Below are 54,286 nucleotides of genomic sequence, written 5' to 3'. Positions count from 1 at the left end.
ACGAAGATGTCCGGCGTGCCGTCGCCGCGGCTCAGGAAACCGAAGCCGCGCAGGCGGTTGAACCACTTCACGACCGCGGTCTCGAGCCCGCTCGTCGGCACCACGGTGACGTGGGTGCGCGGCATCGGCAGCTCGGCCGGGTGGGTCGCGGTCGACTGGTCGAGGGAGATCACCCGGAAGGCCTGCCAGCCACGGGGGCGCTGCACCGCCTCGACCACGATCCGGGCGCCCTCGCTGGCGCTCTGGTGGCCGTCGCGGCGCAGGCAGGTGACGTGGAGCAGCACGTCGGGCGCGCCGCTATCCGGCACGATGAAGCCGAAGCCCTTCGCGACGTCGAACCACTTGATGCGACCGCTGACCTCGACGAGTTCGGTCGGGCGCTCCGCCGCCGCCTCGAGCCCGGGCCGGGTGTCGCGCGCGCCTTCTCCGAACGCGCCCACCGGCCGTTCCCAGGCGGGGCCTGAACCGTACTCGTCCGACATCGTAAGCAACCCACTCGAATCGCGTCGCGCGCTTCACCGGCAGATTAACAAAGTCATGACTCCGGGGAAGCCCAAATCGCCCGAGTTGAAACGGACACCCGGGTTATCTCGTCTCCGGATTCGCCGCGATCGTGCCCATTCTGCAATCCGGGGAGGCAGACATCTGAAAGAGCGCGCAGTGATTGCGGCGCGAACTGCGCCTCCTCTCCCGATCCTGTGCGTTTTAGCCGCAGGGGAGGGCAGGGGCGCCGGGCTCGGCTATGACGAGATCCGTCCGTCATCCCGGAGATCACCCCGATTCAGACTCACCATCCCCCTGCCCGGCGTCTCGCCCTCATCGACCTCGCCCGCGGCGTCGCGCTCCTGGCGATGGCGCTCTATCACCTGACCTGGGACCTCGGCTTCCTGCGGCTGACGCCCGAGAACGCCGCCCTGTCGCCGGTCGGGCGGGCAGCGGCGCATGGCATCGCGGCGAGTTTCCTGATGCTCGTCGGGGTGAGCCTCGTCCTGGCGCGGCGCCGGCGGTCCGGGTGGTGGCGCCCCTACCTGGCGCGGCTCGGGCGCATCGCCCTGGCGGCGGCCGCGATCTCGCTCGCCACCTTCTTCCTGTTCCCCGGTTCGTGGATCTTCTTCGGCATCCTGCACTGCATCGCCCTGTCGAGCGTGCTGGCGCTGCCAGCGCTCGGCGCGCCGCTGCCGCTGGTCGCGCTCGCCGCCGCCCTCGTCCTCGCCGGGCCGACGCTGGCGGCGCTCGCGGGATCGCCGGCCCTCCTCGATGCGCCGGGGCTCTACTTCCTCGGACTCGGCACCACCGTGCCGACGACGAACGACTACGTGCCGCTGTTTCCGTGGTTCGGCTTCGTGCTGGCGGGGGTGGGGCTCGGCCGGCTCGGCCTGCCGCACCTGGCGGCCTCGCGAGCCGGAGACTGGGCGCCCCGGGGCCGGATCGGGCGGGTCGCGGCGGCGGCCGGGCGGCACAGCCTCGCGGTCTATCTCGTGCACCAGCCCCTGCTGCTCGGGCTGCTCTACGGGGTCGCGGCGGTGACCGGGCCGCATCCGCGGGCCGGGGAGGCGCCGTTCCTGCGCGAGTACCGGGCGAATTGCGCCGAGGCCGGTGGGACCGAGGCGGCCTGCCGGGTGGCGGCACGCTGCGTGCTGGTGCGCCTGCGCGACGAGGGGCTGTGGCGAGCCGGCGGGGACTATACGGGGCAGGAGCAGGCCCGGGCGATCGCGGTGTCGCGGGCCTGCTTCACGCAGGCGGGCGGGGGCTAAGCATCGTTTTGCCGGCCGCGGACGGCCGGGGCCGAGAATGATGCAAAGACAAGAAGCCAAGCAGAGTTGCCCCGTGCAACTCTGCCGAGCCCCGCCCGGCCACGAATCATACCATCGCGCTTTCGCTTCGACACGTCGATGCGAAAGCATCCGGCGCATCGGCGCCGGCGCCCGTTCGGGCTTGGCCAGCGCCTTCGAACGAGTCCGTTCGAAGGCGCTGCGGTATCAATCCTTGGCGCGCTCGACGTAGGCGCCGTCCGCCGTCATGACGACGATGCGGGTGCCGGTGCCGATATGCGGCGGCACCAGGGTGCGCACGCCGTTCGAGAGCGTGGCCGGCTTGTAGGACGAGGAGGCGGTCTGGCCCTTGGTGACCGGCTCGGTATCCGTCACCTCGAGGGTGACGCGCTGCGGCAGCTCGATCGCCAGCGGCACGCCGTTATGGGTCGAGAGCATCACCGCCATGCCCTCCTGCAGGTAGGCGGCCTGGTCGCCGATCACGTCCTCCGGCACCGCGAGCTGCTCGTAGGATTCCGGGTTCATGAAGTGGAACCCCTCGCCGTCGCTGTACAGGAAGGTGTGCTCCCGGTCCTCGACATAGGCGCGCTCGACCTGCTCGGTGGTGCGGTAGCGCTCCGAGACCTTCACGCCGTCGGTGATCCGGCGCATGTCGAGCTGGGTCACCGGGGTGCCCTTGCCGGGATGGATGTTCTCGGCGGAGAGAATCACATAGAGCCGGCCGTCCTTGTCGACGACGTTGCCTTTGCGGAGAGAGCTGGCGATGACCTTCGGCACGGGGCGAATCCTGGACTGGAAGCGTTGACAGAAAGCGGCGGCGTCCGCCAAGCCGCGGGCTTCGCGCGCCGCGCCGGCAGAGGATGCCTTCGGCCCGCCCTATCGCATCTCAGGCGCGACCGCCAGTCGCCCGCCACCCGATGATGTCCGCCCCATGATGTTCTCCCGATGACCTCCGCCTCGCCCTGGTGGGCCCCCCACGCCCATGCCGACCGCCGGCCGCGGCTCCTCGCCCGCAACCGCATCGCCGCTTCCTTACGCGCGTGGTTCGCGGCCCGCGACTTCGTCGAGGTCGAGGCCGCGATCCTCCAGGTCTCGCCCGGCAACGAGGCGCATCTCTCGGCCTTCGCCACCACGGCGATCGGGCCGGACGGGGCGGCTCACCCGCTCTACCTCCACACCTCGCCGGAATTCGCCTGCAAGAAGCTGCTGGCGGCGGGCGAGACCCGGCTGTTCAGCCTCGGCCCCGTCTACCGCAACCGCGAGCGCGGGGCGTTGCACCACCCGGAATTCACCATGCTCGAGTGGTACCGGGCGGGGGAGACCTATGACGGCCTGATGGGGGACTGCGCCGCCTTCCTCCGCCTCGCCGCCGAGAATGCGGGCGCCAAGCGCTTCGTCTGGCGCGGGACCGAGGCCGACCCGTTCGCCGAGCCGGAACGCGTGACCGTGGCGGAGGCCTTCGAGCGCCATGCCGGCATCGACCTCCTGGCGACGGTGGCGCCGGACGCGAGCACCGACCGGGCGGGGCTCGCCGCCGCTTTGGTCCAGGCCGGCATCCGCACCGCGCCCGACGACACCTGGGCCGACCTGTTCAGCCGGGTGATGGTCGAGCGGGTCGAGCCGGCGCTTGGCCGCGGCCGGGCGACGATCCTGTGCGAGTACCCGATCCCCGAGGCGGCCCTCGCCCGGCCGAGCCCCGCCGATCCGCGGGTGGCGGAGCGCTTCGAGCTCTATTGCTGCGGCGTCGAGCTCGCCAACGCCTTCGGGGAGCTGACCGACGCCGAGGAGCAGCGCCGGCGCTTCTCCGCCGAGATGGACGAGAAGGAGCGCGTCTACGGCGAGCGCTACCCCCTCGACGAGGACTTTTTGAGCGCCCTCGCGCAGATGCCGGAGGCGAGCGGCATCGCGCTGGGCTTCGACCGGCTCGTCATGCTGGCGACCGGCGCCCGCCGGATCGAGGACGTGATCTGGACCCCGGTCGCCGAATATCCCCGCACTGAGACGTCCCGGTGAGCGGGCCGATCCGCAAAGCGGGTGAGCTTGTCGGCCGCGGCTTGGTGCCGGCGGAGCGGTTGCCGGCGCTCGAACGGGTGGCGGCGCGCTACGCTGTCTCGATCACCCCGGAGGTGGCCGAGCTGATCGCGGATGCGGATGACGGGATCGGCCGGCAATTCGTGCCGCGGGCCGAGGAGCTGGTCACCGCCCCCGAGGAGCGGGCCGACCCGATCGGCGACGAGGCTCACGCACCCATCCCCGGCATCGTCCATCGCTATCCCGACCGGGTGCTCCTGAAGCCCCTCCATGTCTGTCCGGTCTATTGCCGCTTCTGCTTCCGCCGCGAGGTGGTGGGGCCGGAGGGGCAGGGCAGCCTCACCGAGGCGGAACTGGACGCGGCTTTGGCCTATATCGCCGGTCATCCGGAGATCTGGGAGGTGGTGGTCACCGGCGGCGATCCCCTGGTGCTCTCGCCCCGGCGCCTCGGCCGCATCGCCGCCGCGCTGAAGGACGTTCCGCATGTGCGGGTGCTGCGCCTGCATACCCGCGTGCCGGTGGTCGATCCCGTCCGGATCGATGCCGCGCTGATCGGGGCGCTGAAAGGCTTCGAGGGCGCGGTGTTCGTGGCGCTCCACGCCAACCACCCGCGGGAATTTTCCGGACCTGCCCGGGCCGCCATCGCGCGGCTCGTCGATGCCGGGATCCCGATGGTGAGCCAGTCGGTGCTGCTGGCCGGAGTCAACGACGATGCCGAGTCGCTGGCGGCCCTGATGCGGGCCTTCGTCGAGAACCGGATCAAGCCCTATTACCTGCATCACGGCGACCTCGCCCCGGGCACCGGCCACCTGCGCACCACCCTCGATCGCGGCCAGGACCTGATGCGCGGCTTGCGGGGCCGGGTGTCGGGGCTGGCGCAGCCGACCTACGTCCTCGACATCCCGGGCGGATACGGCAAGGTGCCGGTGGGGCCGGGCTACCTGACGGGGAGCCCCGCGGGATGGACCGTGACCGACCCGACGGGCGGCACCCACGCCTACCCACCGAGGAACGACGAGGAGACGCCATGCGCAGGCTCTGGGGACGGCTGAGCTCCGTCAACGTGCAGAAGGCGGTGTGGGGCCTGGAGGAACTGGGCCTTCCTTACGAGCGGGTCGAGGCCGGCGGCGCCTTCGGGCGGGTGCGGGACCCGGATTACCGGGCGCTCAACCCCAACAGCCTCGTGCCGGTGCTGGAGGAGGACGGCTTCGTCCTGTGGGAATCGAACGCGATCCTGCGCTACCTCGCCCGCAGTCACGATCTCGGCGGCCTGTGGCCGGACCATCCCCAGGCGGCGGCCCTGGTCGACCAGTGGCTCGACTGGCAGGCGACGCGCTTCACGCCCGCGACCCGGGATGCCTTCTGGCAGACCGTACGCACCCCGCCGGAGCAGCGCGACCAATCGGTCATCGACCGCTCGGTGGCAGCCTCGGAAGAATGCGCGGCGATCCTCGACGCGCACCTGATGGGCCGTCCTTACGCGGTCGGCGACCATTTCACCGCGGCCGACATCGCGCTCGCCGCCGCCGCCCATCGCTGGCTCCATCTCGACGTGCCGCGCATCGAGCGGCCGGCCCTGCGCGCCTGGTACGACCGCATCCGCACGCGGCCCGCCGCGGCGGTGGCGCTGCCGCCCCTGAGCTGAACCTGGAAGCTTAGCCCCTACTCTGGCCATGCACTGACGGCGTGGCCGCCTGGCCCCGGATCGGCTAGGTCTCGATCCGTCCGATACCCCACGCCCCCGAAGGCCCGATGCCGCTCGACAAGACGCTCCTCGACGCCCTGCAGGCCGTCACCACCGCCACCCTCACCACCGTGCTCCTGAAGAAGGGCATCCGCCGCTGCTGGATGCGCGGGCCGATGCCGCGCTTCGCCGCCGGGCAGCGGGTGGTCGGTCCGGCCTTCACGCTCCGCTTCGTGCCGGCCCGCGAGGACCTGGCAACTCCCGAATCCTGGTCGAGCCCGACCTCGACCCGCGCGGCGATCGAGGCGATGCCGGAGGGCTGCATCGCGGTGGTCGACGCGATGGGGGTGCAGGATGCCGGCATCTTCGGCGACATCCTGTGCGCCCGGATGAAGAAGCGCGGCGTCGCGGCGCTCGTCACCGACGGCGTCGTGCGCGACGGCGAGGGCGTCGACGGCACCGGCCTGCCGGTCTGGTGCTCCGGCGTCGCGGCCCCGGCCTCGGTGGCGGGCCTGACCTTCGTCGGCTGGGGCGAGCCCGTCGGCTGCGGCGGCGTCGCGGTCTATCCCGACGACATCGTGGTGGCGGATGGCGACGGCGCGGTGCTGATCCCGGCGGCCTTGGCCGAGGAGGTGGCGCTCGCCGCCGTCGAGCAGGAGCGCCTCGAGCTCTGGATCATGCGCGAGGTCGACAAGGGCCTGCCCCTGCCGGGCCTCTACCCGCCGAACGCCGAGACCCGCGCCCGCTACGAGGCGGAGACCGGCGAGGCCTGATCTGCCGCTGGGCCGGGGGCCCTCCCGGTGTTCTTCGTGCTCTCGAAGGTGCTGTGGTTCCTCACGGCACCGTCGAACCTGCTGCTGCTCCTGGTCCTGCTCGGGGCAGGGCTGGCTTTGCGCTGGCCGCGCCTCGGCCTCGGCCTCTCGGCCGCCGCCGGCCTGACCCTCCTCGTCGGCGGCCTCTCGCCGCTGGCCTCCCTGGTGTTCGGGCCGCTCGAAGACCGGTTCCCGGCCTTCCGCGACGACGGCGCGCCGGTCGCCGGCATCGTGGTGCTGGGTGGCGCGGTCGAGACCGGGCTGTCGGCGGTCCGCGACCAGATGGTGCTCAACGATGCCGGCGAGCGCATGATCGCGCTCGGCGACCTCGCGCGGCGGTATCCCGAGGCGAGAATGGTCTTCGCCGGCGGGTCCGGCCGGCTCACCGGCGACGGTGCGGTGTCCGAATCGACGATCGTGCGCCGCCACGCCGCCTCCCTCGGCGTCGCGCCCGATCGGATCGCCTACGACGACAAATCCCGCAACACCCGGGAGAACGCCGCCTTCAGCGCCGCGCTGGCGAAGCCGAAGCCCGGCGAGCGCTGGCTCCTCGTCACCTCGGCCTGGCACATGCCGCGGGCGATGGGCTGCTTCCGCCGCGCCGGCTTCACGGTGACGGCCTACCCGGTCGATTACCGCACCGGCTCCGGCGCCGTCGCGCTCCACGCCACCGCGGGGGACGGCCTGTTCGAACTCGACATCGCGGTCCGCGAATGGCTCGGCCTCGTGGCGTACCGGGCGTCCGGCTACACGGAGGCGGTGTTTCCGGGGCCGTGATCCGTTACCGCGGCAGCGACAGCCGGTAGACCCCGCGAAAGTCGTCCGGATCCGCCACCACCTTGCCCTTGCGCAGGATGGCGATCCGGCCCTCCTTCATCAGCCGCACCGCCTGGCGGCGGACCGGCTGCATCAGCGGGCCCCAGCCGTCCGGGTGGGGGCCGCCGAGGGCGCGCGCGACCTCGGAGGGGCAGACGGTCTTGTCGGCCCCGCGCTCGGCGACGAGGCGCACCAGGGTGAGTTCGATCTCGTAATCGTCAGGAATCATCGTAATCCTGCAGGGCCCGGCGGGCGTCGGAGGCGAACTGGCGCTGCCACATCACGGTGAGCACCATCGCGGTGGTGACGAACAGCACATAGGCACTGACGAACCACCCGAGATAGGCCAGCGCGAAGAAGAACGCACGCTGCCCGCGATTGAAATGGCCGCCCGCCACCACGTTCATGGCGGCGGCCCGGCGTGCCGCCCGCTCGATCTTGGCCGGGTCGCCGTCGCGCGGCGGCACCGCGCCGATCAGGATGGCGCCGTAGTTGAACAGCCGGTAGGCCCAGGCGAACTTGAAGAAGGCGTAGACGAAGATCAGGGCGAGGCCCGCCACCTTGATCTCCCACACCGCCCGGGTCATCGGCGCCCCGAGGGGCAGGGTGGAGAACAGGGTCAGGGCGTCGTCGGCGGAACGCGACAGGGTGAGCGCGCTCCCCAGGGCGATCAGCGCCGTCGAGGCGAAGAAGGCGGTGCCGTTCTGCAGCGATGCGTTGATGGTGGTGTCGACCACCCGGTTCTCGCGCACGATCTGCTGGTCGGCCCAGGCATGGCGGTAGCGGTTCATCATGCCGTTGAGGCTGCGCTTGCCGCCCGACAGGTGCTCCACCGCGTAGGAATAGCCCCACCAGGCCGCCAGGAAGCAGACGAGGGCCGTGAGGTCGAAGAGCGAGAAGCTGCCGAAGCCGAGATCCGGGTTCATGCCGGGCCCCGTCACGCGGTCGGCAGGATCTGCACGCCGCGCGGGCGGGCGGCCTGCGGCGGCTCGGGGTCGAGATCCCGGACCGCGAGATCTTTGACTGCAAGATCCAGGACCCGCGCCCCGGGCGGGCCCTGGCGGCAGGCCTCGATCACCGCGACGATGGCCTCCGCCGGGCCGGCGAGATGCGCCTCGACGCTGCCGTCATGCCGGTTGCGCACGGTGCCGGAGAGGCCGCGGGCTTCCGCCACGCCCTTGGTCCAGGCCCGGTAGCCGACGCCCTGGACCCGGCCCCGGACGATGATCTCCACGCTGCGGTGTCCGCTCACGGCCGCCCACTCCCCGCACGATGTCGTCGGGGCGGGCTCTAGAGCATTTCCCCGCGGGAGGGGAGAGCGCTCAGGCGCTCGCCGCCACCAGGGGGCGGACCCCGACGCTCGCGCGCGGCGCCGGCGCCCGGAACCGCACGAGGTCGGCGAGCGGCACGAAGGCGTCCGGCGCGGCACCGCCGACCCGGGTGCCGAAGCCCAGCGCGAAGGAGAGGGTGAGCTTGCGGTCGGGCGCGATGCCGAAGGCGTCGAGCGCGGCGGTGAAGGCCTCGCGGAAGCTGCGCACGCCGCACCAGCTCTTCTCCGAGAGGTGGAGCGGCCATTCCCAATGGCCGTCCGGCCGCCGGGCATTCAGCGCGTCGCGCTCGATGAAGTAGCCGGTCTCCCGGTGCTCCAGGCCGTCCGCGTGGAGGCGCCAGTCCCGGTTCTCGAACAGCGGGGCAGCCTCGGCCACGTCGTCGTCCAGGCGGGTGGTCTCCATGCGGGTCTCCCAAGGTTCCGCCGCGACGCCGCGCCGCCTCCCGGATCGGCTCGCCGTGTGGAACATTTCCGGAACACTGGGCTGATTTGCACAGGTCGTCAACAGGCATCGACGAACATTTCTCGAACCCGCGCGGCGTTGCCAAAGCGCGGGCGGAATGCCACGTCACCCGGATCGGAAGCCGGCGCGGAGCCTCGACCGGGAGGTTGCGCCGGCGCCCGTCCGGGCGCGCTGTCTGCCTGCCCGGCGAGGGCGATCCCGCGGAGATGAACACGAGGAACCAGATGGAGCGCAGCCGCAAGGGCCAGGAGCCGGGTTCGCGGGAGCCGAGCCCCGACATCGAGGCGTTGCGCCGCCTCGAGGCGCTGCAGCCGGCCTACGAGCGCCTGCGCGCCGACCGGATCCGGGCCGAGAGCGACGTCGAGCGCCTGACCGCCGAGCTGGCCGCCGCCCGGGCCCAGGCCCGCGAGGAGCTGGGTACCGACGACGAGGCCGAGATCCGCCGGATGATCGAGGCGGCGCGGGCTGAGAATGCCCGCCGGGTCGAGGCCTTCGCGCAGGCCCTGCGGGCGGTCCAGGACCGCCTCGATGCCCTCGATCCGGGCCGCTGAGACGCCCGCCGCATGAGACGCCTGTGACGAGACGCCCGTGACGAGACGCCCGTGACCCCTGCCGACATCCAGGACGCGCTGACCCGCGCCGGCCGCCTGCTCGCCCGCCTGGAGGCGGCCCGCGACGGCGACCGGAAGGCGCTCGCGGAGCGCACGAGGCTCGTCGCCGCCGCCAAGGGACGTCTCGCCCAGCGCGACGCCGTCGACACCTACCTGCGCGAGTTGCAGCAGGACGCCAACCGGCGCAGCGTCGCGACCTTCGAGACCCTGCTCACCGCCCTGGTCCAGGAGGTGCTGCCCGGCGAGAAGCCGGTACGCCTGGACCTCACCACCGAGCGCGGCCTGCCGGCCCTCGATATCGGGGTCGAGCGCCCGGATGGCGGGCGCGAGGACGTGCTGGAGGACAATGGCGGCGCGATGACCAACGTGGTCGGCATGGCGCTCCGCCTGATCGCTGTGGTCAAGGCCGGCGTCGGCCGCTTCCTCGCCCTCGACGAGGCCGATTGCTGGATCGCGCCGGAGCGGGTGCCGGCCTTCTACCGGGTGCTCGACGACGGCGCCGCCCGGCTCGGGGTGCAGTGCCTGGCGATCTCGCATCACGACGTGGCGGGGTTCGATGCGGGCCTGACGGTGAGCCGCATCGCCGGGCGGCCCGAGACCGGGGTCGCGATCGAGGGGCCGGCCGGCACTTGCGCGGCGCAGTGGACGCCCGGGATGCCGGGCTTCCGCTTCATCCGCCTGATCGACGTCCAGGGTTTTCGTGATGCGACCCTGCCGCTCTCGCCCGGCGTCAACGCCCTCGTCGGCCCCAACAACCACGGCAAGTCGACGGTGATCCGGGCCCTGCGCGCGGTCTTCTATGGCGAGGTGCGGGACAGTCTTGTGCGGGCCGGCGCCGGTTCGGCACGGGTCGAGATCGGCGTCGCCCATGGCCGGACCCTGCGCTACGTCCGGCAGCCGAAGCGCACCCCGGTCAACCTGTGGTCGCTGCATGAGGCGGACGGGACGCTGGTGCAGGAGAACGGCACGACCCTCGAGACTGGCGGCCGCGACGTGCCTCCCTGGGTCGAGCACCTGTTCGGCATCACCCGGGTCGAGGAACTGGACGTCCACGTCGCGCACCAGAAGTTCCCGGTCTTCCTGCTCGGCGAGAAACCGGCCCGGCGCTCGGCGGTGCTGTCGATCGGCCGCGAAGCCGGGCTGATCCGCGACATGCAGGCGCTGCAGCGCGAGCGCGTCACCGAGGACCAGCGCACGATCCGCGAGGGCGAGCGCGAGATCACCCGCCTGCGCGAGGCGCTCGCCGCCCTCGAGGGTCTCGACGCCCTGGCGGAGGCGCTGCACGGCCTGCACGACCAGGCCGGCGCTCTCGCGGAGGAGGCCGCGCGCCTGCGCGAGCGAGCGGCCCTGGCGGATCGGCTGTCCCGCGCCGCCCGCCTCGCGACCGGCGCCGCCGCCCGGGCGCGGGCGCTCGCGGATTTGCCGGGGCCGGAGGTCGGGGCCGAGCTGGGACGGTCTCTCGCCGAGGCCCGCAACCGCGAAGCCCTCGGCCGCCGGGTCCTCGTCGCCGCCGCCGGTCTCGCCGCCGCGCAGGGGCGGGTGGTGGCCTTGGCGGACCTGCCGCCGGAGGCGCCGCCGCCGCGCGACATGCGCCACGCCGCCGCCCACGCCGCCCGGTTGCGCCGCCTGGCGCGCGACCTCGCTGCGGCGGAAGGCCGGGCCCGGGCCCTGCGCGACCTGCCGGCGCCGCCCGCGCCGGTGCTGCGGCCCGACGCGGCGGCGACCGCCCGGCGCCTCGCCGAGATCGGCCGCCGCCTCGCGGAGGCCGAGGCCCGGGAGATGTCGGCCCGCGACGGCCTCGCGGCGGCGGAGGCCGAGATGGCGGAGGTCCTGGCCTCGACCGGCGGGCGCTGCCCGGCCTGCGGCACGCCCGCTGCGCCCGCCTCCCTCCTCGCCGGCCACCGCCACGCCCGGACCGGGGAAGCGGCATGATCCTCGGACGCGAGCGGCTCGACGCCGCGCCGGTCGAATGCGCCGGCCTCCTCGTCATCGGCGATCCGCACGTCTCGTCGCGCCGGCCCGGCCGGCGCAAGGACCCGGACTGGCCGGCACCGGTCCTGGCCAAGCTCGAGCATTGCGTGGCGCTCGCCAACGACCGCGACCTCGCGCCCCTGCTGCTGGGCGACCTGTTCGAGCGGCCGGTCGAGCCGGACGAGAGCCTGAAGTCGCGCCTGATCCGGATCCTCAAGGGCTTTCGCCATCGCCCGCTCGCCAATGTCGGCAACCACGACATCCGCCACACCCGCCTGTCCGACGGCGACAGCCTGGCGATGCTGGCGGTGAGCGACGTCCTCGACGCGGTGCCGGAATCCGGCCCGGCGGCGCATTACCGGGTGGACGGACGGCTGATCGGACTCGGCGCCACGCCTTTCGGGCAGGCGATCCCGTCGGAGGCGCGCGGGCTCTTCCCGGGGGCCGATCACGTCGTCTGGCTCACCCATCACGACCTCGCCTTCGGGGCGGGCTATCCGGGCGCGGTGCCGCCGGAAGCGATCCGTGGCTGTGCCCTGGCCCTCAACGGCCACGTCCACAAGCGTCACGCCGCCGTGCGGATCGGCGACACGCTGTGGTTCAATCCCGGCAACATCACCCGCGGCTCGATCGACCTGATCGCCCACGTCCCGGCCGCCTTCGTGCTGTCGGGCGACCTCTCGCTCAGCGAGGAGCGGCTGCCCCACGCCGCGGACGTGTTCGACCTCACCGGCCGTCAGGTCGCCGCCGATGCCTCGCCGGAGGCGATCGGCCGGGTCGAGAGCGCCTTCGTCTCCCTCCTCCAGGCCGAGACCACCACCGACCTCGCGCGCAGCGACGACGGCGCCCTGATCCGCGAGGAGATCGAGGCGAAGTTTTCTCGCGATCAGACCCCGGAACCGGTGCGGGCGGCGATCCGCTCGCTGGTCGAGGCGGCGGTGACGAAGAGAGGGCTTTGAGGCGATTCGGTTTTTGGCGAAAGTGCCCACCGGCCCCTTTGGCATTCTTCGCCTCATCCCGAGGCTCGACGAAGTCGAGAACCCGGGATGACTTTGAGAGTTGCCGGTAATCGTGCCGGATCAACCAACGCGACCGGTCGAATAGGCTCTCAAAAGCCGAACGGATCCGGGTGCGGCAGTGCCCGCCGCCGCACCGGCGTCTCCGGCAGGATCGGCCGGCTGATATCCACCGCCACCAGCCCCTCGACGGCGAGGGCCAGCACCGCGGCAACGCCGTCCTGGGCGTTGATCGCCATGGCGGCGCACTCGACGAGGCGGCCGGTGCCGCATTCGTCGAGATGGTGCAGGATCCGCACCCGGTCGCCGGCGGAAACGTAGGTGCGGCGGCAGGCCATGATCAGGCGCACGGTCGAGATGCGCGGCTCGGCCCGCAGGGTCGCGGCGCTCTCGATGACGAAGCGGCGGCCGTCCTCCGCCACCATCGGCTCGCCCGCCACGTAGGCCGTGCGGAAGGGGTGACGCCCGAGATCGCCCTCGGCCACCACGTCGACGAGCAGGCCCGGCTCGTCGGTGCGCACCTGCTCGAAATCGGCGGCGTGCTCGACGATCGCGTCGCCGAGCGTCAGGCGAACCGGGGCCGGGGCGGCGCGCAGGCGCTCCACCGCCGGGTCGAGGGCGGCGATGGCGAGGAAATCCGCCACCAGGGCCGGGCGCGGCACCGCCGGCGCGAGGGTGGCGCCGCGCCGGGGCGGACCGCCTCGCACGGCGCTGCGGCGCTGGCCCGGGCGGTCGAGCAGCGTCGACGGATCGAGGAGGGCGGGGGTGCTCATGCGGGGCTCCGGGGCGGTGAGCGGCGTCGGTCCGCCGTCATGCCAAAGTTCTATAGCCGTGACTCTTTAGGAACATTTAGCGAACATACCCGTCCCCGGCAACGCCGCCGCAATCGTCGCCGTGACAGCGAAGCCGTTCCGGGCGGGGGATCGTCTGCGCCGGCGACGAGGCCGCGCGAGAGCGCGACACAACATCATTCGCCGACAGCGATTCTTCTGGCATCGGCATCGCGAAAACGCTCGCGCATCACCATATGCCGTGATAGAGAACAAATGTGGAACCGGCCGATTCCCCCGCCCGTCCGGAGCCGCTGTCAGCAGGTGAGATCGATCGAGATGAGTGCAACCACGGACAAGCAGATCGCGGACATCCTCGCCACCTACGGCGAGCCCCTGGCCGGCAACGTCTGGCGCGTGCAGGGCACGGCCGTGATCTATCACAAGGCCCTGGAGCGGATCGCCGTGCAGGCCCGCATCCGCTTCGACGCCCCGGTGATCGTGCGGGCGGAGCGGGACGAGGCGGTGATCCTGGTGACCGGCCACATGCCGGGCCCGAACGGCGACCGCACCGAGTGGTCGATCGGCGAGGCGCTGATCGGCGTGAACTACCGCGTCTCCGGCCGCCAAGCGGCCTACGTCTTCGCCATGGCGGAGAAGCGGGCCAAGGACCGGGTGATCCTCAAGCTCGCCGGCCTGCACGGCCTGCTCTATTCCGAGGACGAGGCCGACGAGTTCAAGGCGAGCCGGCCCGATCTGGTGGCGGCGAACTCGGCGGCGAACCAGTCGCGCAAGCCCGAGCCGATGCGCGAGCCGCGCGAGACCGAGGAGGCCGAGCGGGACACCGAGGCCGCGAACGATTCCGACGCGTCGCGCGCCGGGGAGGAGCCCGGCCGGGCCGAGGCCGCCTCGTCGGAAGCGGAGCTGACCGCCCGCATCGATGAGGCCCAGTCGATCAATGCGGTGACCGACCTGATGCTCGCCCCCGAGACGCAAGCGGCGCTGGCCGCGATGCCGCCGGGGGTCCGGGACGAGGTGCGCGAGCACGCCAAGGCCCGGCTCGTCGCCCTCGGCTGGCCGGCCCGCAGCAACGCCAAGTCCCGCAAGGCGGCGGTGGCGTGATCGCCGGCGCGGTGCCGCTCCCTGAGGGCCGTCCGTTCGCGCGGGCGGCCCTCATCGTCTGGCCGGATCACTCGCACCTGACCGGATCGTGACCGTGGACGGCAGGTGTTCGCGCTTGCCCTCGCGAGCCCCGCACGCATGATCGCGCGCCGGCGCGAACGGCGGCCGGGACGGGAGGAGACGCGATGGCAACGAGCGACGACGCGCGGGCGAGTGGATCGAACGATCTCGAGCAGCTCGACGGCCTGGTGATCCCGCCCTTCTCCCGGCGCGGCTTCGTGATGACGAGCCTGATGACCGGCCTCACGCTCGCCACCACACGGGTCGAGGCGCAGGCCATCCACACCGACGAGACCGGCATCGTCGCGGGCGAGGTGCGGATCCCGGTCGGCGACGGGCCGATGCCGGCCTACCGGGCGATGCCGCAGGGCCCCGGGCCGTTCCCGATCGTCCTGGTGGTCGAGGAGATCTTCGGGGTCCACGACTACATCAAGGACATCTGCCGGCGGCTCGCCAAGGCCGGTTACACCGCGGTGGCACCGGAGCTGTTCGCCCGCCAGGGCGACGTCTCCAAGATGACCGACGTGCAGGAGATCGTCCGCGAGGTGGTGTCGAAGACGCCGGACGCGCAGGTGATGGGCGACCTCGACGCCACCGCCGCCTGGGCGGCCGCCGAGGCCAAGGGCGATGCGGGCAAGCTCGGCATCACCGGCTGGTGCCGAGGCGGGCGCACCGTGTGGCTCTACGCCGCCCACAGCGCCAGCCTGAAGGCCGGCGTCGCCTGGTACGGCAATTTCGGCGGCAACCGCACCGCCATCCAGCCGAAGACCGCCGCCGACGTGATCCCGGACATCCGCGCGCCGATCCTCGGCCTCTACGGCGCCGCCGATACCGGCATCCCGGTCGCCGACGTCGAGAAGGCGCGCGTCGCCGCGAAGGAAGCGGGCAAGACCGTCGACATCGTGATCTTCCCGGACGCGCCGCACGGCTTCCATGCCGATTACCGCCCGAGCTACCGCAAGGGGCCGGCGGAGGAGGGCTGGGGGCGGATGCTGGCGTGGTTCCGCGATCACGGCGTCGCCTGATTTCTCCGAGGCGTTGCGGCGAGCCTTGCATTGCCGCAACACCTCGGGAAGGATGAACACAGGGTCCCGGGAGCTATGCAACCAGTGGGCCGCAAGCTCGTTCCCTGCACATGACCGAGTCCAGCGCCGCCGCGAAGACACAGCCCGTGATCCTGGTCGTCGAGGACGAACCGGAGGAGCGTTTCCTCGCGGCCACGCTGCTGGAGGAAACCGGCTTTCGCGTCATCGAGGCCGAGACCGCCGAGAAGGCCCTCGCGATCCTGCGCGAGCGCGGCGACGAGGTGAACGTCGTCTTCTCGGACGTGCGGACACCGGGCCAGATCGGCGGCTTCGAGCTGGCGCGGATCATCGGCGTCACCTGGCCGCGGGTCCACGTGCTGCTCACTTCCGGCGATGCCGGCGACCAGCCGAGCGACCTGCGCATGTCGGCCACCTTCATCCCGAAGCCCTGGCGCGCCCTCGACATCCTGACCCTGGTCGAGCAGGCCGCCGGCTACCACACCGGCGGCGACGCGCACTAACCGTCATCTTACCTCGAAGATCCCGTCGACCTCGACGCTCGCATTGGCCGGCAGGCTGGCGACGCCGATGGCCGTGCGGGCGTGGCGCCCGGCCGCGCCGAACAGCTCCGCCATCAGGTCGGAGGCGCCGTTGACCGCCTTCGGCACGTCGGGCCAGCCCTGGTTCACCTGCACGAAGCCGCCGAGGCGGTGACAGCGCACCACCCGGTCGAGATCGCCGTCGAGGGCGAGGCTCAAGGATGCCAGCAGGTTCAGCGCGCAGAGCCGCGCCGCCTCCCGGCCGGTGGCGACGTCGGTCACCGGCCCGGTGAAGCGCACCTCGCCCTCCCACTCGCAGATCTGCCCGGCGAGCCACAGGGTCGCGCCGATGCGCGAGAACGGCAGGAAGGCGCCGCGGGGCTCGGGCACGCGCGGCAGCGCGAGGCCGAGGGCGGCGAGCCGGCGGGCGGGCTCGCCGCGCAGGGTGGGGGCTTGGGTCATGGGCGCCTCGCAGGATGGGTGCGGGTCATCGGTTTCCGCCTGATCCGTTCGAGTGAGAATGGGGTACATCTCCCCTTTCCCACACGGGACGGGGGAGCCCGCGCTCTGTGCGTGTCGGGGTAGAGCAGGCGGAAATCGAATCAGTAACCGCGCGCGCCGGGGATCGGCGGCGGGACGACGAAGACGCCACCGGGCGAGGGCGGGGCTGAGGGCACGATGACCGGACCGTAGGATGGGGAGCCGTAGCGGTCGTCGCGTTCCGTCCGGAACCGATCGTCCCGCCAGCTTTCCGCCGCGCGGCGGTCGCGACCGTCCCGGTCGCGGCCGCGATCGACATCGCGATCCCGGTCGCGGCGCCGGGGCATGATCTCGCCCGGGTCGCGGCTCTCGTAAGCCCGTCGGTCGCGCCGGTCGCGATCCGGGAGGCCGTCATCGTCGTCGCTGCGGAAGCGCGGGGCGTCCGCATCGCGCCGGCCGTACCCGTCGTCGCTCCGCCGGACATGTGAGCGGTCGTCGTCCCACTGCGCCGCGGCGGGACAGGCGGACAGGCCGGCGAGCAGGGCCGCGGCGAGCAGGAATCTCATCGGGAAGGACCGTCCTCAGGAGGGGCGAATCAGGCGACGGGCTGATCGTCTCCCGCCGTATACTCGCGCCACAGCAGCACCAAGGCCGCCATCACGGCGGGCCCCAGGAAGAGGCCGAGCAGCCCGAAGCTCTCGACGCCGCCGAGGATGCCGAGCAGCACCCAGAGGAAGGGCAGGCGGGTGGCGCCGCCGATCAGGACCGGGCGGACGAAGTGGTCGGCCACGAAGGTGACGACGAGGCCGGCCGCCGCCACGACGATCGCCGCCGTGACGCCCCCTTGCGCGGCGGCGAGCAGGGCGGCGAGGCCGAAGGCCACGGGAGCGCCGAACGGGATCATCGCGGCAAGCGCCGTGAAGGCGCCGAGCAGGACCGGATGCGGCACGCCGGCGAAGTAATAGACCAGGCCGAGCAGAAAGCCCTCGCCGAGGCCGACCAGCACCAGCCCGTCCACGGTGCCGTGGACCGAGGCCGCCATCTGGCGCGCCACCCGCTCGCCCCGCGGGCCGAAGAGCCGGCGCGCCGCCGAGAGACCTTGCGCGGCGAGCGCCGGCCCGTCGCGGAACAGGAAGAACAGGGTCAAGAGCGTGAAGCCGAACAGCACCGCCCGGTGGACGATCTGGCTGCCGAAGGTACGCCCGAAGCCGACCAGCGACGAGTGGCTGATCGACTGGTCGACGCGCTTGAGCACCTCGGACGAGCCCTGCGGATGGCTGAGGTTCTCCTGCCACCAGGCCGAGACCTGGGCGGCGCCGTAGGGCAGGCGGGCGACGAAATCCGGCACCGGCCAGCCCTGCTCCTCGATCTGGCGCCAGAACGCGACCGCGTCGTGCGCTTCCCGTGCCGCCTGGATGGCGACGACGATCAGCGGCACCAGGATCACCAGGGCCACCGCCAGGGTGAGGAGGGCCGGCCACAGGATGTTGTGCTTGCCCGGCCGCTTGATCCGCACCAGCCGCTCGCGCAGGGGCCACAGGGCGATGACCAGGATCACCGCCCAGACCAGAGCTGGCAGGAAGGGATGCAGGATCCAGATGCCGAGGGCGCCGAGCGCCACGACGAGGGCGGCGCGGGCGAAGGCCGCGGTACCGGCCGCTTCAGGCGGCGGAGCGACCGGGGCGGGGCCGGTCGGAGGCTTCACGTGTTCCATGCCGGACTCATCCTCGCATCCGCGACACGGATGCGTCATCCGACCTGACCTAGGGCAGCGGCGCCCTCGCGGAAACGCCGCGCGGTTGCCGGCCCGCCCCCCCTCGTGTATGCGGGCCCCTCGACCGGGCCAAGGCCCGGTGGACCCTTTTTCGGGTAGGCGGTTTCGTGGCCGGGGCGCGGGCGGTGCCCGGAGGTCGCGCCGTTCGAGCCAGACCTCAGCAGGAAGACGGCTGCACGTCCATGTCCGACACTTTCGACCGCGTCGCCACCATCATCGCCGACGTCGCCGACATCCCGCGCGAGACGATCACGCCGGAGAGCCACGCCATCGACGATCTGGGCATCGACAGCCTGGCCTTCCTCGATATCGCGTTCGAGATCGACAAGACCTTCGGGATCAAGCTGCCCCTCGAGCAGTGGACCCAGGAGGTCAACGAAGGCAAGGTTCCGGCCGAACAGTACTTCGTGCTGAAGAACCTCTGCGAGCGCATCGACGGCCTGGTGGCCGAGAAGGCCGCCAAGGTCTAACTCGGACTTAAAGGCGGTCGCGGGGATGCGCCTCGAATATTTCGACATGATCGACCGGGTCGTGAGCCTCGACCGCGAAGGCGGGCGCCTCGCGGCGCTCGCCACCGTGCCGATGGCGAGCCCGGTCTTCGAGGGGCATTTCCCCGGCCACCCGCTGGTGCCGGGCGTGCTCCTCACCGAGACGATGGCGCAGGCCTCGGGCTACCTGCTGCTGGCCCGTGCGTCGTTCAGCCACATGCCGTTCCTGATGGGCGTCGACAAGGCGCGCTTCCGCTCCTTCGTCGGCCCCGGCGCCGTGCTGGAGGTCGAGGCGAGCCTGGAGCATGACGGCTCGGGCTATGCCGTGACCAAGGCGGCGATCCGGGCCGAGGGCAAGCCGCTCTGCAACGCCGAATTGCGGTTCAAGACCATGCCGTTCCCGGATGGGCTCGACGCGCCGATGCGCGAGCGCGCCGCCCGCATCGGCCTCCTCGACGGAGCGGAATCGTGACACGAACGGTCCAAACCCGTCCCGTCGTGGTCACGGGCCTGGGGCTCGTTTCCTGCGCCGGCGAGGGCGTCGAGGCGCATCTCGCGGCCTATCGGGCCGGCAAGGCGCCCCGCACCGACGCGGAGACCTTCGCGCCGTATCCGGTGCACCCGGTCGCCCCTCTGGTCCTCGACGGGCAGATCCCGAAAAAATCCGATCAGCGGCAGATGGAGCCGTGGCAGCGCCTCGGCGTCTACGCCGCCGGCCTCGCCCTCGACGCGGCCGGCGCCAAGGCGGATGGGGCCCTCAAGGCGGCCATGCACCTCGTGGTGGCGGCGGGCGGCGGCGAGCGCGACTACGCGGTCGACGGCCAGATCCTGACCGGCCTGCGCAACGCGGCCGATCCCGGCCCCTACCTCAACGAGCGCCTGCAGAACGACCTGCGGCCGACGCTCTTCCTCGCCCAGCTCTCGAACCTGCTCGCCGGCAACATCGCCATCGTGCACGGGGTCACCGGCGCCTCGCGCACCTTCATGGGCGAGGAATCGAGCGGCGTGGATGCGCTGCGCATCGCGCAGGCCCGCATCGCCGCCGGCCAGCTCGACATCGTCCTCGTCGGCGGCTCGTACAACGCCGAGCGGGCCGACGTGCTGCTGATCCACGAGATGGGCGGCTTTCTCCGCAAACCCGATTACCGCCCGGTCTTCGCGCGCGGCGACGCCCCCGGCTTCATCCTCGGCTCCGGCGCCGCCTTCCTGGTGCTGGAGGCCGAGGAGCACGCGGAGAGCCGCGGCGCCCGGGCGCTGGCGCGGCTCGACGCAGTGGCGAGCGACCGCACCCGGCGCCGCGACGGCAGCGTCACGGACAGCCTGGCGCATCTCTGGCGGAAGGCCGGGCTGGCCGAGCCCGACGCCGTGATCTCGGCCGCCACCGGCTGCGCCGGCATCACGGGCGAGGAGCGGGACGCCCTGACGACCCTCGCGCCGCAGGCGCCGGTCCGGGCTCTCGGCGACCTCACCGGCCACACGTTGGAGGCCGCCGCGCCCTTCGGCGCCGCCATCGCCGCCGCCCTGGTGGCGGGGGGCGAAGCCCGCGAGGTCGCCGTCACGGCGGTCGGCCATCGCCGGGGCGAGGGCGTGCTGCGCGTCACCACCACAGGGGAAGGCCGATGAGCCGCGACCGCGACGCGATGGGCCGGCCGCTGGTGGCGGTCACCGGCATCGGCGTGGTGACCTCCCTGGGCCAGGGCGTCGCCGACAACTGGGCCGCCCTGACCGCGGGGCGCTCGGGCATCCACGCCATCACCCGCTTCCCGACCGAGGGCCTGCGCACCCGCATCGCCGGCACGGTCGACTTCATCGCCGCCGACCCGATGGTGGCGCCGCTCCTCTCCCAGCGTTTCGCCGAGGCCGCCGCGGATGAGGCGGTGGCGCAGGCTGGCCTCTCGGGCGATTTTCCCGGCGCGCTGTTCATGGCGGTGCCGCCGGTCGAGATCGAGTGGCCGCAGCGCCAGGCGCTGGCCGAGGCCGCCGGGACGACCGGCGACGTCACCTATGCCGACCTGCTGCGGGCCGCAGGCAGCCGGCGTTTCGACGACTGGCACGACCTGTTCATCTTCGGCACGGTGGCCGACCGCATCGCCGACCGCTTCGGCACCAAGGGCTCGCCGATCTCGCTCTCGACCGCCTGCTCGTCGGGCGCGACCGCGATCCAGCTCGGTGTCGAGGCGATCCGGCGCGGAGAAGTCGAGGCGGCGCTCTGCATCGGCACCGACGGCTCGGTGAACCCGGAATCGCTGATCCGGTTCTCGCTGCTCTCCGCCCTCTCGACCCAGAACGACCCGCCGGAGGCCGCCTCCAAGCCCTTCGCCAAGAACCGCGACGGCTTCGTGATGGGCGAGGGCGCCGCCGCCCTGGTGCTCGAGGATGCCGCACGCGCCCGGGCCCGGGGCGCCCGCATCCTCGGCTACGTGCTCGGCTGCGGCGAGAAGGGCGACGGCTTCCACCGCACCCGTTCGAGCCCCGACGGCGCGCCGGTCGTCGCGGCGATCCGGGCGGCCCTCGACGATGCCGGCCTGCATCCCGACCGGATCGACACGGTGAACGCCCACGGCACCGGCACGCCGGAGAACGACAAGATGGAGGCGATGGGCTGCCTCGCGGTGTTCGGAGAGCGCATGCGCGGCGTGCCGATCTCGTCCAACAAGTCGATGATCGGCCATACGCTCACCGCCGCCGGCGCGGTCGAGGCGGCGTTCTCGCTCCTGACCATCGCGCATGGCCGGGTCCCCCCGACCCTGAACTACGCCGTGCCCGATCCGGCCATCCCCCTCGACGTGGTCACGACCGCCCGGGACGTGCCGGTGACGACGGTCCTGTCGAACTCCTTCGGCTTCGGCGGCCAGAATACCTGCCTGGTGTTCGGGGCGGAGCCGGTATGAGCACGCAAGGCATGGGCACGACGTCGCACAACCGGCGCGTCCTTGTCACCGGGGGCGGGCGGGGCCTCGGCGCCGAGATCGTCCGGGCGCTCGCGGCCTCGGGCCACGACGTCGACTTCACCTATCGGGGCTCGCGGGAGGCGGCCGAGGCGCTGGCGCTGGAGCTGACCGCCCTCCATCCCGCGCAGCGGATGCGGCCCCACCCGCTCGACCTCGCCGACAAGGCGGCGCTCGACGATTTCTGCGCCGTGATGGAGGGCGAGGCGCTCTTCGGCCTCGTCCACAATGCCGGCCAGCCCTGCGACAGCCTCGCGGCGGTGCTCGACCAGGACCGCGCCGAGGCGGCGATGCAGGTCAATTTCTGGTCGCTCACCCGCCTCGCCAAGGCCCTGGTGCGGCCGATGACCCGGGCCAAGGCCGGGCGCATCGTGGCGATCGGCTCGGTGGCGGCACTCCGGGCCAATCCGGGCAACGCGGCCTACGCCGCCACCAAGGGCGCGCTCATCGCCTATTGCCGGACGCTGGCGATCGAATCGGCGCGGCGCGGCGTGACCGTCAACGTGGTGGCGCCCGGCTTCATCGACACCGACATGATGGCGCCCTACGCCGCCCATCGCGCCGGGATGGAGAAGCAGATCCCGGCCGGGCGCTTCGCCGCACCGGCGGAGGTGGCCGATCTGGTCGCATTCCTGCTGAGCCCCGGGGCGGGCTACATCACCGGCGCGGTGCTGCCGGTGGATGGCGGGCTCACCGCGATGATGGGCATCCACCGCAGCTGACGAAACGGACCATGCGGCACCCTCTCGCGCGCGCCGCCGCGGCGGCGGCCTTCCTCCTCGTTCCGGCGTCGGTCCAGGCGCAGGATTTCGGGAGACTCGAGTTCTTCCGGGTCGAGGGGCTGCCCCCGGGCGACACGCTCAGCATCCGCGAGGCGCCGGACGCCGATTCGCCGGCCCTCGGCCAGGCCCCGTCCCGGGGCCGCTTGCGCGGCTTCGGCTGCACCAACGACACCCCGAGCGGGCTGACCTGGTGCCGGGTGAAGCTCGGCCCGATCGTCGGCTGGGCGCGGCGGCGGTACCTGACGCCGGAATGAGGCGGCGTTGTCGTCTTGGTTCCGTCGGTCTAAGTCCCGTTCGAGACATTGGCGCGGGATCGCCTCTCCCGTGCGGGAGAGGGGTAGGGGTGAGGGTGGCTCGGCTTCCGCAATGACCCTGGACCGTCGAGCTGCGCAGCTCGACGCTTGGTGTGTGTTCTGAACCCGAGCCGCCTTCACCCCTGACCCCTCTCCCACACGGGAGAGGGGGGACCGCGACAGCCTTGGACCATCGCGCCTGCGCCGCGGGTCGAGTGCGCGAGACCGTCCCGCGAGACACGATAGGACCCTGATGAAAGCCCTCCAGCTTTTCGGCGACCGCGACCTGCGCCTGATCGAGGTCCCGGACCTCGATCCCCCCGGCCCCGGCGAGGTGCAGATCCGGGTGCGCGCCGTGGGCCTCAACTTCATCGACGTGTGGGGCTTTCGCGGCATGGCCTTCGCCAAGCGCAAGCTGCCGCTCACCGTCGGGGCCGAGGCCGCCGGCGAGATCGCCGCGCTCGGCGAGGGCGTCGAGGGCTTGAGCGTCGGCGACAAGGTGGCGCCCTACGGCGCGCTCACCTGCGGCCGGTGCCGCGCCTGCCGCGAGGGCCGCGACAACCTCTGCGAGGAGGTCGGCGGGGTGCTCGGCTTCCACGTCGACGGCTTCGCCCGCGATTGCGTCAACCTGCCGGCGCGCCTCGTCGTGCGGGTGCCCGACGCCGTGAGCTTCACCGATGCGGCCTGCGCGCCGGTCGCCTTCGGCACGGTGCAGCACATGCTGTTCGACAACGCGAAGCTCGAGCCCGGCGAGACCATCCTGGTCCATGCCGGCGGCTCGGGCATCGGCACGACCGCGATCAAGATGGCGAAGGCGATCGGCTGCACGGTGTTCACCACCGTGGGCGACGACGCCAAGGGCGAGAAGGCGAAGGCCCTCGGGGCCGACCACGTCATCAACTACCGCACGGAGCGCTTCGAGGGCGAGGTGCGCAAGGCGACGAAGCGCAAGGGCGTCGACGTCGTCTTCGAGCATGTCGGGCCCGAGACCTGGAACGGCTCGCTGCTCTGCCTGAAGCGCGGCGGGCGCCTCGTCACCTGCGGGTCGACCTCCGGCGTCTCCACCACCATGAACCTGATGCAGCTTTTTCAGCAGCAATACCGCATCACCGGCTCGTTCGGCTGCCGCATCGCCAACATCCGCGACGCGCTCGCCAAGATGGCGGATGGGATGAACCCGGTGATCGACACCGTGCTGCCGCTGGCCGATTTCGCGCAAGGCTTGGAGCGGCTCGAGTCGCGCAAGGTGTTCGGCAAGATCCTCGTCACGCTGTGACGCCCTGAACGGCACGATCTTGCAAGAAGTGCGCGGGCGTGACCCGCGCGCTCTTGCGCAAACCGGTCGGGCAGGAGAAGAGGCGACGTGCAGGGCGCGACGATCCTGCGCGATTCCGCCTGTTTGCCGTCGTCCTCCTGCCCCGGAATGCTTCGTGAGATCGTCGTGCTGCGCCTGAAGCTGAGGCTCTACCGCGCCCTGTCCCGCCTCGCCGGCCTGCCGATGGTCTTCCTGGTGCGCGCCCTGTTCGGGCTGGCCCGCCGGCTCGGCCCGGCCCGTGCCGCGGCGGCGGGGGCGGCGATCGCCCGGGCGATCGGGCCCCGGCTGCCCTCGCACCGCACGGCGCTCAAGAACCTGCGCCAATCGTTCCCGGAGAAGAGCGAGACCGAGATCGCCGCCATCGCGCTCGGGTCCTGGGACAATCTCGGCCGCACCGGGGCCGAGTACGCCCATCTCGCCGAGATCTTCGACTACGATCCCTCCGCCACGACGCCGGGACGGATCGAGGTCGAGGGCATCGAGCATTTCTTCGGTTTGCGCGACGACGGCAAGCCGGGGCTGATCTTCTCGGCCCATCTCGGCAATTGGGAGCTGCCGGCGATCTGCGCCGCCCGCTTCGGCCTGGAGGCGAGCGCGGTCTTCCGCCCGCCGAACAGCCCGGCCGCGGCCCAGCTGGTGCAGGAGGTGCGCCGCGCCACGATGGGCGGCCTGACCGCGGCCGGGCCGGGCGCCGCCTTCGCGATGCAGGGGGTGGTGGAGCGCGGCGGCCATCTCGGCATGCTGGTCGACCAGCACTTCACCCGCGGCGTGGTGGTGGATTTCCTCGGGCATCCGGCCCTCGTCAACCCGCTGCTGGCCAAGCTCGCCCGGCACTACGATTGCCCGGTCCACGGGGTCCGGGTGATCCGGCTGCCGGGCGACCGGTTCCGCCTGGAGCTGACCCCCGCCCTCGACCTGCCGCGGGACGCGAGCGGGGCGGTCGACGTGCGGGGTGCCATGCAGGCGATGAGCGACGTGATCGCCGGGTGGGTGCGCGAGCAGCCCGAGCAGTGGCTGTGGATGCACCGGCGCTGGCGCCCGGCGATGCTGCCCCGTGCGGCCGCCCCGGCACCCGCCACCCCCCTCCCGCAGTCCCAGGCCTCAAGCTAACGTGACTTCTCTCCGCCCGCCGCCCGGGTGTTGATGACGCATGATGCGTGCCCCCTCCCACCGCCTGCTCGCCGGCCTGGTCCCGGCCTGCCTCGGCCTTCTCGGCCCGGCGGCGCGTGCCGAGGAGGCTTCGCCGCGGGCGGTGGTCGAGCTGTTCACGAGCCAGGGCTGCTCCGCCTGCCCGCCGGCGGACCGCCTGGTGAACGAGCTGGCGCGCGATCCGGGCGTGATCGCCCTGACCCTGCCGGTGACCTACTGGGACTATCTCGGCTGGAAGGACACGCTGGCCAGCACCTCGTTCACCGCGCGCCAGCGCGCCTATGCGGGCATGCGCGGAGACCGGCAGGTCTTCACCCCGCAGGCGGTGGTGAACGGCGCCGCGACGGTGGTCGGCTCCGACCGGGCGGCTCTGGAGCGCAGCATCCGCGATCCCGGCACCGCGGCGAGCCTGCCGGTGCCGATCCATAGCGAGGCCGCCCAGGACCGGATCGTGATCGAGGTCGGCGCAGGCCGCGAGGCCGGCCGCACCGCCGAAGTCTGGCTGCTGCCGGTCGCCCGCACCCGCGAGGTCGCGATCGGGCGCGGCGAGAATCGCGGCCGCACCGTCACCTACCGCAACGTGGTGCGGGGCATGCACCATGTCGGCTCCTGGCGCGGCGCGTCGGCCCATTACGAGGTGCCCCGTGCCGCGCTGGCGGTCGCCGATGCCGATTCCTACGTCGTGGTGCTCCAGGCCGAGAATAACGGGCCGGGGCGGATCCTCGGGGCTGCCAAGGGACCGGGCTTGTGAGAGTCTGTTCGACCTCGATGACAGAGTCGATCCCGTTCACCGCCTCAGGGTGAGGTCGCGAATGGGATGGAGCGGCGCCGGAAGAATGCGCCGCCAGGAGGAGACGCGCTTGACCGGACCGACCGACATTCCCGCCTACACCCTGCCCGCGCGCAACCGGCGGGTCCTGCTCGCCCGCCGACCGACCGGCATCCCGCAACCCGACGATTTCAGCCTCGACGCCGTCCCGGTGCCCGAGCCGGGTCCGGGCGAGATCCTGGTGCGCAACCTCTATCTCTCGGTCGATCCGGCTCAGCGCGGCTGGGCCAGCGCGGAGGCCAACTATTCGCAGCCCGTGCCCCTCGGCGGGCCGATGCGGGCGCTGGCGGTCGGGATCGTGGTGCGCTCGAACAGCCCCGGCGTCGCCGAAGGCGAGATCCTGTACGGCTGGTTCGGCTGGCAGGATTACGCCGCCGTGCCGGTCTCGGCGATCTTCCGGCGCTGTGCCGAGGCGGTGCCGCTCTCGGCTCATGCGGGCCTGCTCGGCCTCAACGGGCTCACCGCCTATCTGGGGCTGATCGTGCTCGGCCGGCCGCGATCCGGAGAGACGGTGATGGTCTCGACCGCCGCCGGCGCCGTCGGCAGCCTCGTCGGCCAGATCGCCCGCAACCTCGGCTGCCGCCCGATCGGGCTCACCGGCAATGAGGCCAAGGTCGCCCGCTGCCGCGAGGCGTTCGGGTATGCGGCCGCCTACAACTACCGCACGGAGGACTGGGCCGCCGCGCTTGCCCGGGAGGCACCGGACGGCGTCGACGTCTATTTCGACAATGTCGGCGGCCCGATTCTCGACGCGGCGATCCGCCGGATGGCGGTCGGCGGTCGGATCGTCCAGTGCGGCACCGCCTCGGTCGCGAGCTGGACCGAGACGCCGACCGGGCCCCGCGTCGAGCGCGAGATCCTGACCCGGCGCCTCGTCTGGAGCGGTTTCGTGGTCCTCGACCACAAGGCCCGGTTCGAGGAGGCGGTGGCGGAGCTGGCGGAGTGGTACGGCCAAGGCCGCATCACCCTCGACGAGGACATCTCCGAGGGCATCGAGACCGCCCCCGGCGCGATCGCCTCGCTCTACCGCGGCGAGAATCGCGGCAAACGCCTCATCTTCGTCGGCTGACGGGTCGTCAGTCGACCCACTCGCCCCGGCGCATCAGCGGCTCGGACCGACCCTCCGGCGTCACCCCGTCGACGTCGACCTCGGCCGAGCCGATCATCCAGTCGATATGGATCAGGCTGCGGTTGGCGCCGCGCGCAGTCAGGTCCTGCTCGCTCAGGCCGGCGCCGCCATTGCGAAAACACTTGCTGTAGGCCTGGCCGAGCGCGATGTGGCTCGCCGCGTTCTCGTCGTAGAGGGTGTTGCAGAACAGGAGCCCCGAGGCCGAGATCGGCGAGGAGGCCGGCACCAGCGCGACCTCGCCGAGGCGGCGCGCGCCCTCGTCGGTGTCGATCACCTTCGCCAGCACGTCGGCTCCGGTGCGGGCCCGCGATTCGACGATGCGGCCCTCCTCGAAGCGCACCGCGATCCCGTCGATCAGCGTGCCCTGGTAGGAGAGGGGCTTCGTCGCGCTGACATAGCCCTGCACCCGCATCTTGTGCGGGGTGGTGAAGACCTCCTCGGTCGGGATGTTGGCGTTGCAGGTGATCCCGTTCTTCGCCGTGGTGGCGCCGCCGCACCATTCGTGATCGTCGGCCAGCCCGACGGTCAGGTCGGTGCCGGGGCCGCGGAAGTGCAGGGCGGCGTAGCGGCGCTCATTGAGAGAGCGGGTGCGGTCGCTGAGCGCCCGGTTGTGGGCCTCCCAAGCACCGACCGGATCCGGCCCGTCGACCCGCGAGGCGGAAAAGATCGCGTCCCACAGCCGGGCGACCGCCTCGTCCTCGGGCAGCTCCGGGAACACCGTGCGGGCCCAGGCCGGCGTCGCCGCCGAGACGATGGTCCAGTTGGTGGCGAAGTTGGCGATCTGCTCCAGGGCCGGCATGTAGGCTTTCGACCGGGCGCGGTTGGCGCGGGCCACCTTGTCCGGGTCCTGGCCGGCGAGCAGCGACGGGTCGTCGCCCGAGATGGCGAGCCGTGCGGCACCGCCGCGATAGGCGCTCGCCATGCCCTCGTAGAGCCAGCCGGCGGCGCGGTCGAAGGCGTCGTCGTGGCCGTGCTCGAAGCGCGCCAGCGTCGCCTGGTCGTCGGCGAGCAAGGTCGTCACCACCGAGGCGCCGGCCTTGTAGGCCTGGACGGTGATGCGGCGGGCGAGCGGCAGCGCCTCGAGGGGCGCCGTCATCACCAATTCCTGCCCGGGCCGGAGCCCGAGCCCGACCCTCACGGCGACCTCGGCGAGCCGGTCGAGGCGGGCGTCGTGCGTGCTCATGCGAATGTCGTCTCCTGCGGACGAAGCCTGTGCTGGACGCCCCAAGTGTGGGGTCTCACCCCACCCGCGTCCAGGCGATGCCGCCCAGATCCTCCCGGAAGGCGAAGCGGGCGAGGTGCTCGGCCACCACGCCCTGCATCCGGGTCAGTGCCTCGAGGTCCGGCGCCTCGACCCGCAGGGTCAGGCCCTCCGGGTCGGCCTCGGCGGTGAAAAGACGGCCCTCCCCGAACGGCACCACCCCGCGCTCCGGCGAGACCGTCGTGTCGGGGAACTTGTGGCTCCAGTGCTTGCACAGCTGGGTCAGGTAGCGGCTCCCATTCGCCGTATCGACACGGGCCTGCGCCGCCAGGGTCACGGGCCCGCTCACGCGGCATCCCCCGTCTCTTGCAGCGCCGACCAGATCGCCTGCGGCGTCGCCGGCATGTTGATGTGGCGGATGCCGCGGGGACGCAGGGCATCGACGAGGGCGTTCATCACCGACGGCAGCGAGCCGGCGCAGCCCGCCTCGCCGCAGCCCTTCACCCCGAGCGGGTTGGTGGTGGCGGGCACCGCGTGGCTCTCGAAGCCCATGAACGGCGCGTCGGAGGCCCGGGGCAGGCAGTAATCCATGAACGAGCCGGTCACGAGCTGGCCCTGCTCGTCATAGGCCGTGCGCTCCATCAGCGCCTGGCCGATGCCCTGGACCACGCCGCCATGGAGCTGGCCCTCGACCAGCATCGGGTTCACCAGCGTGCCGAAATCGTTGACGGTGGTGTAGCGCACGACCGTCGCGACGCCGGTCTCCGGATCGACCTCGACCTCGGCGACGTGGCAGCCGTTCGGGAAGGCCGAGGGCGATTCCTTGTGGGTGTGGGCGACGTCGAGGCTTTTGGGCGCCGCCGGGTCGGGGAGGCCCGCCCGCACCTTGGCGGCGAGCTCCAGGAGGCCGATGCCCCTGTCGGTGCCCGCGATGGTGAAGCGGCCCTCGCGGAACTCGATGTCGGCGGGACCGGCCTCGAGCACCGAGGCCGCAGCCTCGCGGCCCTTGGCGATCACGAGGTCGCCCGCTTCCACCAGGGCCGTGCCGCTCGCCATCAGCGACTTCGAGCCGCCGGTACCGCCGCCGGCGATGAGCTGGTCGCTGTCGCCCTGGAGCAGGCGGATGCGGTCGAGCGGGATGCCGAGCCGGTCGTGCAGCACCTGGGCGAAGGGCGTCAGGTGGCCCTGGCCGTAATCGAGGGTGCCGGTGACGATCGTCACCGTGCCGTCGGCCTCGAAGCGGATGCCGCCCATCTCGTTCTGCGGCGGAGCCGTGATCTCGAGGTAGTCGCCGATGCCGATGCCCCGGAGCTTGCCCTTCGCCTCGCTCTCGGCGCGCCGGCCTGCGAACCCGTCCCAGTCGGCGGCTGCCAGGGCCCGGTCGAGCACCGCCGGGAAGTCGCCGCTGTCATAGGTGAGGCCGGACGGGGCCTTGTAGGGCATGTCGGCCGGGCGGATGTGGTTGCGGCGGCGCAGCTCCACCCGGTCGAGGTTCATCTCGGCGGCGGCGGTGTCGATGAGGCGCTCGATGAAGTAGTTGCCCTCGGGCCGCCCGGCGCCCCGGTAGGCGCCGATCGGCGTGGTGTTGGTGAACAGGCAGGCGACCTCCACGTCGAAGACGGGGGTGCGGTACACGCCGACCATGTTGCGGGCGATGTTCACGGTCTGGAACAAGGGCGCCAGCGGGTTGAGGTAGCCGCCCATATTGGCGCGGCCCTTGACCCGGAAGGCGAGGAGATGGCCCTCGGCATCGAGGGCGAGATCCGCCGTCACCGCGACGTCGCGGCCGTGATGGTCGGACAGGAAGCTCTCGGAGCGCAGGTCGGTCCACTTCACCGGCCGGCCGAGGCGCTTGGCGGCCTCCAGGAGCGGCAGGTATTCCGGGTAGACCGGCGCCTTCATGCCGAACGAGCCGCCGACATTGCCGGTGAGCACCCGCACCTTGTCGCGCGGCTGCTTCAGCACGCCGTCGGCGAGGTTGTTGCGCAGGCCGAACACCCCCTGCGAGCCGACATGAAGCGTGAAACGCCCAGCCTGCGGCTCGTAGACGCCGATCGCGGAGCGCGGCTCCATCGGGTTGATGACGAGGCGGTTGTTGAGGAGGTCGAGGGAAGCGACGTGGGCCGCCCTGGCGAAGGCCGCCTCCGTCGCTGCCTGGTCGCCGGTGCGGAAGTCGAGGGCGAGGTTGCCGGGCGCGTCGTCGTGGAGGAGGGGGGCGCCCTCGGCGGCGGCCTCGTCGGGCGTCGTCACGACGGGCAGGTCTTCGATGTCGAGCACCACCGCCTCCGCGGCGTCCCGCGCCTCGGCCAGGGTCTCGGCCACCACCAGGGCGACCGGCTCGCCGACATAGCGCACCCGGTCGAGGCTGAGGGAGGGATGGGCCGGCTTGCGCATCGGCGTGCCGTCCTGGTTCTTGAACGGCAGGGCGTTGCCGATCGTGCCGTACCCGTCGAGGTCGGCGGCGGTGATCACCGCGAGCACGCCGGGCATCGCCAGCGCGGCCTCCGCGTCGATACCGCGCAGGTGGCCGTGGGCGATCGGGCTTCGCACGAAGACGCCGTAGGCCTGGCCGTCGAGGGCGAGGTCGTCGGTGTAGCGGCCCTCGCCCCGCACCAGAACCGGGTCCTCGGCCCGCGGCACCGGCTGGCCGATGCCGAATTTCTGCGGAGTGGCGAAGTCGCGGGCGTCGGGACGGGCGTTCATGCCGGGGCTCTCCGGGATTCTTATGAGCGTGAGCTAGCAACTTGGCCAAGCCGTGCAAGACGCCAGCGGGCAGGCCACCCCGGCGCGCAGGGCACGGCTCGCGCGCGGGCGGTCATTCGCGCTAGATCCAGGCCAGGCGACCATAGGGCTGTTCGGGGCAGGACGAGACGCTGGATCCTTCTTTCCAGGCGGTCCTGGGCTTGCCCGGGATCGCTGCAAGGTGTGGGAGAGGGGGTCCCCGCCCGACCTTCGAAGGAGGCTTCCCTGGACAGCCCTGCATCGATCGAAGGACCCGCACCATGACCGAGGACGTTGCGCTGGCGGCGCTGGGTCCGCTGTTCGAGGAGGTGTTCGGCGAGCCGGTCCGGCTCACGCCGGACCTGACCGCCGAGGACATCGAGGGCTGGGACTCGACCCGGATGATCGAGCTGATCATCGCGGTCGAGGCGCGGTTTCGCATCAAGCTCACCACAGGCGAGGCCGACGGGCTGGCGCGCGTCGGCGATCTTGCCGCCCTGATCGCCCGCAAGGCGCCCAAGGACGCGCTTTGACGGCCGATCTCTCCTGGCTTCCCGAGCCGCCGCTGGACTTCGCCGCGCGCCTCGCCGCGGCGGAGGCCCTGCCCGACGCGCAGGCCTGGGACGCCCTGGTGGCGCTGTCCCGCACCCGCCTCGACCCGGCGCGGACCAACCGGCTCGACCGGATCGTGGAGCGGCGCTTCCCGGCGGGGTCTCCGTCCGGCCCGGCCGTGCGGCTCGCGCTCCTCGGCTCCTCGACGCTCGCGCATCTCGCCGCCGGGATCCGGGTCGGGGCGTTGCGCCGCGATCTCCGGCTCATCGTGTCCGAGGGTGCCTACGGCCAGTACCGCCAGGAGATCGACGGCGCGCATCTACGCGCGCTCCGGCCCGATGTCGTGCTCCTTGCCGTCGATTCCGCCGATCTCCTCGGCCCGGGCGACCCCGCCGCCGGCCCGGAGGCCGCGAGCATCGCCGACGCGCTCGACCGGCTGAGATCCCTCTGGGCGCGGGCGCGGGCGGCGCATGGCTGCACGGTGATCCAGCAGGCGCTGCTGCCGACCGCTCTTCCCCTGATGGGGAGCAACGAGCACCGGATGCCGGGCTCGCTCGCCGCCCGCACCGCGCGTCTCAACGCCGCCCTCCGGAATGCCGCGGCCGAGGACGGCGTCGACCTCCTCGCCCTCGACGACGCCGTCGCGCGCTGGGGCCTCGACACCTGGCACGATCCGGCCCTGTGGCTGCGGGCCCGCCAGGCGGTGACGCCGGCCGCCGGCCCGCTCTACGGCGACCTCGTCGCCCGGCTCGTCGGCGCCCGCCTCGGCCGCTCGGCGAAGGCCCTGGTGCTCGACCTCGACGACACGCTCTGGGGCGGGACGATCGGCGAGGACGGGCTCGCCGGCCTCGTCGTCGGGCAGGGCAGCGCGGCGGGCGAATCGTTCCTGGCGCTCCAATCCTACGCCCGCGACCTGGCGCACCGGGGCATCGTGCTCGCCATCTGCTCGAAGAACGATCCCGATCTGGCCCGGCGGCCCTTCGCCGAGCATCCCGACATGCTCCTGCAGCTCTCCGACTTCGCCGTCGTCGTGGCGAACTGGGACGACAAGGCGACGAACCTCCGGCGCATCGCAGGCGAACTCCGGCTCGGCCTCGACGCCCTGGTCTTCGTCGACGACAACCCGTTCGAGCGCGCCCTGGTGCGCGAGCACCTGCCGATGGTGGCGGTGCCGGAAGTGCCCGACGAGCCGGCGCTCGTCGCCCGCTGCCTGTCGGATGCGGGCTATTTCGAGGCCGTGACCCTGACCGACGAGGATCGCGGGCGCGCCCGCGCCTACGCGCGGGACGGCGCGCGCCGGATCCTCGGCAGCACGGACCTCGCCGCCACCCTGGCGGGGCTCGGCATGCGGCTCGTCGGGCGCCCGTTCGACGCGCTCGGGCTCCCACGCATCGTCCAGCTCGTCAACAAGACCAACCAGTTCAACCTCACCACCCGGCGCCTGCGCGAGGCCGAGGCCGCGGCGCTGATCGAGGATCCGGCCGCCCTCACGCTGCAATTGCGCCTCACCGACCGGCTCGGCGACAACGGCGTCATCGCGGTCGCGATCGGGCGGCTCGCCGGCGACGACCTCGTGATCGAGACCTGGCTGATGAGCTGCCGCGTGATCGGGCGGCGGGTCGAGGAGGGCACCCTCGCGGTCCTGGCAGCGGAGGCCGCGCGCCGGGGCGCCCGGCGCCTCGTCGGCATCTTCCGCCCGAGCGGGCGCAACGGGATGGTGGCGGATCTCTATCCGCGCCTCGGCTTCACGGCCGACGCCCCCGGGCCGGACGGCGAGGGGCGGTGGGTGCTCGATCTCGCCGCCTACGCGCCGCCCGCGGACCTGCCGATGGTGGTGGAGGCGGGTTGAGAGGGGCAGAGGCGGGCGGCCCTGCCGCCTCACCGCCGCAGCCGGTTCCCCAGCACGAAGCCGAACAGCCCCATCAGCACGATCCCGGTCCCGCCCTGCACCCCGACGAGCAGGTTGGTGAACCGGCCGACCGGCTTGATGCCGATTTCCGGCGGGTTCGCCGTCATCATGTTGAGGGCGCTGTAGCTCAGGAGATCGAGGGCGTTGTAGGTCGGCGCACCGCTTCCCTCCGGAATCAGGCCGCCGGCGAGGCCGAACAGCCCGGCGAACACCACGATCAGCACCGCGAAGGCGCGAAACAGCCGCGACAGGCTCTCGCCGTAATCGCACAGCCACTCGACGAAGCGGTCGGCGAGCCAGCGATAGCCGTGGCGCAGCACGCCGCCGCGGTCGCGGTCGCGCCAGGCGTTGCGGAACTGCACCCCGGCATGCAGGCGGCCCATCCGACGCCGCCGGCGATAGGCCCAGCCGGCCTCGTCGCGGCTGCCGATGCTCTCGAAATTCTGCTCCAGGGCGAGGTAGCTCGCCTTGGCCGCCTCGTAATCGCCGTCAACCTCCTCGCCCACCGCCTCGCCGATCTGCGCCGCGCGGAAGCGCGTGCCGTTGAGCCAGGCGCCGGCGAAGCGCGCGTGGCGCAAGGAGCAGGAGGAGAGGTCGAGCCGCACGAGCGTCGCGGCCGACAGGTCGGCGCCGGAGAGATCGGCCCCGTCGAGCTTGGCGCCGCTCAGCTTGGCGCTGCGCAGGCGCGAGCCCGCGAGCCGCGCCTTGGTCAGGCTCGCGCCCTCGAAATCGGCGTGGGTCAGGTTGGTGTCGGAGAGGTTCACCTCGTCGAGGCGGGCGCCGCGAAACCGGGTGTAGTCGGCGTCGGCCCCGGTGAAATCGGCGCCCCACAGGTCGGCGCCGGAAAAATCCGCGCCGTCGAGCAGGCTGCGGGGCAGGCGGGCGAAGCGTAGGGCGGCGTCCCGGAAGCTCGCATCCTCCAGCATCGCCTCGGTGAAGTCGGCCTGGCCGCCGGCCACGCCGGTGAAGCGGGCGCCGCTGAGATCGGCCTTGCCGAAATCGGCCTCCTCGATCAGCGCCGCGGAGAAATCCGCCGACCGGGCCATCGCCCCGGTCAGCCGGGCGCGCTTCAGGGTGGCGCCGGTGAGGTCGGCCTGCTCCAGGTCGCTGCCGGCGATCTCGGCCCCGGCGAGGTTCAGGCCCTGGCGGTCGGCGTCCCACCATGCCGCGTCACCGGCGAGCGGCGCGAGGCGGGCGCGGCTCAGATCCGCCGCGCGCAGGTCGAGGGGCCGGCCGTCCCGGTGCAGGGCCGCGCCGTCCTGGGCCGCGATCTCGGCGAGGAGCGCGCCGACGCGCGGATCGAGCGGGGGCTGGGGGCGGCTGTTCACCGTTCAGATGCGCCGATCGCGCGTGACGAGCCTGTCCATGCCATGGCGCACGCGTGTTCCTTCGAGGGGCCGATGCCGCCGGTATCAGCCACGGACGGGCCGGGAATGCAACGGCCGGGCCAGAACCCTGCGGTCCTCTCTCCTCAGGTGCCTAGCCTACCGGAGATCGAGCGCGCGGATCACCTCGGCCACCCGCTGCCGCGCCACCTCGCCGAGCGGCAGGATCGGCCGCGGCGGCGCGGCGTGGCAGAGGTCGAGCAGGTTGGCGCAGGCAAACATCACCCGCAGGCTCGAATAGTCCCGAAACAGGGCCCAGAGCGGCCCGAGCCGAGCATCGAGCCGCCGCGCCTCCGCCGCATCGCCGCGTTGGACGGCGCGGACGATGTCGAGGGCGACCTGCGGAAACAGCCCGGCGACGACGCTGTACCAGGCATCCGCGCCGGCGATGAGCGCCTCGGTGGTGGTCCAGTCGCCGCTATAGCCGAGGGAGACGGTCTGCGGCACGGCGGCGCGCAGGGCCGCCAGGTGCCCGGCGACCGCCTGCGGCTCCTGGCCCGGGCTCTTCACCGCGACGATGCCGGGCAGCCGGCTCAGAGCCCCGATCAGCTCCGGGCCGAACCGGAAATGGGTGGTCGAGGGATTGTCGTAGAGGCAGAGCGGCAGGCCGCTCTCCCGCGCCACCGTGGCGACATGCTCGAACACCTCCTCGTCGGTGAGCGGCGTGTAGGAGACCGCCGCGAGCAGCCCGGCCGCGGCGCCGGCCGCAAGGGCGTCCTGGGCCAGCCGCACAGCCTCGTCGGTCCGAAGCGCACCGATCCCGACCATCACCGGCACCCGTCCCCCCGCCTCGTCGAGCGCGGCGTCGAGCGCCCGGCGGCGCTCCTCGCGGGTGAGGTAGGGATACGAGCCGGTGCTGCCGAGGAGACCGATCGAATCGACCCCCGCCGCGCAGAGGCGAGCCACGAGGCGGCGCAGGGCCGCGACGTCCACGCGGCCCTCGGGATCGGCGGGCGTGATCGGAAAGGCGGACAGGCCGGTGAAACGCATGGGATCGATCCTTCCGGTCGGGGTCAGGCGGCGGGCCGCCGCACGAGGGCGAGGCCGAGACCGAGCGCGATCATCGCGGCGCCGGAGGTCTCGCGCAGGCGGCGGACCAGCCCCGGGCGGGACGCGGCCCCTGCGCGCAGGCGGCCGGCCGCGACGGCGACCGCGAGATCGGCCAGGGTATTGAGGGCGACCGACACCGAGCCCAGAACCACGAATTGCAGCGCGACGGACCCGGCGGCCGGATCGACGAATTGCGGCAGGAAGGCCAGGAAGAACGCCGCCGTCTTGGGGTTCAGGGCCTCGACCAGCACGCCCTCGCGAAAGGCGCCCCCGGGTCCCGCCGGCGGCGCGCCGGCCGGCACCGGCTCCTGCGCGTTCCGGCGGGCGGCGCGCAGCGTGCGGATGCCGATCCAGACCAGATAGGCCGCTCCCGCGAGCTTCAGGACCGCGAACAGCTCCGCGCTGGCGAGCACGAGGGCGGAAACGCCGAGACCACCCGCCAGGACGTGGACCATGCCGCCGAGACCCGTGCCGAGGCTGGAGGCGACGCCGTCGGCGCGTCCTCCGGCGAGGCTTCGCGCGGCAACGTAGAAGAGACCCGGACCGGGCGTGACGGCGAGCACCAAGGCCGCCGCGGTGAAGAGGGCGAGGGAGGTCGGATCGGGCATGGATGTCTCGGACGAAACCATCTCGGTCGGGACGAGGGTGCCGACCGGCACCGATGCATCGGACAAGCGGAGGCGTAACGGCGATCCGGCCCATTCCCTACAGCCAGTTTCCCGCCTTCGTGCCGGTCCAGTTCGCCCGCGCTCCCGACCCCACCCCCTCGAGGCGCACGCCACGGCCCCTCGCGCCGGGCGGTGTGGACGAGACGCCATGGGCTGGATCACCCGGGTGCGGCGGCCCACGGCACCGGCCTGGTCCGCCTGCCATCAGGGCGCCACGAATTCTTCGGATTCAGGCGATCTCATTTAGCCGGGATTAACCAAGAGGCCGCTCAATACGAGAGCTTAAGGTTGATCCTTTCCTAAACGGCCGATCTCACCGGCCCGTCGGGCGCTCGCGCGCCGGCGGCCGGCCGGGCGGGCCCGTGCGGGACAAGCCATCGAGTACAGGCCGCATGGACCTCGTTGCGTATTCGTCCGGTCGCCTCGCCCCGGGCTCCCTCCGTCGCCGCCGCCGCAACCGGCGCCTCCTCGGCATCGCCGCCGTGCTGGGTGGCATCGGCGCCGCCGCCGGCCTGGTGCCGCGCGACGAGGCCCGTGTCCCGGTGGCGGGTGTCGCGGCGGAGCCGGTCGCGCCGTTGCGCGAGGCCCGCCTCTCCCCGGCCGAGCTCGGCTGGATGCTCGCGCCGCTGCCGACCCTGGGGCGCGACGCGGCAGGCTTCACCCGCGATGGTTCGGCCGAGGCTGGCCCGCTTGTCGCGGCCACGGACCCCGCGCCATCGCCGGCCCCCGAGCCGCAGCGCGTCGCCGAGGCTGCGCCGCCTTCCATCATGCCACCTCCGGCCGAGCCATCCGCGGCGGTCCAGCCGGCCACCACGCCGCTCGTCGCCGTACCCCTCCCGGTGCCGCGCCCGCCCGAATTGCGCCCGTCCGATCAGCGCCCGATGCCGACCGTGCTGGCGGCCCGCGCGCCGCGGCGCCCGGTCCAGGCGATGGCGTCGACCCAGAGCGTGTTCAAGGCCGCGCTGCCGGAGGAGCCGTCGCTGTTCGACCGGATCTTCGGGGGCGGGGGATCGAGCGCCCCGTCGCAGACCCTCGCCTATGCGGCGCCCGGCGGCCTCGATCCGAGCCCGCGTCCACGCCTGAGCGCCAGCCCCGGCGTCGCAATCTACGACATCAGCGCCCGCACCGTGACCCTGCCGAGCGGCGAATCGCTGGAGGCGCATTCCGGCCTCGGGCCGCACATGGACGATCCGCGCAACGTCCACCTGAAGATGCGCGGCGCCACGCCGCCGGGCACCTACGACCTTACCGAGCGCGAGGCGCTGTTCCACGGCGTGCGGGCGATCCGGCTCAACCCGGTCGGCGGCAGCGGCACGATCCACAACCGGGTCGGGCTGCTGGCCCACACCTACATGCTCGGACCGAGCGGCGCCTCGAACGGCTGCGTCTCGTTCCGCAACTACGACCGATTCCTGCAGGCCTTCCTGCGCGGCGAGGTCCGCCGCCTCGTCGTGGTGCCGGGCAGCGGCGCGAGCGACCTGCCGCGGATCGGGCGGGGCGGTCCGTCCGACCGCGCCTCGCGAGGCTGACGCATGGGACAGCGGCCCCGGGAGACGCGTCTCCCGGGGCCGCTGTCTCACCTCGCGATCACTCGCCGTCGATCTTGGCGCCGATGATCGCGATGGCGCGCTGATACACGGAGGCGGCGTTCCAGCCCTGGATCGCCGCGAAGTTCGGCTCGCCGGGCTGGTAGCCGGCGCCGGCGCGCCAGCCATGGGCCTTGAGGAAGTTCGCGGTCGAGTTCAGGGCGACCGAGGCGTTGTCGAGGCTGCCGCCGGTGCCGTAGTTCAGCACGTTCTTCGGCAGGAACTGGGTGTGGCCGATCTCGCCATGCGCGGCGCCGCGGGTATTCGCGGTGAGGACGCCGCGGTCGACCAGGGCCAGGGCGGCGTAGAGCTGGTCGGTGAAGTAGGCCGAGCGGCGGCAATCATAAGCCAGGGTCGCCACCGCCGACAGGGTGTTGACGTTGCCCTTCACGGCACCGAACGCCGTCTCCATGCCCCAGATCGCGAGCAGCGGGCCCGCGGGAACGCCGTAGCGCTGCTCGATCGAGTCGAACATGGCGGCTTGCGAGCGCTTCATCGCCCGACCACGGGCGATGATCGCCGGCCCGCCGCGCTTGGCCATGAACTGCTCGAGGGAGAGCTTGAAGCTCTTCTGGCCCCGGTCCGCCGCGATGGTGGCCGACGAGTACGAGGTGCCCATCAGGGCCGAGATGGCGGCGGGGCTGGCGCGCCCGCGGGCCTCGTCGGCGAATTCCCGCTTCCAGGTCTCGAACCCGGCGGCCGAGTTGCCGCATTGCGCGGCCTGCGCACCGCCGGCCAGCACCGCGAGGCCCGCGGCGATCAGGGCCCTCCCGTAACCGCTTCCGATCATCCCAAATACTCCCTCGGGGGCCGCGGGCCTCGGGATATCGGGCCCGCCGCGGCTCCCCTTTCCGGCAATCCATGCCCGCCCGTGGGGCGATGCTACATCCCCGCCGTCTGCGGAATCTTTACGGCGGAACTGCAACCTGCCCCGATTCCGGCAGTCTGCCCGCAGGCGTGCCGCCTGCGAACCCGGCCGGATTGTCGGGTGCCATGTAGGGCGGGGGTTGGGCGCGGCAGGAAAACGGTCCGTGAGCGTGGCGTTTCGGCCACGCCCCCGGGTCAGCGCGCATGGCCTTCCGGCCAAGCGCGCTGATCAGGCGGAGAGCCCGAAGATCGCCCGCGCCTCGGCCGGGCTGGCGGGGGCGCAGTCGAGATGGGCGAGCAGGCTCACGGCCTTCTCGACCAGGGCCGCGTTGCTCGGGGCGAGCTGCCCGCGCGACAGGTAGAGGTTGTCCTCGAGCCCGACCCGGACGTGGCCGCCGGCGGTGGCGGCGAGCGCCACCATCGGGAACTCGGCCCGTGAGATGCCGAAGGCCGACCACACCGCGTCCCGGGGCAGGCGGTCGCGCATCTGCAGCAGGGTCTCGGGCGTCGCCGGCGCGCCCCACGGGATGCCGAGGCAGATCTGGAACATCGGCGGCGAGTCGAGGTGGCCTTCCGCCAGGAGGTGACGGGCGAGCTCGATCTGGCCGAGATCGAACACCTCGATCTCGGGCTTCGCCCCCGCCTCGCGGATCAGCGCCGCCATCGCCCGCAGATGGGCGGGCGTGTTCATGAAGGCGTGCTCGCCGAAATTCATCGTCGCGACGTCGAGGGTGCAGATCTCAGGGCGCAGCGCCGTGACGTGGCGGGTGCGCGCCTCCGGCGAGGCGAGGGTGGTGCCGGGGCCCGCCACCGCCGGGTCCGGATCGCCGGCGACGTAGCGCCCGCCGGCCCCGGTGGTCAGGTTGAGGACGACGTCGGCATTCTTCTCGCGGATCCGCTCAACCACCTCGCGGTAGAGGGACAGCTCCATGCTGGGCTTGCCCGTCTGAGGATCGCGGACGTGGATGTGGACGATCGCCGCGCCCGCGCCCGCGGCCTCCAGGGCCGATTGGGCTATGGCCTGCGGGCTCACCGGCACCGCCGGGTTCTTCGAGGCGGTGTCGAACGAGCCGGTGAGGGCGCAGGTGATGACGGTCTTGCGCGACATGGAAGCCTCCCTCAGAGCATGCCGCCGTCGACCACCAGGGTCTGGCCGGTGACGTAGGCCCCGCCGGCGGCGAGGAACAGCATGGCTTCGGCGATGTCCTCAGGCCTGGCCATTCGCCCGAGCAAGGTGCGCGACACGGATTCGGCCTTGCGCGCCGCCGGCCAGTTCTCCGTCCACGGCGTCTCGACCAGGCCCGGCGCCACGGCGTTGACCCGCACGTCCGGCGCGAGGGCCCGGGCGAGGCTGCGGGTGAGGTTCACCAGCCCCGCCTTGCTCGCCGAATAGGCGACGCTGGAGCCGCGCTGGCCGAGCCCGGCCACCGAGGCGGTGTTGACGATGGCGCCCTTGGCCTGGCGCAGGGCGGGCGCCGCCGCACGGGCGCAGCGATAGGGGCCGATCAGGTTGGTCGACAGGATCGTCTGCCAGAATTCCTCGGTCATCGCGTCGAGATCGGCGAAGTCGATCGGCGTGGTCGAGGCCGGGGTGCCGGCATTGTTGATGAGCACGTCGAGGCCGCCGAGCGCCTCGATCCCGCGCGCCACCATGGCCTCGGCCTCGCCGGGCACCGAGACGGTGCCGGGGAGCGCCCGGACCTTCAGCCCCTCGGCGGAGAGCCGCGCGGCGGCGTCGGGCCCGCGGGCATCCTCGGCGAGGTGGTTGAGCATCACCTCGGCACCGCAGCGGGCGAAGAGCGTGACGGCCGCAAGCCCGATCCCCGAGGCGCCGCCGGTGACGAGCACCCGGCGCCCATTCAAATTCGCGCTGATCATCGACGTTTCCACCCTGCGAAATGTTGTTTCGCGGGAGAGTGGCAGGGTCGGGCGGGGCTTGTCCAGCTTGCGCGGCGCATCGGGGGTGCGCTGCGGCGTGTCTCGACGGGGGCGGACCGCGTGTCATGATCGGCGGTCGGGGAGCACGTCGGCGCCGGAATCGTCCCTCCGCGGGTCCGGCCCGCTCGGCCGTCTCGACATCCGCGGCGTCGTCCCGGGGCCGCGAAAGCGCAACCCGGGACGACGCCGTTCGATGGAGCCGAATCAGCAAGCTTGCTGATCTGTCGGGTTCGGCAGCCGCTCAGTACTCCCAGAAGATCCGTTGCAGCTCCTTGGTGTCGCTGGTCTTGGTCAGGGCGACGGCGGCGAGGATCTTGGCCTTCTGCGGGTTCAGGTCGTGGGCCACGACCCAGTCGTACTGGTCGTCGGGCTGCTCGGCGTTGCGCAGCACGAAGCCGTCGCCGACGCGAGAGGAGCGGATGACGAGCGTGCCCTTGGCGCGCAGGTCCTTCAGCGTCTCGACGAGGTAGCCCGCCACCGAGCCGTTGCCGGTGCCGGCATGCACGATCGCCTTGGCGCCTCCTTGCACGGCAGCGGTGTAGGGGCCCGGGTTCATGTTGCCCGAGCCGTAGACGATCGCGACCTCCGGCAGGGTGTCGATCGTGTCGATGTCGAACTCCGACGACGTCCCGTGCCGCTTCACCGGCGCGCGGAACCAGTAGGTCTTGCCCTCGACCACCATGCCGAGCGGGCCCCACTGGCTTGAGAAGGCGCTCGGCTTGATGTTGACGCGCTTCGTCACGTCGCGCCCGGACTGGATCTCGTCGTTCATCGTCACCAGCACGCCCTTGCCCTTGGAGGCGGGGCTCGCCGCGGTGGCGACCGCGTCGGCGAGGTTGAGGGCGCCGTCGGCCGAGAGGGCGGTGGAGGGCCGCATCGAGCCGACGACCACGATCGGCTTGTCGCTCTTCACGACGAGGTTGAGGAAGAGTGCGGTCTCCTCCAGGGTGTCGGTGCCGTGGGTGATCACCACGCCGTCGACGTCGTCCTGCTTCAGCAGGGCCGAGACGCGCTTCCCGAGCTGCACCAGCTGCGCGTTGGTGAAGCTCTCGGAGGCGATCTGGAACACCTGCTCGCCGCGGACATTCGCCAGCTCGCTCAAGCTGGGCACGGCGGCGATCAGCTTGTCCACCGGCACCTTGGCGGCCTGGTAGGTGGCGCTGTTGCTGGCATCGGCGCCGGCGCCCGCGATGGTGCCGCCGGTGGCGAGGATCACCACGTTGGCCTTGCGGGCGGAGGCCGGCGCCGTCGTCGCCGTCGTCGGCATCTCGCGGGCGAGCGCGGAGCCGGCGAGCGGCACGGTCGCGAGCATCAGGGCTGCGAGGGCGGGGCGAAGGCGGCGCATGGTCGGGTCCTTCCGATGAGGAATCGAGGCCCTGCGGGTACCAGCCTCCGTCGCCTCCCGCCAGCGTTCCGGGGCGCGATTGCCGCAGCAGCGCAGGTGCTGACCCGGCAACTTTTCCCAGAATCGAGCGTTCTCCCGATACATGACGCGACGCGTCCCGTGCCAGCGGTGACTGGTACACTCAACAGTTCAGGAAACGATCATGTCCGCTTCTCAGGACGCCCTCAAGCCGCGCTTCACGCAGCACATCGACATCCATTGCCCGGACGATCGCGCCTATTGGGCCGGCCAATTCGGCGTGAGCGGTGAAGAACTGCGCGATGCCGTCAAGATGGTCGGTTCGCGGGTGTCGACCGTGGCGGCGCATCTCGGCCGTCAGGCGGCGTAGTGTTTCGAAGACTGCGTGAAGAGTGAGTGCCGCGGGCCGTCATCGACCCGCGGCACTTTCTATGGCGGCCCCGCGGATGTTACCGGGTCTACGACCTCGACGACGGTCCGGAGCGTCGGTCCGGGGGCCGATCCGCGCCCGTCGGGACATTGTCCGGATCGTTCCGGGACCGCGCTGCGGAGCCCGGCACGAGGGGGAAGACGAAAAAGCCAGTCGGCCGCGATCGTAGAGCGTCAGCGCCGCAACGCCGCCTCGACCCCGGCCGCGATCTCCAGGAGCCGCCGGTCCTGGCCGTGGCGCGCCAGCAGCATCAGGCCGACCGGCTTCGCGTGGCCCGCCAGCGGCAGCGAGATGCCGGTGAGGTCGAACAGGTTCCCCACCATCGTGTTGCGCAGCATCAGCAGGTTGAGGCGGGCGAATTCCGCGTCGTCCTCCGCCACGGCGGCGATGCGCGGCGCCGGGATGGCGGTCGCCGGCAGGGCCAGCACGTCGAGGGGCGTCAGCCGCTCGTCGCCGGCCTCGATCAGCACGGCGCGCTCGCGCATCATCCGGATATAGGCCGCGGCCGTCACGGTGCGGCCGCGGGTGATGCGGGCATGGACCCGCGGATCGAAGGCCGCCGCCTCGGCGTCGAGCCAATCGGCATGGATCTCCGCCGCTTCGACCGCGGCGATCGGGCCAGCCGCCGTCGCCTCGGCCATGCGGGCGAGGAGATCGTCGAACTCGGTGTCGTGGATGCGGGCGCCGGCCCCGCTCAAGGCGGAGAGGGCGGCTTCGAAGGCCTGCGCCACCAGAGGGTCGGTCTCGGTGAACAGGAGGCCGCGGGGAACCCCGATCCGCAGGTCGCGCAAGGGTGCCGCCCGGAGCGGCCGGTATTCCTCGCCCGCCATCACGGCGTCGGCCGCCGCGCAGGCCTCGACCGAGCGGGCGAGCGGCCCGATCGAATCGAGCGAGGGCGAGAGCGGGAAGGCGCCGGCAAGCGGCACCCGGCGGGCCGTCGGCTTGAAGCCGACGACGCCGTTGAGCGCCGCCGGAATGCGCACCGAGCCGCCGGTATCGGTGCCGATGGCGATGTCGGAGGTGCCGAGCGCCGCCGAGACGCCGGCGCCGGCGGACGAGCCGCCCGGCACCAGGCTCGGATCGGCGGCGTTGCCCGGCGTGCCCCAATGCGGGTTGAGGCCGAGGCCCGAGAAGGCGAACTCGGACATGTTGGTCTTGCCCAGGATCACCGCGCCGGCCCGGCGCAGGCGCGCGACCACGGGCGCGTCCTGGAGCGCGGCCTCGGCCTTGCGCCGGAGCGACGAGCCGGCGGTGGTCGCCTCGCCCTGCACGTCGAACAGGTCCTTGATCGACACGATGGTGCCGTCGAGGGCGCCGAGCGACAGGCCGGCCTTGCGCCGCGCGTCCGTTGCGTCGGCGGCGGCGCGCGCGGCCTCCGGGTAGAGCTTGGTGAAGACGTGCCGGCTCGCCGGCGCCTCGATCAGGGCGAGGCGGCGTTCGAGATCGTCGCGGACGGATGTCATCTCAATCGGTCTCCAGGGAAGGGGCGAGGGAGGGCTTGTGGTTTCGGCGGCTCGTCAGCAGGATCCCGCCATTCCAGCCCAGATTGGTCAGGAGGGCGAGCGACAAGGCAAGGACCGGCCCCAGCCGCTCGGCCGTGAGGGCGAGGACGGCGAGCGCCGCCACGAAGCCGAGGAGCCCCGGCAGGCTTAGCACCAGCACCGTCGCGACGGCCGTCCCGCCGATGCGCGGATGCAGGATCACCGCCAGGCTCACCATCACCACCGGGGCGAAGGCGAGAATTCCCGCCGCCGCCGGGCCCGCGAGCCGTCCGGCCAGCACCACGGCGACGACGAGCCCCATGACGATGGCGGCCCGGACCAGGATGTCGCGCCGCCGTCCCGGCCGCGCCGGCAGCGGACCGCTCTTGCGCAAGCCGCGGCAGGCCGCGGCGCAGGCGAGGATCACCAGGATCGTGGCCGCGCCCGCGCCCGAAAGCCCGCCGCCGAGGCGGGCGAGCCCCAGGGCCGCGGCGATCCACACGACGAGCGCGGTGGCGAGCGAGAGGAGAACGCCGTGCCGGCGGGCCATGCCCGCATAGGCCGCGATGAACAGGGCGGTGGCGGCGATGGCCGGCAGGCTCGCCACCGCGCTGTCGCGGAGAAACCCCGCATCGTGGTCGAGCGCCAGGAAGACGTAGGCCGGCCCGGCCGAAACCGGCAGGGTGGCGATCATCGCGCCGACGAGGGGTCCGGTCCGCTCGACCGCCAGCGAAGCGAGCACCACGATCGCGGCGCTCGCCAGCATCTTGGCGAGGAGCGCCGCCCAGAAGGCGGCGTCCGCGATCCCCACCAGGGCAGCCCATGACCCCATGGCGGGTTCAGGCCACCACGGGCAGGACGGCGATGTCGTAGGCGTGGGTCAGGGTGCGGCCGAGCACCGGGTCCTCCAGCGCCATCTCGAAGCGGGCGGCCGGACGGATGCCGCCGATCGCCCCGAGGGTGCCGCCGAACATCACCGTGCCGGGAGCGAGGTCGGGCCCGCCGGGGCGGCGCGCCAACAGGTCGCGCGGGGTGCGCAGGGCCGTCAGCCGGCCCTCCTGATAGAGCACCCGCTCGCCGTCGATGGTGGCATGTGCCCGCAGCACCAGCTCGTCCCAATGCGGCTCGACCTCGTCGAGGCGCCACAGGCCCGTGCCGACCGGCTTGCCGCACATCTGCTTGGAGAGCGCGATTCCGACCGTCTCGGCCTTGCGGTCGGTGTGGTCGGAGCCGAGCCCGAGCCAGAGCCCGTCGGCCAGCGACACGATCACCGGCTCCGCCTCGCCGGAGGAATCCGGCCCCAGCACCTCGAGGCGGGGGCCTTGCGTCAGCGTCGCGGCGGCGGCCCGATAATAGACCGGGACCGAGGAGGGCGGCGGCACGCCGATCGCCGCCAATTCGTCGATGTGGTGGCGGATCGCCGCCTCGTCCCGCCCGGCCCAGCCGGCGATCACCAGCGCCTCGGGCGCCAGCGCGATCGTGTCCCGGCGGCCTGCGGCCTCGCGATGGAAGGTCAGCATCTGTCTTTCTCCCTGATTCACTCGGCCGGCGCCAGGTCGGTCGCGGCGCCCTCGCGCCAGCGGGCAAAGCCGAGCACCAGCAGGCCCGCCAGCAGTTCCAGCCCGGCGACGAAGTACAGCCCGTTGCTCGACGTGCCGGTCAGCGTGTTCGACAGGCCGACCACGTAGGGGGCGACGAAGCCCGCGAGGTTGCCGATCGAGTTGATCGCCGCGATCGCGCCGGCCGCGGCGGTGCCGGCCAGGAAGGTCTGCGGCAGCGACCAGAAGACCGGGAAGGCCGCCAGGATGCCGATCGCCGCGACCGTGAGGGCGACGAGCGCCAGGACCGCGTGGCCGATCAGGGCGCCCGTGGCGGCGAGGCCCGCGGCGGCGATCAGGCTCGCGACGGCGCAGTGCAGCCGGCGCTCGCCGGTGCGGTCGGAATGGGCCCCGGTCCACACCATCGCGATGGTGCCGGCGATGAACGGCACCGCGGCGAGGAAGCCGATCGCGATGGCATCCTTCACGCCGATCTCCTTGATGATCGACGGCGTCCAGAACGCGATCGTGGCGTTGCCGCTGACGATGCAGAAATAGATCAAGGCGCAGAGCCAGACCCGGCCGTCGCGGAGCGCGACCTTAAAGCTCGCCTCCTTGCCGGCGGCCCGGCCCTCGGCCTCGACGACCGCCGTCATCGCGGCGGCGACCCTGGGTTCAAGCCAAGCCGCATCCTTCGGCCGGTCGGGCAGGAAGGCCAGCACCGCGGCGCCCGCGATCAGCGACGGGATGCCCTCGAGGATGAACAGCCACTGCCAGTTCGCCAGTCCCGAGACGCCGCCCATGGTGCCCATGATCAGCCCGGCGAGCGGGCCGCCGACCACGCCCGCGATGGCGAAGGAGGTCATGAACAGGCCGTTGATGCGCGAGCGCTTCGCGCTCGGGAACCAATAGGTCAGGTAGAGCACCACGCCCGGGAAGAACCCGGCCTCGAACACGCCGAGCAGGAAGCGGATGCCGTAGAACGCCCACTCCGACTGAACGAAGGCGAGGCTCATCGAGGCGAGGCCCCACAGGATGGTGATCCGCGCCAGCGTCTTGCGGGCGCCGATACGTTCCAGGAGCAGGTTGCTCGGCACCTCGAACAGGAAGTAGCCGATGAAGAAGATGCCGGCGCCGAAGCCGTAGACCGCCTCGCTGAATTTCAGGTCCGACAGCATCTGCAGCTTGGCGAAGCCGACATTCACCCGGTCGATCCAGGCCAGGATGAACAGGAAGACCAGGAACGGGATCAGCCTGAGCGTCGCCCGGCGATAGCCCTCGTCCAATTCATGCGTGCTCACCGTATCCACCCTCGTCATCGCTCTTCTCCCGCGGTCCGCGAACCGGCCGCCCGGCGTGTGGTTCTGCAAGTACCATGCCTGTGATATTTCACAAGCCGGTCCAAGCGGGGCATCCCCCGTGGTAAGGGAGCGGCGAATGAGCGGAGCTTTGGCGGTGGCGGAAACGCGTGCAGGTTCGTGCCCAACCATGTCGCAGAACGAGCGCGCCTACCGGCGGCTGAAGGACGACATCGTGGCGTTGCGGCTGAAGCCCGGCGACGCGCTGAACGAGGCGGGCCTCTGTGCGGAGCTGGGCCTCGGCCGCACGCCGGTGAACCAGGCCCTGCACCGGCTGATGCACGAGGGGCTGGTGCGCATCCTGCCCCGCAAGGGCGTGCTGGTGCAGCCGCTCTCGATGGACGAGTTCGCTCACCTGATCGAGGTGCGCCGCCTCACCGAGCCGCCCTGCGCGGCGCTCGCGGCCGGGCGGATCGGCGAGGCGGCTCTGGCCGAGCTCGACGCCATCCTGGCGGCGCAACCCGGCGATCTCGACGCGATCCTGGAGTCGGACCGGCGCTTCCACGCGATCATCGCCGACGCCTCCGGCAACAGGGTGCTCGCCGAGGTGCTCGCCGGGCTGCACGGTCGCTCGGTGCGGTTCTGGGCCCTGTCGCTGGCCACCGGTCACCACCTCGCGGAGGTGGCCGAGGAGCACGCGGTGATCCTCGGATCCTTGCGCCGGCGCGACCCGGATGCTGCTGCGGCGGCGATGAGCGCCCACATCGATTCCTTCGCCCGCACCCTCGCCTCGCAGCTGGGGTGACGGACGGCCTGAGCCGGGGCATAGATGCGCCGCCATTCGGGGAGTCACGCGACCGATGACCGACATCCGCTCCCGCCGCAGCGCCCTCCTGGTGCCGGCCACCGCGACCGCCCTCGCGGCGGCCCGATCCGAGCCCGCCGACGCGCTGATCCTCGACCTCGCCGATTCGCTGCCCCCCGCCGACAAGGAGGCCGGACGGATCCGCCTCGCGGCTTCCCTCGCCGAGGGCGGGTTCGCCGCCGCCGAGCTGGTGGTGCGGGTGAACGGCCTCGACACGCCCTGGGGCGAGGCCGATCTCGCGGCGGTGGCGGGAGCCGGGCCCGACGCGGTGCTGGTGCCGCGGGTCGAGGAGCCGGAGGATCTCGCCGGCATCGGCAGCCGCCTGCGCCGGCTGCACGCGCCCGAGCGGGTCCGGCTCTGGGCCAGCCTCGACACGCCGCTCGGGATCCTCGCGGCGGAAGCGGTGGCGAGCGCGGTGCGCGACGTCGATGCGCGGCTCGCCTGCCTCGTCGTCGATGCCGGCGCGCTGGCCCGCGAAGGCCGGCTGCCGCACGGCGCGCCGGAGGCCGGGCCGCTCCTCGCCTGGCTCGCCACGGCGCTCGCCGCCGCTCGCGCCCACGACCTCGACGTGCTGCTCGACCCCGCCGACCGCCTCGAGATCGGCCGCGCCCGCGGCCTCGGCTTCGACGGGGCGGTGGTGACGGCGCCCGCCGGCGCCCGCCGGGCCGAATCGGCCTTCGCGCCCGACCCGGAGGCGCTCGCCGCCGCCCGGGCCCTCGTCGCCGCCTTCGACGCGCCGGAGGGGAGAGGTCAGGCGGGCATCGCCCATCTCGGCCGCACGGTTCTGCGGCGCGAGGCGGACGAGGCGCGCCGGCTCGTCGCCCTCGCCGACGCCGTGGCGTCCCGCCCGGGTGGCAGGACATGAGCGGCCTCGACCGCGAGAGGCAGGGCATGAGCGGCTCGGTCCGCGAGCCACAGGGCATGAGCGGCTCGGTCCGCGAGCCACAAGGGACGGGCGGTTCGATCCGCGGGACGGAGGAGGCCAGCGGCCTCGACGTCGCGATCCGGATCCTCGATCCGCGCCTGACCGCGTGGGGTTTTCCGCGCTGGGGCTCGGCGCTCGCCGCCGGGCTCGACCTCCATGCCTGCCTCGATGCCCCCATCACGCTCGAGCCGCAGGGCCCCCCGGCCCTGATCCCGGCCGGCTTCGCCCTGGCGATCCGCGATCCCGGCTGGTGCGCGATGGTCTATCCGCGCTCCGGCCTCGGCCACCGCGAGGGGCTGGTGCTCGGCAACAGCGTCGGGGTGATCGACGCGGATTACGAGGGCCCGCTGATGATCTCGGCCTGGAACCGCAACCCGCCGGGAACCGCGACCCTCACGGTGCGGCCGGGCGAGCGGGTCGCCCAGCTCGTCTTCACCCGGGTGGTGCGGCCGTCGCTGCGGGTGGTCGAGGCTTTTCCGGAGGTCGAGGCCGGTGCCCGCGGCGCCGGCGGCTTCGGCTCCACCGGCCGCGGCTGACGACGCGCTTGGACGCGGTGGTGCATTCCCCCCGGCCCGCGACGGGCGCGGCTCTGGCGCCGCCGCGCCTCGGCCTCGCGCTCGCCGCGATGGTCGACATCGCCCTCCATGCCCGGCCCCAGCCGGTGAGCGCCAAGGCGCTGGCGGCGCGCCACGCCCTGCCGCCCCGGCACCTGGAGGCGGTGCTGCAGGCCCTGGTGCATCACGGCCTGCTCAAGGGATTGCGCGGGCCGCATGGCGGCTACGAACTCGCTCGCGAGCGCCGCCGGATCACCGCCGGCGACATCGCCCGGGCGGTGCTCGGCCCGGACGCGGCCGAACCGGATCGCGCCGGCAACGACGTCGCCGGCCTGGTCGTCGCCCCCCTGGTCGCGGAGGCAGCCGGGGCTTACCTCGCGGTGCTCGATTCGGTGACCGTGGAGGACCTCTGCGGCCGGGCCGAGGCCGCGCAGGTCGCCGGACCGCGGGCCGGCGCGGATTTCACCATCTAAGCAGTTTTTTCCAAGGGCCCAGTTCCGGCAAGGAAACGATGCGAGATCAAGGTCTTGCGTCAGTTCGCGCTTGAGCCTTCCGCGTCCCTGGGCGATGCGGAAGCTTAAAGAATGCTTTATCAAGTCGCCGTAGTTTGAGCCATCATCGGGCGCGGAAAGGAATCCCGGGGACCATGACCAACGCAGCCGATCCCGCCGTCGTGGTCGTCACGGCCCGGCCCGATCCCGGTGGGCTGACGCGGTTGTTTCCGTCGGGCGTTCCGACCCTCGTGGTCCCCGAGCCAGGCGCGGCGCTCGCCGCCCTCGCGACGAAATCCGCCGATCTGGTGCTGATCGAGGCCTCGCCCGGCCTCGACGCCCTGGGCGTGATCCGCGCCCTCCGCCTGAAGCCGCATCTCGCCCACACCTCGATCCTGCTCATCGCCGAGGGCGACCCGGCCGAGACCCGCCGCCGAGGACTGGAGGCCGGCGCCACCGACGTGGTGCTGCCGCCCCTCGACGCCTCGGACCTGGCCCTGCGCGGCCGCAACCTGATCTCCCTCGCCCGGGCGCAGGACGCGGTGGAGAACCAGGCCCGGGCGCTGACCCGCGAGGTCGAGCGGGCGGCGGCCGAGAGCCAAGAGCGCGAGCGCGAGATCATCCGCCGCCTGATGCTCGCCGCGGAGTTCCGCGACGATCAGGCCGGCGATCACCTGACCCGCGTCGCCGGTTGCGTGCTCGCCATCGCCGACGGGCTCGGCCTGTCGGAGGAGGAGGGCAACGACATCGCGCTCGCCTCCACCATGCACGACATCGGCAAGATCGGCGTCGCCGACAGCATCCTGCGCAAGCCCGGGCCCCTCACCGAGCCCGAGCGGTTCGAAATGATGCAGCACGCGCTGCGCGGCTACCGCATGCTGCATGACAGCCCGTCCCGCCTCCTGCGGCTGGCCGCCGAGATCGCGCTCACCCACCACGAGCGCTGGGACGGCGCCGGCTATCCGCAGGGCCTCAAGGGCACCGAGATCCCGCTGCCCGGCCGCATCACCGCCGTCGCCGACGTGTTCGACGCCCTGATCTCGGCCCGGGTCTACAAGCCGGGCTGGCCGCTGGAGCGGGCGCGCCGCTTCCTCGAGGAGCAGGCCGGCGCGCATTTCGACCCCGATTGCGTCGCCGCCTTCCTGTCGCGGTGGGAGGACGTGGTGGCCCTGGTGGAGGAAAGGCCGGCGGACCGGGCGGCGTGAGGGGAGGGGGTGGTGGCGCTCACCACCCCATCGTGCCGGGCTCGCCCTTGAACGGGCCGACGATGGTCGGGGTGATCCAGCCGCCGTAGAAGCCGCCCGGCTGCGGGACGACCCGCTCCTCGCCGACGAAGCACGCGTCCATTGTCCCGGCATAGAAGGCGACGTGACCGGCGAGTGCCGCGAAGGCCTCCGTCGGGTGCGGGTAGGCCCAGGCCGCCCGGCCGGCGCGCCGCTTGGTCCCGACCACGTCGAAGTAGACGGCTTGCCCCTTCCATTCGCACAAGGAGCCGCCGCCCGCCGGAGCGAGCGCCCCCGGCATGATGTCGCCCGGCGGCAGGTAGTAGCTCGGCGGATGGGACGTCTCCAGCACCCGCCAGCCCCGCACCGTGTCGGCGATGGTGACCCCGTCGAAGACAACGCGCAGGCGCTCCCGAACCGGCTCCAGGCGCGGTGGGCGGGGATAGTCCCACACGCTCTCCTGGCCGGGGCTCACCGGATCGGGTTCGGGGTGGCCGCGCCGCATCCTGGGCTCTCCTCGCGTGTCGCATCGCCTCGACAACGCGCGACCGCGCGAAGCGTCGCGCGGCTCTAAGCAGACTTGCGTGGCCAAGCCAACGCTGTGTCCGCTTAGGTCCTCGCTTCGCCGCGAGGTCTTCCGGCAAACCCCGCAGCCGGTTTTGCGAAATCTGCTCAACCGTAGACGACGGCACGATTTCGGCCGGCCTGTTTGGCATCGTAGAGGGCCATATCTGCCAACGACAGGAGATCGGCCGCCGATCTCCTGTCTTGGCGGCCCGCCAATGCACATCCCGCACTGATCGTCACGACCTGCAAGCCGTCTGCCCGATGGGCGTGCGGCAGGCCGAGACGCTCGATCGCGGCGACCAGCCGCTGAGCGACCATGCAGGCATCCTGCCCGCGCAGCAGAACGGCGAATTCCTCGCCACCGTACCGTGCTACGAGGCCGTGGCTCTTGCGAATTTCGGCGGACAACGTCTCGGCCGCGACACGCAAACAGGTATCGCCTGCGGGGTGACCATAATGATCGTTGTACCGTTTGAAGTGATCGACATCGATCAGCACGAGGCCGATCCCATCGCCGTCTTTCATCGCGCTGTGCCACATCTCGGCGAAGCGCTCGTCGAAACGGCGACGATTGGGGATTCCGGTCAGACCGTCGGTCAAGGCCACCTGAGCCAGCTTCGCGTTCGCGACCGACAGGGCGTTCCCCGCCTCGATCAGCTGGTCGCTCTGCAAGTCATTCCGGACCTGGAGCAGGAACCGGTGCCGTTCGTTCGTCTCCATCACGACGTTCAGGACGAGGCCGGCCGCCACCATCAACGAGAAGTATCCGACGGCGCTCAGCCGGGCGACGAGAGCAGCTCCGGAAATCCCCAGCGTGAACGCGGCGTAGGCGATCAGGCAGAGGAGGGCTGCCGTGATGGTCGTCCGCAGGCCCAGCGGGATGCCGATGATCGCCAGAACGACCCCGAGCAGACTTCCGGTGTTGTACAGGAGATTGATCTCGACGGATCCGAACTGTCCGAGATACCCGCTGGTCAGCATCACGGCGGTCGCGACCGCGACGATGACCAGCCCGCCATGGTTCTGGACTGCCGTCCAGCGCAGGCATCCAGCCGACGCCAGGCAGAATGCGGCCCCGAGAAGCCGAACCCTGACCGCCGCGACCGGATTCGACAGATTGGCGAGATCGATACCGAGACAGATCACGTAGATGGCTGCCGCTAGGATCGTATAGATACGAATCAATCTCGTCCGCTTTTCGGCAGACACCACGAGGAAGCGCTGCTCCCACTCAGGCTCCAAACGCGGAAGCACGTGCAGCCGTTGAATCTGGTCTTCGATCCTGGACAACATATCGGCTAAGCATGGCGCAGTCTCGCGCGAGCTGGCAGCCTTCGTCTTTGACTTGCCCGGGATCAATATCTTCAGGGGAGCAGATCATCTACGATTCGACTAATTGCGCATAGCATATAAATATAAATAAATACTGACTTTCGATCAAACACTCATTGTGTCCTCGGCATCCCCGTCGCCGCGACACGACCCGTGACGCTCGCGCGCGACGGTCTCCCGGCTGCCTCCGGTCTCGGTCGCGACCAGTGCAGTGCCGCGATGTCCGATTCGTCGTTCGATCGCCTGCGTCGTTCTCGCCCGTACTCGATCGTCATGCCGGGAGCGGCGCTCTAAATGACTTCCCTAGAGGAAAATCCTCACGCTCGAGAGTGCTCCTTGGAGCAGGCGATCGCATGACAGCAGGTGATGATCGGGCCGCTGAAGGTCCCGCCGAGGGAGGCCGCGATGACTCGCTTGCCCCCTCAAGCCCGCGTCAGACAAAACCCCCGGGCTTGCCGGGGGCTGCTTCCTGCGCGACCGGGGCTCGTGACGCGGTCACGCGTCCGTCACGCCCGCCGCATCCTGCGCCTTCAGCACCTCCGGCCGCGGCATCGAGACGATGTTGTAGCCCGAATCGACATAGTGGATCTCGCCGGTGACGCTGCCCGACAGGGCTGAGAGCAGGTAGAGGCCCGATCCGCCGATATCCTCCAGCGTCGCGGTGCGCCGCAGGGGCGCATGGGCGGCCTGGTGGTTGAACATCAGGCGGGCATCGGCGATGCCGGCGCCGGCGAGCGTCCGCACCGGGCCGGCCGAGAGGGCGTTGACCCGGATGCCCTGCGGCCCGAGATCGGCCGCGAGGTAGCGCACCGAAGCCTCGAGCGCCGCCTTGGCGAGGCCCATCACGTTGTAGTTCGGCATCACCCGGGTCGAGCCACCATAGGTGAGCGTCAGGAGGGAGCCGCCGGGGCGCATCCGCGTGGCTGCGCGCTGGGCGATCTCCGTGAACGAGAAGCACGAGATCACCATCGTGCGGGAAAAGTTCTCCCGGGTGGTGACGTCGACGTAGCGGCCCTTGAGCTGCGACTTGTCGGAGAAGCCGATGGCGTGGACGACGAAGTCGAAGCCCTCGGGCCAGGCCGCATCGAGGGAGGCGAAGGTGGCGTCGACGCTGTCCAGGTCCTCGACGTCGC

General features: G+C 72.1%; 58 protein-coding genes (2 of these 58 running past the window's edge). 31 read left to right on the top strand and 27 right to left on the bottom strand.

Annotated features, from left to right (window positions below):
- Positions 1-482: the 5' portion of a cold-shock protein gene (locus DA075_RS09305; protein WP_164712275.1), read on the bottom strand. Its footprint begins 157 nt before the window's first position; the window shows 482 of its 639 coding nt (coding positions 1-482); its start codon is at positions 480-482; its stop codon lies off the left edge, out of view.
- A gap of 288 nt (positions 483-770) precedes the next feature.
- Here DA075_RS09305 and DA075_RS09300 point away from each other — a divergent pair, with 288 nt between their 5' ends.
- Positions 771-1,754, top strand: coding sequence for an acetyltransferase domain-containing protein (locus tag DA075_RS09300; protein WP_276330936.1), 984 nt, complete (start codon positions 771-773; stop codon positions 1,752-1,754).
- Between the two features lie 225 nt (positions 1,755-1,979).
- On the opposite strand, the gene efp is transcribed toward DA075_RS09300, so the two are convergent.
- Complete coding sequence (efp, locus tag DA075_RS09295; protein WP_099952953.1) at positions 1,980-2,549, bottom strand: elongation factor P; 570 nt, start codon at positions 2,547-2,549, stop codon at positions 1,980-1,982.
- 168 nt (positions 2,550-2,717) lie between these two features.
- On the opposite strand from efp, the gene epmA reads away from it, so the two are divergent.
- The 5 genes from epmA to DA075_RS09270 all read left to right on the top strand — a co-directional run bounded on the left by epmA (position 2,718) and on the right by DA075_RS09270 (position 7,076).
- Positions 2,718-3,785, top strand: coding sequence for an EF-P lysine aminoacylase EpmA (epmA, locus tag DA075_RS09290; RefSeq protein ID WP_099952952.1), 1,068 nt, complete (start codon positions 2,718-2,720; stop codon positions 3,783-3,785).
- Positions 3,782-4,855, top strand: coding sequence for a lysine-2,3-aminomutase-like protein (locus DA075_RS09285; protein ID WP_099952951.1), 1,074 nt, complete (start codon positions 3,782-3,784; stop codon positions 4,853-4,855). The genes epmA and DA075_RS09285 overlap by 4 nt, the downstream gene beginning before the upstream one ends.
- Positions 4,831-5,448: a glutathione S-transferase family protein gene (locus DA075_RS09280; protein WP_099952950.1), complete on the top strand. Its 618-nt coding sequence runs from the start codon at positions 4,831-4,833 to the stop codon at positions 5,446-5,448. The genes DA075_RS09285 and DA075_RS09280 overlap by 25 nt, the downstream gene beginning before the upstream one ends.
- 107 nt (positions 5,449-5,555) lie before the next feature.
- Positions 5,556-6,260 (top strand): ribonuclease activity regulator RraA, encoded by a 705-nt coding sequence (locus DA075_RS09275; protein WP_099952949.1) that lies wholly within the window; start codon positions 5,556-5,558, stop codon positions 6,258-6,260.
- A gap of 27 nt (positions 6,261-6,287) precedes the next feature.
- Positions 6,288-7,076, top strand: a complete 789-nt coding sequence (locus tag DA075_RS09270; protein ID WP_099952948.1) for a YdcF family protein — start codon at positions 6,288-6,290, stop codon at positions 7,074-7,076.
- 4 nt (positions 7,077-7,080) lie between these two features.
- Here DA075_RS09270 and DA075_RS09265 read toward each other — a convergent pair whose 3' ends face one another.
- From DA075_RS09265 to DA075_RS09250, 4 genes are all read right to left on the bottom strand, one after another.
- A complete protein-coding gene (locus DA075_RS09265; protein ID WP_174800081.1) occupies positions 7,081-7,344 on the bottom strand; it encodes a DUF3253 domain-containing protein in 264 nt (87 codons plus the stop codon).
- Complete coding sequence (locus DA075_RS09260; protein WP_099952946.1) at positions 7,334-8,041, bottom strand: DUF599 domain-containing protein; 708 nt, start codon at positions 8,039-8,041, stop codon at positions 7,334-7,336. The genes DA075_RS09265 and DA075_RS09260 overlap by 11 nt, the downstream gene beginning before the upstream one ends.
- An 11-nt stretch (positions 8,042-8,052) precedes the next feature.
- A complete protein-coding gene (locus DA075_RS09255) occupies positions 8,053-8,367 on the bottom strand; it encodes an acylphosphatase (RefSeq protein WP_099952945.1) in 315 nt (104 codons plus the stop codon).
- A gap of 70 nt (positions 8,368-8,437) precedes the next feature.
- Entirely contained in the window at positions 8,438-8,848 is a 411-nt protein-coding gene (locus DA075_RS09250; protein WP_099952944.1) for a hypothetical protein, read from the bottom strand.
- 266 nt (positions 8,849-9,114) lie between these two features.
- Here DA075_RS09250 and DA075_RS09245 point away from each other — a divergent pair, with 266 nt between their 5' ends.
- Genes DA075_RS09245 through DA075_RS09235 form a run of 3 tightly spaced genes read left to right on the top strand, consistent with a single transcriptional unit; the run spans position 9,115 to position 12,449 of the window.
- Positions 9,115-9,459: a hypothetical protein gene (locus DA075_RS09245; protein ID WP_232385837.1), complete on the top strand. Its 345-nt coding sequence runs from the start codon at positions 9,115-9,117 to the stop codon at positions 9,457-9,459.
- A 51-nt stretch (positions 9,460-9,510) separates the two neighbouring features.
- Positions 9,511-11,451, top strand: a complete 1,941-nt coding sequence (locus DA075_RS09240) for an AAA family ATPase (protein WP_099952942.1) — start codon at positions 9,511-9,513, stop codon at positions 11,449-11,451.
- Positions 11,448-12,449, top strand: coding sequence for a hypothetical protein (locus DA075_RS09235; RefSeq protein ID WP_099952941.1), 1,002 nt, complete (start codon positions 11,448-11,450; stop codon positions 12,447-12,449). Before DA075_RS09240 ends, DA075_RS09235 begins: the two co-directional genes overlap by 4 nt.
- A 149-nt stretch (positions 12,450-12,598) precedes the next feature.
- On the opposite strand, the gene DA075_RS09230 is transcribed toward DA075_RS09235, so the two are convergent.
- A complete protein-coding gene (locus DA075_RS09230) occupies positions 12,599-13,279 on the bottom strand; it encodes a hypothetical protein (protein WP_099952940.1) in 681 nt (226 codons plus the stop codon).
- 336 nt (positions 13,280-13,615) lie between these two features.
- Between DA075_RS09230 and DA075_RS09225 the strand changes: the two genes are divergently transcribed.
- The 3 genes from DA075_RS09225 (at position 13,616) to DA075_RS09215 (ending at position 16,004) form a co-directional block, all read left to right on the top strand.
- Complete coding sequence (locus DA075_RS09225; RefSeq protein ID WP_099956509.1) at positions 13,616-14,398, top strand: trna delta -isopentenylpyrophosphate transferase; 783 nt, start codon at positions 13,616-13,618, stop codon at positions 14,396-14,398.
- Between the two features lie 185 nt (positions 14,399-14,583).
- A complete protein-coding gene (locus DA075_RS09220) occupies positions 14,584-15,483 on the top strand; it encodes a dienelactone hydrolase family protein (RefSeq protein ID WP_164712273.1) in 900 nt (299 codons plus the stop codon).
- A gap of 110 nt (positions 15,484-15,593) precedes the next feature.
- Positions 15,594-16,004 carry a response regulator gene (locus DA075_RS09215; RefSeq protein WP_093566391.1) on the top strand — a complete coding sequence of 137 codons (411 nt, stop codon included), beginning with the start codon at positions 15,594-15,596 and terminating at the stop codon, positions 16,002-16,004.
- 3 nt (positions 16,005-16,007) lie between these two features.
- On the opposite strand, the gene DA075_RS09210 is transcribed toward DA075_RS09215, so the two are convergent.
- From DA075_RS09210 to DA075_RS09200, 3 genes are all read right to left on the bottom strand, one after another.
- Positions 16,008-16,484, bottom strand: a complete 477-nt coding sequence (locus DA075_RS09210) for a RidA family protein (protein WP_099952939.1) — start codon at positions 16,482-16,484, stop codon at positions 16,008-16,010.
- Positions 16,485-16,624: 140 nt separating this feature from the next.
- A complete protein-coding gene (locus tag DA075_RS37020; RefSeq protein ID WP_174800080.1) occupies positions 16,625-17,068 on the bottom strand; it encodes a hypothetical protein in 444 nt (147 codons plus the stop codon).
- 29 nt (positions 17,069-17,097) lie between these two features.
- Positions 17,098-18,216 carry an AI-2E family transporter gene (locus DA075_RS09200; protein WP_099952938.1) on the bottom strand — a complete coding sequence of 373 codons (1,119 nt, stop codon included), beginning with the start codon at positions 18,214-18,216 and terminating at the stop codon, positions 17,098-17,100.
- A gap of 242 nt (positions 18,217-18,458) precedes the next feature.
- Between DA075_RS09200 and DA075_RS09195 the strand changes: the two genes are divergently transcribed.
- From DA075_RS09195 to DA075_RS09150, 10 genes are all read left to right on the top strand, one after another.
- Complete coding sequence (locus DA075_RS09195) at positions 18,459-18,746, top strand: acyl carrier protein (RefSeq protein WP_048462449.1); 288 nt, start codon at positions 18,459-18,461, stop codon at positions 18,744-18,746.
- Between the two features lie 25 nt (positions 18,747-18,771).
- The gene (locus DA075_RS09190) at positions 18,772-19,236 is read left to right on the top strand and encodes a 3-hydroxyacyl-ACP dehydratase FabZ family protein (protein ID WP_099952937.1); all 465 of its coding nucleotides are present in this window, start codon (positions 18,772-18,774) and stop codon (positions 19,234-19,236) included.
- The gene (locus tag DA075_RS09185) at positions 19,233-20,387 is read left to right on the top strand and encodes a beta-ketoacyl-ACP synthase (protein ID WP_099952936.1); all 1,155 of its coding nucleotides are present in this window, start codon (positions 19,233-19,235) and stop codon (positions 20,385-20,387) included. The genes DA075_RS09190 and DA075_RS09185 overlap by 4 nt, the downstream gene beginning before the upstream one ends.
- Entirely contained in the window at positions 20,384-21,655 is a 1,272-nt protein-coding gene (locus DA075_RS09180) for a beta-ketoacyl-ACP synthase (RefSeq protein ID WP_099952935.1), read from the top strand. The genes DA075_RS09185 and DA075_RS09180 overlap by 4 nt, the downstream gene beginning before the upstream one ends.
- Positions 21,652-22,434, top strand: coding sequence for an SDR family NAD(P)-dependent oxidoreductase (locus tag DA075_RS09175; RefSeq protein WP_232385843.1), 783 nt, complete (start codon positions 21,652-21,654; stop codon positions 22,432-22,434). Before DA075_RS09180 ends, DA075_RS09175 begins: the two co-directional genes overlap by 4 nt.
- Positions 22,435-22,445: 11 nt before the next feature.
- The gene (locus DA075_RS09170; RefSeq protein ID WP_232385844.1) at positions 22,446-22,748 is read left to right on the top strand and encodes an SH3 domain-containing protein; all 303 of its coding nucleotides are present in this window, start codon (positions 22,446-22,448) and stop codon (positions 22,746-22,748) included.
- A gap of 292 nt (positions 22,749-23,040) precedes the next feature.
- A complete protein-coding gene (locus DA075_RS09165; RefSeq protein WP_099952933.1) occupies positions 23,041-24,063 on the top strand; it encodes a zinc-binding dehydrogenase in 1,023 nt (340 codons plus the stop codon).
- A gap of 165 nt (positions 24,064-24,228) precedes the next feature.
- The gene (locus DA075_RS09160) at positions 24,229-25,212 is read left to right on the top strand and encodes a lipid A biosynthesis lauroyl acyltransferase (protein WP_099956507.1); all 984 of its coding nucleotides are present in this window, start codon (positions 24,229-24,231) and stop codon (positions 25,210-25,212) included.
- A 40-nt stretch (positions 25,213-25,252) separates the two neighbouring features.
- Positions 25,253-26,002 carry a DUF1223 domain-containing protein gene (locus DA075_RS09155; RefSeq protein ID WP_099952932.1) on the top strand — a complete coding sequence of 250 codons (750 nt, stop codon included), beginning with the start codon at positions 25,253-25,255 and terminating at the stop codon, positions 26,000-26,002.
- A gap of 109 nt (positions 26,003-26,111) precedes the next feature.
- Complete coding sequence (locus DA075_RS09150) at positions 26,112-27,149, top strand: NADP-dependent oxidoreductase (RefSeq protein WP_210207024.1); 1,038 nt, start codon at positions 26,112-26,114, stop codon at positions 27,147-27,149.
- Between the two features lie 7 nt (positions 27,150-27,156).
- Here the strand turns inward: DA075_RS09150 and DA075_RS09145 are convergent, their stop codons facing one another.
- From DA075_RS09145 to DA075_RS09135, 3 genes are read right to left on the bottom strand one after another with little or no spacing between them, the layout of a single operon-like run.
- Positions 27,157-28,392: an aminopeptidase gene (locus DA075_RS09145; RefSeq protein WP_099952931.1), complete on the bottom strand. Its 1,236-nt coding sequence runs from the start codon at positions 28,390-28,392 to the stop codon at positions 27,157-27,159.
- Positions 28,393-28,447: 55 nt separating this feature from the next.
- The gene (locus DA075_RS09140; RefSeq protein WP_174800078.1) at positions 28,448-28,759 is read right to left on the bottom strand and encodes a DUF2218 domain-containing protein; all 312 of its coding nucleotides are present in this window, start codon (positions 28,757-28,759) and stop codon (positions 28,448-28,450) included.
- Positions 28,756-31,113 carry a xanthine dehydrogenase family protein molybdopterin-binding subunit gene (locus tag DA075_RS09135; protein ID WP_099952930.1) on the bottom strand — a complete coding sequence of 786 codons (2,358 nt, stop codon included), beginning with the start codon at positions 31,111-31,113 and terminating at the stop codon, positions 28,756-28,758. Before DA075_RS09135 ends, DA075_RS09140 begins: the two co-directional genes overlap by 4 nt.
- Before the next feature lie 299 nt (positions 31,114-31,412).
- On the opposite strand from DA075_RS09135, the gene DA075_RS09130 reads away from it, so the two are divergent.
- Together DA075_RS09130 and DA075_RS09125 are read left to right on the top strand one after the other, a co-directional pair.
- The gene (locus tag DA075_RS09130; protein ID WP_099952929.1) at positions 31,413-31,664 is read left to right on the top strand and encodes an acyl carrier protein; all 252 of its coding nucleotides are present in this window, start codon (positions 31,413-31,415) and stop codon (positions 31,662-31,664) included.
- Positions 31,661-33,532, top strand: a complete 1,872-nt coding sequence (locus DA075_RS09125; protein WP_099952928.1) for an HAD-IIIC family phosphatase — start codon at positions 31,661-31,663, stop codon at positions 33,530-33,532. Before DA075_RS09130 ends, DA075_RS09125 begins: the two co-directional genes overlap by 4 nt.
- 29 nt (positions 33,533-33,561) lie before the next feature.
- On the opposite strand, the gene DA075_RS09120 is transcribed toward DA075_RS09125, so the two are convergent.
- From DA075_RS09120 to DA075_RS09110, 3 genes are all read right to left on the bottom strand, one after another.
- Positions 33,562-34,920 (bottom strand): pentapeptide repeat-containing protein, encoded by a 1,359-nt coding sequence (locus tag DA075_RS09120; protein ID WP_099952927.1) that lies wholly within the window; start codon positions 34,918-34,920, stop codon positions 33,562-33,564.
- 156 nt (positions 34,921-35,076) lie between these two features.
- Positions 35,077-35,967 carry a dihydrodipicolinate synthase family protein gene (locus DA075_RS09115; RefSeq protein WP_099952926.1) on the bottom strand — a complete coding sequence of 297 codons (891 nt, stop codon included), beginning with the start codon at positions 35,965-35,967 and terminating at the stop codon, positions 35,077-35,079.
- Between the two features lie 23 nt (positions 35,968-35,990).
- Complete coding sequence (locus DA075_RS09110; protein WP_099956504.1) at positions 35,991-36,635, bottom strand: LysE family translocator; 645 nt, start codon at positions 36,633-36,635, stop codon at positions 35,991-35,993.
- A 452-nt stretch (positions 36,636-37,087) separates the two neighbouring features.
- Between DA075_RS09110 and DA075_RS09105 the strand changes: the two genes are divergently transcribed.
- Positions 37,088-38,224: a DUF2778 domain-containing protein gene (locus DA075_RS09105; protein ID WP_099952925.1), complete on the top strand. Its 1,137-nt coding sequence runs from the start codon at positions 37,088-37,090 to the stop codon at positions 38,222-38,224.
- Between the two features lie 58 nt (positions 38,225-38,282).
- Here the strand turns inward: DA075_RS09105 and DA075_RS09100 are convergent, their stop codons facing one another.
- The 4 genes from DA075_RS09100 to DA075_RS09085 form a co-directional block, all read right to left on the bottom strand.
- The gene (locus DA075_RS09100) at positions 38,283-39,071 is read right to left on the bottom strand and encodes a lytic murein transglycosylase (protein ID WP_099952924.1); all 789 of its coding nucleotides are present in this window, start codon (positions 39,069-39,071) and stop codon (positions 38,283-38,285) included.
- A 306-nt stretch (positions 39,072-39,377) separates the two neighbouring features.
- Positions 39,378-40,256: a beta-keto acid cleavage family enzyme gene (locus tag DA075_RS09095; protein ID WP_174800077.1), complete on the bottom strand. Its 879-nt coding sequence runs from the start codon at positions 40,254-40,256 to the stop codon at positions 39,378-39,380.
- Between the two features lie 11 nt (positions 40,257-40,267).
- Positions 40,268-41,026, bottom strand: coding sequence for an SDR family NAD(P)-dependent oxidoreductase (locus DA075_RS09090; protein WP_099952922.1), 759 nt, complete (start codon positions 41,024-41,026; stop codon positions 40,268-40,270).
- A gap of 301 nt (positions 41,027-41,327) precedes the next feature.
- A complete protein-coding gene (locus tag DA075_RS09085) occupies positions 41,328-42,431 on the bottom strand; it encodes an asparaginase (RefSeq protein ID WP_099952921.1) in 1,104 nt (367 codons plus the stop codon).
- 202 nt (positions 42,432-42,633) lie between these two features.
- Here DA075_RS09085 and DA075_RS09080 point away from each other — a divergent pair, with 202 nt between their 5' ends.
- Positions 42,634-42,819, top strand: a complete 186-nt coding sequence (locus DA075_RS09080) for a DUF3606 domain-containing protein (RefSeq protein WP_099952920.1) — start codon at positions 42,634-42,636, stop codon at positions 42,817-42,819.
- Positions 42,820-43,052: 233 nt separating this feature from the next.
- Here the strand turns inward: DA075_RS09080 and DA075_RS09075 are convergent, their stop codons facing one another.
- The 4 genes from DA075_RS09075 to DA075_RS09060 are packed head-to-tail and all read right to left on the bottom strand — an operon-like array spanning position 43,053 to position 47,217.
- The gene (locus tag DA075_RS09075) at positions 43,053-44,342 is read right to left on the bottom strand and encodes an amidase (protein WP_099952919.1); all 1,290 of its coding nucleotides are present in this window, start codon (positions 44,340-44,342) and stop codon (positions 43,053-43,055) included.
- 1 nt (position 44,343) lies between these two features.
- Positions 44,344-45,192 carry a hypothetical protein gene (locus DA075_RS09070; RefSeq protein WP_099952918.1) on the bottom strand — a complete coding sequence of 283 codons (849 nt, stop codon included), beginning with the start codon at positions 45,190-45,192 and terminating at the stop codon, positions 44,344-44,346.
- A 7-nt stretch (positions 45,193-45,199) separates the two neighbouring features.
- Positions 45,200-45,880, bottom strand: a complete 681-nt coding sequence (locus tag DA075_RS09065; RefSeq protein WP_099952917.1) for a DUF2848 domain-containing protein — start codon at positions 45,878-45,880, stop codon at positions 45,200-45,202.
- Positions 45,881-45,897: 17 nt separating this feature from the next.
- Positions 45,898-47,217, bottom strand: a complete 1,320-nt coding sequence (locus tag DA075_RS09060) for an MFS transporter (protein ID WP_099952916.1) — start codon at positions 47,215-47,217, stop codon at positions 45,898-45,900.
- A 169-nt stretch (positions 47,218-47,386) separates the two neighbouring features.
- Between DA075_RS09060 and DA075_RS09055 the strand changes: the two genes are divergently transcribed.
- The 5 genes from DA075_RS09055 (at position 47,387) to DA075_RS09035 (ending at position 51,236) form a co-directional block, all read left to right on the top strand.
- Positions 47,387-48,001, top strand: a complete 615-nt coding sequence (locus DA075_RS09055; RefSeq protein ID WP_244936545.1) for a GntR family transcriptional regulator — start codon at positions 47,387-47,389, stop codon at positions 47,999-48,001.
- Positions 48,002-48,056: 55 nt separating this feature from the next.
- On the top strand, positions 48,057-48,926 hold the full coding sequence (locus DA075_RS09050; RefSeq protein WP_099952914.1) for an aldolase/citrate lyase family protein: 870 nt from the start codon (positions 48,057-48,059) through the stop codon (positions 48,924-48,926).
- Positions 48,923-49,522: a dUTP diphosphatase gene (dut, locus tag DA075_RS09045; protein ID WP_420813128.1), complete on the top strand. Its 600-nt coding sequence runs from the start codon at positions 48,923-48,925 to the stop codon at positions 49,520-49,522. The genes DA075_RS09050 and dut overlap by 4 nt, the downstream gene beginning before the upstream one ends.
- Before the next feature lie 20 nt (positions 49,523-49,542).
- Positions 49,543-50,013, top strand: a complete 471-nt coding sequence (locus tag DA075_RS09040; RefSeq protein WP_269153887.1) for an RrF2 family transcriptional regulator — start codon at positions 49,543-49,545, stop codon at positions 50,011-50,013.
- Positions 50,014-50,186: 173 nt separating this feature from the next.
- Complete coding sequence (locus DA075_RS09035; RefSeq protein ID WP_099952913.1) at positions 50,187-51,236, top strand: HD-GYP domain-containing protein; 1,050 nt, start codon at positions 50,187-50,189, stop codon at positions 51,234-51,236.
- 19 nt (positions 51,237-51,255) lie between these two features.
- On the opposite strand, the gene DA075_RS09030 is transcribed toward DA075_RS09035, so the two are convergent.
- From DA075_RS09030 to fabI, 3 genes are all read right to left on the bottom strand, one after another.
- Positions 51,256-51,759, bottom strand: a complete 504-nt coding sequence (locus DA075_RS09030) for a DUF427 domain-containing protein (RefSeq protein WP_099952912.1) — start codon at positions 51,757-51,759, stop codon at positions 51,256-51,258.
- A 167-nt stretch (positions 51,760-51,926) separates the two neighbouring features.
- Positions 51,927-53,114: a GGDEF domain-containing protein gene (locus tag DA075_RS09025; protein ID WP_099952911.1), complete on the bottom strand. Its 1,188-nt coding sequence runs from the start codon at positions 53,112-53,114 to the stop codon at positions 51,927-51,929.
- A 534-nt stretch (positions 53,115-53,648) separates the two neighbouring features.
- Positions 53,649-54,286, bottom strand: partial view of an enoyl-ACP reductase FabI gene (gene fabI / locus DA075_RS09020; RefSeq protein WP_099952910.1) — the 3' portion only. Its footprint extends 190 nt past the window's final position; the window shows 638 of its 828 coding nt (coding positions 191-828); its start codon lies off the right edge, out of view — the gene reads right to left on this strand; it ends in the stop codon at positions 53,649-53,651.

The organism is Methylobacterium currus, assembly GCF_003058325.1.
Lineage (GTDB): Bacteria > Pseudomonadota > Alphaproteobacteria > Rhizobiales > Beijerinckiaceae > Methylobacterium > Methylobacterium currus.
This window is presented reverse-complemented; position numbering and strand designations above follow the sequence as displayed.

What these genes read in the sequence shown, in the direction of transcription:
- epmA (WP_099952952.1), top strand. Translation starts at nt 2,718, where the DNA reads ATGACCTCCGCCTCGCCCTGGTGGGCCCCCCACGCCCATGCCGACCGC.
- DA075_RS09280 (WP_099952950.1), top strand. Translation starts at nt 4,831, where the DNA reads ATGCGCAGGCTCTGGGGACGGCTGAGCTCCGTCAACGTGCAGAAGGCG.
- DA075_RS09275 (WP_099952949.1), top strand. Translation starts at nt 5,556, where the DNA reads ATGCCGCTCGACAAGACGCTCCTCGACGCCCTGCAGGCCGTCACCACC.
- DA075_RS09265 (WP_174800081.1), bottom strand. Translation starts at nt 7,344, where the DNA reads ATGATTCCTGACGATTACGAGATCGAACTCACCCTGGTGCGCCTCGTC.
- DA075_RS09260 (WP_099952946.1), bottom strand. Translation starts at nt 8,041, where the DNA reads ATGAACCCGGATCTCGGCTTCGGCAGCTTCTCGCTCTTCGACCTCACG.
- DA075_RS09250 (WP_099952944.1), bottom strand. Translation starts at nt 8,848, where the DNA reads ATGGAGACCACCCGCCTGGACGACGACGTGGCCGAGGCTGCCCCGCTG.
- DA075_RS09245 (WP_232385837.1), top strand. Translation starts at nt 9,115, where the DNA reads ATGAACACGAGGAACCAGATGGAGCGCAGCCGCAAGGGCCAGGAGCCG.
- DA075_RS09235 (WP_099952941.1), top strand. Translation starts at nt 11,448, where the DNA reads ATGATCCTCGGACGCGAGCGGCTCGACGCCGCGCCGGTCGAATGCGCC.
- DA075_RS09230 (WP_099952940.1), bottom strand. Translation starts at nt 13,279, where the DNA reads ATGAGCACCCCCGCCCTCCTCGATCCGTCGACGCTGCTCGACCGCCCG.
- DA075_RS09225 (WP_099956509.1), top strand. Translation starts at nt 13,616, where the DNA reads ATGAGTGCAACCACGGACAAGCAGATCGCGGACATCCTCGCCACCTAC.
- DA075_RS09220 (WP_164712273.1), top strand. Translation starts at nt 14,584, where the DNA reads ATGGCAACGAGCGACGACGCGCGGGCGAGTGGATCGAACGATCTCGAG.
- DA075_RS09215 (WP_093566391.1), top strand. Translation starts at nt 15,594, where the DNA reads ATGACCGAGTCCAGCGCCGCCGCGAAGACACAGCCCGTGATCCTGGTC.
- DA075_RS09210 (WP_099952939.1), bottom strand. Translation starts at nt 16,484, where the DNA reads ATGACCCAAGCCCCCACCCTGCGCGGCGAGCCCGCCCGCCGGCTCGCC.
- DA075_RS37020 (WP_174800080.1), bottom strand. Translation starts at nt 17,068, where the DNA reads ATGAGATTCCTGCTCGCCGCGGCCCTGCTCGCCGGCCTGTCCGCCTGT.
- DA075_RS09200 (WP_099952938.1), bottom strand. Translation starts at nt 18,216, where the DNA reads ATGGAACACGTGAAGCCTCCGACCGGCCCCGCCCCGGTCGCTCCGCCG.
- DA075_RS09195 (WP_048462449.1), top strand. Translation starts at nt 18,459, where the DNA reads ATGTCCGACACTTTCGACCGCGTCGCCACCATCATCGCCGACGTCGCC.
- DA075_RS09190 (WP_099952937.1), top strand. Translation starts at nt 18,772, where the DNA reads ATGCGCCTCGAATATTTCGACATGATCGACCGGGTCGTGAGCCTCGAC.
- DA075_RS09180 (WP_099952935.1), top strand. Translation starts at nt 20,384, where the DNA reads ATGAGCCGCGACCGCGACGCGATGGGCCGGCCGCTGGTGGCGGTCACC.
- DA075_RS09175 (WP_232385843.1), top strand. Translation starts at nt 21,652, where the DNA reads ATGAGCACGCAAGGCATGGGCACGACGTCGCACAACCGGCGCGTCCTT.
- DA075_RS09170 (WP_232385844.1), top strand. Translation starts at nt 22,446, where the DNA reads ATGCGGCACCCTCTCGCGCGCGCCGCCGCGGCGGCGGCCTTCCTCCTC.
- DA075_RS09165 (WP_099952933.1), top strand. Translation starts at nt 23,041, where the DNA reads ATGAAAGCCCTCCAGCTTTTCGGCGACCGCGACCTGCGCCTGATCGAG.
- DA075_RS09155 (WP_099952932.1), top strand. Translation starts at nt 25,253, where the DNA reads ATGATGCGTGCCCCCTCCCACCGCCTGCTCGCCGGCCTGGTCCCGGCC.
- DA075_RS09145 (WP_099952931.1), bottom strand. Translation starts at nt 28,392, where the DNA reads ATGAGCACGCACGACGCCCGCCTCGACCGGCTCGCCGAGGTCGCCGTG.
- DA075_RS09135 (WP_099952930.1), bottom strand. Translation starts at nt 31,113, where the DNA reads ATGAACGCCCGTCCCGACGCCCGCGACTTCGCCACTCCGCAGAAATTC.
- DA075_RS09130 (WP_099952929.1), top strand. Translation starts at nt 31,413, where the DNA reads ATGACCGAGGACGTTGCGCTGGCGGCGCTGGGTCCGCTGTTCGAGGAG.
- DA075_RS09115 (WP_099952926.1), bottom strand. Translation starts at nt 35,967, where the DNA reads ATGCGTTTCACCGGCCTGTCCGCCTTTCCGATCACGCCCGCCGATCCC.
- DA075_RS09110 (WP_099956504.1), bottom strand. Translation starts at nt 36,635, where the DNA reads ATGCCCGATCCGACCTCCCTCGCCCTCTTCACCGCGGCGGCCTTGGTG.
- DA075_RS09105 (WP_099952925.1), top strand. Translation starts at nt 37,088, where the DNA reads ATGGACCTCGTTGCGTATTCGTCCGGTCGCCTCGCCCCGGGCTCCCTC.
- DA075_RS09100 (WP_099952924.1), bottom strand. Translation starts at nt 39,071, where the DNA reads ATGATCGGAAGCGGTTACGGGAGGGCCCTGATCGCCGCGGGCCTCGCG.
- DA075_RS09095 (WP_174800077.1), bottom strand. Translation starts at nt 40,256, where the DNA reads ATGTCGCGCAAGACCGTCATCACCTGCGCCCTCACCGGCTCGTTCGAC.
- DA075_RS09090 (WP_099952922.1), bottom strand. Translation starts at nt 41,026, where the DNA reads ATGATCAGCGCGAATTTGAATGGGCGCCGGGTGCTCGTCACCGGCGGC.
- DA075_RS09085 (WP_099952921.1), bottom strand. Translation starts at nt 42,431, where the DNA reads ATGCGCCGCCTTCGCCCCGCCCTCGCAGCCCTGATGCTCGCGACCGTG.
- DA075_RS09080 (WP_099952920.1), top strand. Translation starts at nt 42,634, where the DNA reads ATGTCCGCTTCTCAGGACGCCCTCAAGCCGCGCTTCACGCAGCACATC.
- DA075_RS09075 (WP_099952919.1), bottom strand. Translation starts at nt 44,342, where the DNA reads ATGACATCCGTCCGCGACGATCTCGAACGCCGCCTCGCCCTGATCGAG.
- DA075_RS09070 (WP_099952918.1), bottom strand. Translation starts at nt 45,192, where the DNA reads ATGGGGTCATGGGCTGCCCTGGTGGGGATCGCGGACGCCGCCTTCTGG.
- DA075_RS09065 (WP_099952917.1), bottom strand. Translation starts at nt 45,880, where the DNA reads ATGCTGACCTTCCATCGCGAGGCCGCAGGCCGCCGGGACACGATCGCG.
- DA075_RS09060 (WP_099952916.1), bottom strand. Translation starts at nt 47,217, where the DNA reads ATGACGAGGGTGGATACGGTGAGCACGCATGAATTGGACGAGGGCTAT.
- DA075_RS09055 (WP_244936545.1), top strand. Translation starts at nt 47,387, where the DNA reads ATGTCGCAGAACGAGCGCGCCTACCGGCGGCTGAAGGACGACATCGTG.
- DA075_RS09050 (WP_099952914.1), top strand. Translation starts at nt 48,057, where the DNA reads ATGACCGACATCCGCTCCCGCCGCAGCGCCCTCCTGGTGCCGGCCACC.
- dut (WP_420813128.1), top strand. Translation starts at nt 48,923, where the DNA reads ATGAGCGGCCTCGACCGCGAGAGGCAGGGCATGAGCGGCTCGGTCCGC.
- DA075_RS09035 (WP_099952913.1), top strand. Translation starts at nt 50,187, where the DNA reads ATGACCAACGCAGCCGATCCCGCCGTCGTGGTCGTCACGGCCCGGCCC.
- DA075_RS09030 (WP_099952912.1), bottom strand. Translation starts at nt 51,759, where the DNA reads ATGCGGCGCGGCCACCCCGAACCCGATCCGGTGAGCCCCGGCCAGGAG.
- DA075_RS09025 (WP_099952911.1), bottom strand. Translation starts at nt 53,114, where the DNA reads ATGTTGTCCAGGATCGAAGACCAGATTCAACGGCTGCACGTGCTTCCG.